The following is a 57671-nucleotide window of genomic DNA, read 5'->3' as shown; positions in this document are numbered from 1 at the left end:
TTCTTCAGGCCTTTGAAGAAGGCGGTGCACTCCGCACTGGCCGGCGCCGCCCGGCAGGCATCGAGCGGCGGCGTCACCTGGACCAGCTGGCCACCCACCTGGGCGTTCAGTTCCTGCCATTGGGCAGCCGACGGCCAGGAAGGATCGCCGGGACGGCTGCGGCGCGTAGGCTGGGCGTAGGCGGTCGACATCAGGGGCAGACTTCCGGCAAGCATCATCAGTTGGCGTCGGTACATGGCGGTCCTCGCGTTGAGGCCCACTGACTACCCTTCGATTCGACGATGAGGCCTCGAATTGTGACGACCGGCGCGGCCCGCGGGACGACCGGCGAGCGACAAAGGACGACCGGTCAGTTCTTCTTGGCCGCCTTGCCGTCATAGCGCCGCGCCCATTCCTCCAGGATCCGGGTGCGGTTCGCGGAGGCCCAGGCGAAGTCGTTCTTGATCATCGATTCGGCGACGCCGGCGGGATAGTCGGGGATGTTGCTGGCAATGCCCGGCATGGCGACCTGGCTGACGAACGAGGCATAGAGCTCGTTAGCCTTGCGGCTCGCGGCGAAGTCCATCAGCCGGCGCGCCGCCTCGGGCTTCTTGGTGCCGCGCAGGATGGCGGCGGCGTCCATGTCCCAGCCGCCGCCCTCCTTCATCACCAGCCCCTCGATCGGCGCGCCTTTCTGGCGGGCGTTGGCGGCGGCAAGCTCATAGGCGATGCCGAGCGGGAACTCGCCCGAGGCGGCATGCCGGCACGGCCGCGTACCCGAATGCTCGTAGACGGCGATGTTGTCGTGCAGCTTGTCCATGAACGCCCAGGCCTTGTCCTCGCCGAACATCTGGATCCAGGCCGAGACATGGAAGTAGCCGGTCCCCGACGAGGCCGGATGGGGCATGGTGAGCTTGCCCTTGAAGCGCGGATCGAGGAGGTCGAACCACGAGGCGGGCTTGGGCAGGCCGAGCTTGGTCGCCTCTATCGTATTGAAGCAGACCGCGGCTACCCACGCTTCCATGCCGACCCAGGCCGGCGGATTGGCCGGATCGCGGAAAGCCGGCTTGATGTTGGTGAGGTTCTTGGGCGCGTAGGGCTCGAGCAGGCCGCGCTTGTCGAGCAGCAGCATCGAGGTGACGGCCAGCCCCCAGATGGCATCGCCGCGCTGCGCGCCCTGCTCGGCCAGGATGCGGGCAGTGAGCACGCCCGTCGAATCGCGGTTCCACAGGATCTCGATGTCGCGGTTCTCGGCTTCGAATGCCTGCTTGAAGTCCTTCAGGTTCTCGACCTCGAGGGTCGAATAGACTTCCAGCCGGACACGGTCCTGCGCCGCCGCGGCCGTCGCACCGAGCGCCAGAAGGACCGCCATCATCAAGCTTCTCATCGCTGTCTTCCCTCTTCTTCCCACACATAACATTGATCACCAGCCAGCGCGTCGCTAGGGTCACTACACAACAACTGCAGGAGGCAGTTTCCATGTTCGTTGCTCGTATCGCGGCCCTGGCCGCCGCGGCCCTGTGCGCGGCGTCGGTCGCCGACGCCAAGACATTGCGCTGGGCCAGCCAGGGCGACGCCCTCACGCTGGACCCGCATGCCCAGAACGAGGGCCCGACCTCGGGGATGAACGCCCATGTCTATGAGCCGCTGATCAGCCGCGATCCGTCGCTTTCCAAGGTGCCGGCGCTGGCGCTGTCGTGGAAGGCGATCGCGCCCGACACCTGGGAGTTCAAGCTCAGGCCCGACGTGAAGTTCAGCGACGGCACGCCGTTCACCGCCGACGACGTGGTCTTCAGCTACAATCGCGCCCTGGCGCCGACGTCGGACTTCCGCGCCTACATCTCCTCGATCAAGGAGGTGAAGGCGATCGATCCGCTGACCGTGCACATCATCACCAACGGGCCCAACCCCATCCTGCCCGACTACGCGTCGTCGATCCTGATCATGTCCAAGGCGTGGGCCGAGAAGCACAACGTCACCAAGCCGCAGAGCTTCAAGGACAAGGAAGAGACCTACGCGGTGCGCAACGCCATGGGCACCGGCGCCTTCACGGTGAAGCAGCGCGATCCCGACGTGAAGACGGTGATGGCCAAGAACCCCACCTATTGGGGCGCCAAGGACTTCCCGGCGTCTCCTGACGAACTGGTGTACACGCCGATCAAGGAGCCGGCGACGCGAGTCGCCGCGCTGATCTCGGGCCAGGTCGACTTCGTGCTCGACGCGCCCCTGCAGGATATCGCGCGCATCAAGCAGACACCGGGACTCAAGACCGAGGAGACCGCGCAGGTCCGCTCGATCTTCCTCGGCCTCGATATGGGGGCCGCCGAGCTCAAGTACTCCGACGTCAAGGGCAAGAACCCGTTCGCCGACAAGCGCGTGCGCCAGGCGATGTACCAGGCGATCGACATCGACGCGATCAAGGCCAAGGTGATGCGCAACTTCGCGGCGCCCGCCGGCCTCGTCACCTCGCCCGGCGTGCACGGCTACACCAAGGATCTCGACAAGCGCCTGAAGTTCGACGTCGCCTCGGCCAAGAAGCTGATGGCCGATGCGGGCTATCCCAACGGCTTCTCGGTGGTGCTGGACTGTCCCAACGACCGCTACAACAACGACGAGCAGATCTGCCAGGCGGTCACCGGCATGCTGGCGCAGATCGGCATCAAGGTCGACCTGCAGGCGCGCTCCAAGACGCTGCACTTCCCCAAGATCCAGAAGAAGGATTCGAGCTTCTTCCTGCTGGGCTGGGGCGTGCCGACGCTCGATTCGCACTATGTCTTCACATACCTGTACCAGACCAACGACGCGGCCAAGAAGGTGGGCGGCTACAACCTCACCAACTACTCCAACGCCAAGATGGACGAGCTCACCGACTGCATCCTGAAGGAGGTCGACCAAGCCAAGCGCGACAAGATGATCGCCGACGCCTGGAAACTCGCGATCGAGGACATGCCGTACCTGCCGTTGCACCACCAGCTGATCGTCTGGTCGATGAGCGACAAGGTGACGATCCCGATCTTCGCCAACGACTCGCCCAACTTCAAATACTCGAAGATGAAGTGAGCCAAACGGCCTGAACCGAGGTAAAAGCCAGCACCGATGCTGGCTTTTATCGTTTCCCGCCTCCTGCAATCCGTCGCCGTCATGCTGGCGGTGTCGTTCCTGTGCTTCGTGCTGTTCAACTTCGTGGGCGACCCGGTGAGCAACATGGTCGGCCAGGAGGCGACGGCGGCCGACCGCGAGGAGATGCGCACCGAGCTCGGACTTGAGGACTCGGTCGGCATGCAGTTTCTGCGCTTCCTGGTCAACGCGGCTCACGGCAATTTCGGCAAGAGCTATCGCCTGGCGCGGCCGGTCTCCGACCTGATCGTCGAGCGCATGCCCGCGACGCTCGAGCTGGTGGCGGCGGCCGCCCTGCTGGCGCTCGCCATGGGCATTCCGCTGGGCGTGCTGACCGCACTCAGGCGCAACACCATCGACAGCCAGGCGGTCATGACCTTCTCGCTGGCGGGCGTCGCCATGCCGACCTTCGTGATCGGCATCCTGCTGATCTACGTCTTCTCCGTGGAGTGCAAGACCTGGGCGCCGGCGGTCGGCCTGCCGGGCGACTGGTGCTTCCCCTCCTTCGGTCGCGGCGAGACCGAGAAGATCGGCGGCTGGACCACCGGCCTGCTGACGGCGAGTGGTCTCAAGGCGATCGTGCTGCCGGCCGTCACCCTCAGCCTGTTCCAGATGACCCTGGTGCTGCGCCTGGTGCGCTCGCAGATGCTGGAGGTGCTGCGCACCGACTACATCAAGTTCGCGCGCGCCCGCGGCCTCACCAATCGCGCCGTGCACTTCCGGCACGCGCTCAAGAACACGCTGTTGCCCGTCATCACCGTGATCGGCATCCAGGTCGGCGGCCTGATCGCCTTTTCGATCATCACCGAGACGGTGTTCCAGTGGCCGGGCATGGGCCAGCTCTTCATCCAGTCGGTGCAGTTCGCCGACATCCCTGTGATGGCGGCGTATCTCGTCATGGTCTCGCTTATCTTCGTCACCATAAACTTCTTCGTCGATCTTCTTTATGCCGCGATCGATCCGCGCCTCAGGCTCGATCGCGCGCAAGTCGGCACGGCAGGCGGCTGACGTATGAAACAGAACGTTGAGGCGGCCCTGCCCTGGGCCCTGATCGGCGCTGCCTCTCTCGGCATGTTCGCCTGCACCTCGAGCGGCACCACCCGCGCGCCCTTCCTGATCGACATGGCGCGCGACCTCTCGGTCAGCATGCCGCTGGTCGCCAACCTCATATCGCTGACGGCGACGGCGTGGGGCGTCTCGTCCGCGGCCGCCGGCTGGCTGGCCGATGTCATGGGCCGCCGGCTGATGCTGGTGGGTTCGCTGTTCGGGCTGGCCCTGGCGCTGGTCGGCCAGGCGCTGGCGGGCTCGTTCTTCTGGGTCGCCGTCTGGGCCACGATCGGCGGCGGCTTCTGCGGCGCCTTCACCGCCGCGGCCTATGCCGAGCTCTCCGGTCGCGTGCCCGACGCCCAGCGCGGCCGGGCGCTGGGCTGGGTGATGAGCGGCCAGTCGCTGACGCTGCTCGTCGGGGTACCGATGGCCGCCGCGGTGGGCTCGCTGATCGGCTGGCGCGGCTGGCTGATCTGCGTCGGCGCCCTCGCACTGGCCGCCAGCGTCAGCATGTTGATCACCGTGGGTCGCGGCTCGGCCGGCCACATGCGCGGGGTCGTGCGCCCATCGATCAGGGACGCCCTGTCGAAGCGCGTGATCGGGCTGCTGACCACCGGCATCTTCGAGCGCATCTGCTATGGCCTCGCCGTCACCTACTTCGCCGCCTTCCTTCAGGCGACCTACGGCCTGACGCTGGCCGAGCTCGCCATACCGCTGGCGATCTTCGCCATCGGCAGCGTCGCCGGCACCGTGCTCGGCGGCCAGATCGCCGACCGCTTCCGCGATCGCCTGCTGACCTTCGCCGTCGCCATGGCCCTGTCGGCGGTTGCCGCCCTCGTCCTCTTCATGTGGCACCCCAGCGCCGAGATCTCGGTGGCGCTCGGCTTCCTCTATGTCCTGCTGAATGCGCTCGGCCGGCCGGCCTACATGGCCGCCCTCGCCAACGTGCCCGACGACGTGCGCGGCACGGTGCTCGGGCTGAACAGCTCCTCGGCCAGCATCGGCTGGATCGGCGCCGCGGCCCTTGGCGCGGCCATGATTGGTTGGGTAGGCTTCGAAGGCTTCGGCCCGCTGGCCGCCGTGCTGGCGGTGCTGAGCGCGGCCGGCGCCCTCGCCGGACGCCGCGCTGCTGGCCGCAAGGTGACCTGAATGGCTGACACGACGGCCCTCGCCCGCTTCCGCGACTCCGACATCTGGTGGAGCTTCCGCCGCTCGCCCACGACGGTCGTCGCCGCCGTCGTCACGGTGCTCTTCTTCATGGGCGCGATCTTCGCGCCCTGGGTCGCGCCCTACAATCCGTTCGACGTGAAGTCGCTCAACCTCATGGACGCTTTCACGCCGCCGGCCTGGAACTCGGGCGGCAGCGCCGCCCATCTGCTGGGCACCGACAATCAGGGCCGCGACGTGCTGTCGGCCATCCTCTACGGCACGCGCGTGTCGCTCATGATCGGGCTCGCGGCCATCGTGCTGTCGGTGACCACGGGCGTGCTGCTGGGCCTGCTCGCCGGTTTCCGCGGCGGCTGGGTCGAGGCGATCATCATGCGGCTGGCCGACATCCAGCTCACCGTGCCTGCCATCCTGATCGCCCTCACGCTCGACGGCGTGGCGCGCGCCGCCCTGCCGAAGCACGTGCATGATGAGATCGCCATCTGGGTGCTGGTGATCTCGATCGGCGTCGCCTACTGGCCGCAATTTGCGCGCGTCACCCGCGCCACCACGCTCGCTGAAAAGCACAAGGACTACGTCAACGCCGCGCGCATCATCGGCGTGCCGGGCGCACGCATTGCGCTCGCCCATGTGCTGCCCAACGCCTGGGGACCGGTGCTGGTGATCGCCACCATCGAGCTGGCGCTCGCCGTCATCGCCGAGGCCTCGCTCTCCTATCTCGGCGTCGGCATGCCGGCCACCCAGCCGTCGCTCGGCACGCTCATTCGCATCGGCAATGCCTTCCTGTTCTCCGGCGAATGGTGGATCGTGATCTTCCCGGTCTTTGCGCTGGTCATCCTGTCGCTCTCCGTGAACATCCTGGGCGACTGGCTGCGCGACGCGCTCAATCCCAAGCTGCGCTGATTCTACTGACGGTTGATTTACATGGTGACGACTCGCGCGTAGTGTCGCGTCATGTTCGACGGCCCCCTCACCGCCGAGCTCGACCCCGGCGAACGACGCGCCCGGCTGCGGCTGGCACGCAGCGCCCGGATCGGGCCGGTGACCTTCCACGAAGCGCTGGCTCACTTCGGCTCGGCGCACGCCGCCTGTGCGCGGTTGGCCACGATCGGCGATGCCGCCATCGCCCGCGAGGAAGATGCCCTGGCCAAGGCCGGCGGCCGCTTCCTGGTGTTCGGCGATCCGGCCTATCCGCCGGCGCTCGCCACCCTGCCGGATGCGCCGGCGGTGCTGTCGGCCATCGGCGATCTCGGCCTGCTCGGCCGGCCGACCCTCGCCGTCGTGGGCGCGCGTGAGGCGTCCCTGGCGGCGTGCCGTCTTGCCGGGGAACTGGCAGGGTCGCTGGGCGCAGCGGGCTTCGTCGTCGCCTCCGGCCTGGCGCGCGGCATCGATGCCGCCGCCCATCAGGCTGCGCTGGCCACCGGCACCGTCGCCGTGCTGGCCGGCGGCATTGACCAGGTCTACCCACCCCAGAACGCCGGCCTGCATGCCGCCATCGCCGGCGATGGCCTGCTGCTGAGCGAATCCCCCTGGGGTGCGCCGCCCGTGGCCCGCGCCTTTCCCCGCCGCAACCGCATCGTCAGCGGCATGTCGAAGGGTGTCGTGGTCATCGAGGCGGCCGCCCGTTCGGGCTCCCTGATCACCGCCCACCGGGCCGCGGAACAGGGTCGCGACGTCTTCGTCGTCCCGGGCTCGCCGGCCGACCCTCGGTATGCCGGATCCAATAGCCTTATCCGTGATGGGGCTATTTTGACCCGCGACATCAAGGATATTCTGAGTGTGCTCCAGCCGCCACGGTCCGGGCCCCAAGTCCCTGTCAAACCAAGGGAAAAATCGGCCCACCCGGAGGCCCAAAAGGTGGTGTCTGCCCTGGGGTCGGTACCCACCCTGGTTGACGAACTGGTACGTCGATGCCAAGTGTCCGCCGCCGCTGTGGCGGAGGTCCTGCTGGCTCTCGAGCTGGAAGGCCGCCTGGAAAGGCACCGGGGTAACCGCGTATCCCTGATATAATATCAGTGATTTAGCTCCGGGTTTTAAAGTTTTACTGGAGCATACCCGACGATGGACGTACTGGTCGTCGAGTCCCCGGCCAAGGCAAAGACCATTGGGAAGTATCTCGGCCCCGGCTACACCGTGCTGGCCTCCTATGGTCATGTCCGCGACCTGCCGCCCAAGGACGGTTCGGTGCGCCCGGATGAAGATTTCGCCATGTCCTGGGAGGTCGATCCCCAGTCGCAGAAGCGGCTGGACGCCATCGCCAACGCCATCACCAAGGGCGGCAAGCTCTACCTTGCCACCGACCCCGACCGCGAGGGCGAGGCCATCTCCTGGCATGTCCGTGATATCCTGAAGCGCAAGAAGGCGCTGGAAGGCGTCGACGTCAAACGCGTCACCTTCAACGCCATCACCAAGCAGTCCGTCCTGGACGCCGTCGCCCATCCGCGCGAGCTCGACCAGGACCTCATCGACGCCTACATGGCGCGCCGGGCGCTCGACTACCTGGTGGGCTTCACCCTCTCCCCCGTCCTGTGGCGCAAATTGCCGGGCAGCCGCTCGGCCGGCCGCGTGCAGTCGGTAGCGCTGCGCCTGATCTGCGAGCGCGAAGCCGAAATAGAAGTCTTCAAGAGCCGCGAATACTGGACGGTCGACGTCCTGTTCGGCACGGCCAAGAAGCAGACGCTGAAGGCCCGCCTCACCCACTTGGACGGCCGCAAGCTCGACAAGTTCGACCTCGACACCCAGGAGCGGGCCGAGCAGGCCAAGCGCGAGATCGAACGCCGCGCTTTCTCGGTGTTGTCGATCGACCGCCGCCAGGTCCGCCGCAACCCGCCGCCGCCCTTCATCACCTCGACCCTGCAGCAGGAGGCCTCGCGCAAGCTCGGCCTGGGCGCCGCCACCGCCATGCGCATCGCGCAGCGGCTGTACGAAGGCGTCGATATCGGCGGCGAGACAGTCGGACTCATTACTTATATGCGTACCGACGGCGTCACCCTGGCGCCCGAGGCGGTCGGCCAGACCCGTCGCCTGATCGAGAGCAAGTACGGCCAGAGCTACCTGCCCGAGAAGCCGCGCGTCTACACCTCGAAGGCCAAGAACGCCCAGGAGGCGCACGAGGCCATCCGCCCGACCGACCTCTTCCGCACGCCGCAGGACGTGGCGCAGTACCTCGATCGGGACCAGCTCGGCCTCTACGAGCTGATCTGGAAGCGCACCGTCGCCAGCCAGATGGAAAGCGCCGTGCTCGACCAGGTCACGGTCGACATCGCCAGCGCCGACAAGAACGTGCAGCTGCGCGCCACCGGCTCGGTCATCAAGTTCAACGGCTTCCTCACCCTCTACGACGAGGGCAAGGACGAGAACGGTAATGAGGACGAGGAAGGCAACGCCATCCTGCCCGACGTTACCCAGGACGAGGGCCTGGAGCGTCGCGACGTCCTCCCCGAGCAGCATTTCACCGAGCCGCCGCCGCGCTATTCCGAGGCGAGCCTGGTCAAGAAGCTCGAGGAGCTGGGCATCGGCCGGCCGTCGACCTACGCCAGCATCATCGAGGTGCTGCAACGCCGGAACTACGTGAAACTCGACCGCAAGCGCTTCGTGCCCGAGGACCGCGGCCGCATCGTCACGGCCTTCCTGCAGACTTACTTTCCGCGCTACGTCGAATACAACTTCACCGCCCATCTCGAGGACGAGCTGGACGAGATCTCCGACGGCAAGATCGATTGGCGCCAGGTGCTGCGCGAGTTCTGGAAAGCCTTCTCGGCTGCGGTCGGCGAGACCAAGGATCTGCGCGTCAAGGAAGTGCTCGACAAGCTCGACGAGGAGCTGGGCCCGCACTTCTTCCCGGCCAACGACAATGGCGGCAAGAGCCCGCGCGACTGCCCGTCCTGCGCCAACGGCCGGCTCGGCCTGAAGCTCGGCAAGTTCGGCGCCTTCATCGGCTGCTCGAACTATCCGGAGTGCCGTTTCACCCGCAAGCTCGGCATCGTCGATCCCGACGCCGATGCCGCCTCGGGCGCCAACCTCGACGGCCCCAAGGTGCTGGGCACCGATCCGGCCACCGGCAAGGTCGTGACACTGCGCAACGGCCCATACGGCCTCTACGTCCAGCTCGGCGAGCCCGAGGGCAAGGAGAAGCCCAAGCGGCAGTCGCTGCTGAAGGGCATGACCCCGGACGAGGTCACGCTCGAGAAGGCGCTGGCGCTGCTCTCGCTGCCGCGCGAGTTGGGGCCCCATCCCGAGGACGGCCAGCCCGTGCTGGCCGGCGTCGGCCGCTTCGGCCCGTACGTGCGGCACGCCACGAAATACAAGACCATTCCGGCCGACGAGAGCGTGCTCGACATCGGCATGAACCGCGCCATGGCGCTCTTGGCCGAGGCCAAGGCGACCGGTCGCGGCCGCGCCGCCGCCAAGCCGATCCGCACCGTCGGCAACCATCCCGCCGACGAGGCGCCGGTCGAGCTCTACGAGGGCCGCTACGGTCCCTACGTGAAGCATGGCGGCATCAACGCCACCGTGCCGCGCGACCTCAAGCCGGACGAGCTGACTCTCGACCAGGCGGTGGCGCTGCTGGCCGAGCGCGCCGCCAAGGGTGGCGGCAAGAAGCCCAAGGTGACGCGGGCCAAGAAAGCCGTGCCGGTTCCCGCCAACGACGCTGGCGACACCGCCAAGGCAGCGGCCAAGGCCAAGAAGAAGGCCACCCCCAAGAAGAAGGCCGCCAAGGCCGCCAAGGGCAAGGGGGCCGAGACGCCGCCGCGCACCGGGACCGATGGCTAAGGGCAAAGTCCCGACCCGCGACGAACTGCTGGCATTCATCAAGGAGAGCGCCACCCCGGTGGGCAAGCGCGAGATCGCGCGTGCCTTCGGGCTGAAGGGCGACCAACGCATCGAGCTCAAGGAGCTGCTGCGCAACCTGCGCGATTCAGGCGACATCGCCGCCGACCGCGCCAAGACATTCAAGGATCCAAAAACACTGACTGACATCACCGTACTGGAGATCGTGCGGGTCGACGACGACGGCCATCTGCTGGCCGTGCCGCGCCGCCACGACGAAGAAAAAGAGGGCCCCCCGCCCCGCATCGAAATCAATCCGCAGGCCCAGTCTTCCGGCGGAAGGGGCAGCGGCCCCGCCCCCGCGGTCGGCGACCGGGTGCTCGCCTCGCTGAAGCGCCGCGGCAAGAATACCTACGAGGCCCGCATCATCCGTACGCTGGGCAGCGCCCCGCGCCGGGTGCTCGGCCTCTATGAGGAGCCATCGGGCCGCGACGGCATGGGCATCGTGACGCCGACCGACCGCAAGCTGAAGGCGAGCTACGACATCCGGCCAGCCGACAAGAACGGCGCCGAGCCCGGCGACATCGTCTGGGTCGAGCCCTCCGGCGGCGCGCTCGCCCGGCGCGCCCGCGTGAGCGAGCGCGTCGGCGCCATGAGCGACCCGCGCACTGTCAGCCTGATCTCGATCGCGGCCAACGACATCCCGGTCGAGTTCCCGGCGGCCGCGCTGGAGGAAGCCGAGCGCGCCAAGGCGGCGCCGCTCGGCCAACGGCTCGACCTGCGCGACACGCCGCTGGTCACCATCGACGGCGAGGACGCCCGCGACTTCGACGACGCGGTGTTCGCCGAGCCCGATCCGGACCATCCCGGCGGCTGGCGCCTCCTGGTCGCCATCGCCGACGTCGCTTGGTACGTGCGGCCGGACAAGCCGCTCGACCGCGCCGCCTACCGCCGCGGCACCTCGGTCTATTTCCCCGACCGGGTGGTGCCCATGCTGCCAGAGGCGCTTTCCAACCACTGGTGCTCGCTGGTCCCTCACGAGGATCGACCGGTGCTGGCAGCAGAAATGTGGATCGATGCCGAAGGACATCTCAAGCGCCACCGCTTCCACCGCGCCATGATCCGCTCGGCCGCGCGCCTCACCTACACCCGCGTCCAGCGCGCCCAGGACGGCATGCCGGACGCCGAGATCGCGCCCCTGATGGGCAAGGTCATCCGCCCGCTCTATGGCGCTTACAAGGTTCTGCTGGCGGCGCGCGAAAAGCGCGGCGCGCTCGACCTCGACCTGCCCGAGCGCCAGGTCACCTTGGGCGACGATGGCCGCATTGCCGAGATCGGCGTGCGCGAGCGGCTCGACAGCCACAAGCTGATCGAGGAGTTCATGGTCCTGGCCAACGTTGCCGCCGCCCAGGCGCTGGAGCAGCGCCACACACCGTGCCTCTACCGCATCCACGACAACCCCGACGCCGCCAAGATCGAGGGCCTGCGTGAGTTCCTTGGCACTCTGGGCGTTGGCCTGCCAGCCGGCCCGCGGATCCGGCCCGGCGACCTCAATCGCGTCCTGCACCAGGTCGCGGACAAGCCGGTCGCCCGCCTGGTCAACGAGACCATGCTGCGCAGCCAGAGCCAGGCTGTGTACAGCCCCGACAATCTCGGTCATTTCGGCCTGGCATTGGCGCGCTACGCCCATTTCACCTCGCCGATCCGCCGCTTTCCCGACCTGATCGTGCACCGCGCCCTGATCGCGGCCTATGGCCTGGGCGAAGGCGGCTTGCCGGAGGCCGACAAGGGCCGCTTCGCCGAGTTCGGTGAGCACCTTTCCATGTGCGAGCGCCGCGCCGTGGCGGCCGAGCGCGGCGCCATGGACCGCTATGTCGCGGCGTTCATGGCGGCACATGTCGGCGCCACCTTCCCCGGCCGCGTCACCAGCGTCACCCGCTTCGGCCTGTTCGCCGCACTCGACGCCAGTGGCGCCGACGGGCTGATCCCCATCCGGTCGCTGGGCCAGGAGTTCTTCCGCCACGACGAGGGCCGCCAGATGCTGATCGGCGAGCGAACCGGCGAGACATTCGGCCTGGGCGACAGATTGCGGCTGAAACTGGTCGAGGCCGACATCGCTACCGGCGGCCTTTTGTTCGAGATCGTCGATGTCATCGAGCGCGTCGAGCGCCACGCGCCGCCGCGCGGCAGTCGCCACGATCGCCGCACGCCGCGGCGTCCGGTCGCGCAGCGTGGCGGCCCAAAGGACAAACGGTCGCGACGACGCCGATAAAGCAAGGGCCCATCTTGGCGGGATGAATGAGGAACGCTCGCCGGATATCTGGACCTGCCTGTGGCGCGGCTGGCGCGGCAGGTGTCCGCGCTGCGGCGCCGGCAGCCTGTTCTCGAGCTTCCTCAAGATGCGCAGCCACTGCCCGGCCTGCGAGCTTGGCCTGGAGCCATTCCGCGCCGACGATGCGCCGGCGTACTTCACGATTTTTGCGGTCGGCCACATTGTCGTCCCGCTCGTGCTCGTGTTCGAGCGCTACGGCGGCGAGCCACCCCTATGGGTACATGCGGCGTTGTGGCTTCCCCTGTCGGTAGTTCTTGCACTTTTGCTCCTGCCGCGGATAAAAGGCGCCGTCATTGCGCTCCTATGGGCGCATCGGATAGCCGCTCCCAAGCCTTCAACGACCGGGAGTTACGACCCCTCAGCCTGAAAACGTGGCCGCCCGCCGACGGCCTGTGCTATGCTTGCCGTTGCTGGGTATGGAAGTGTCGCTGATCCCTTTTCTCGTTAAGGCGCTGCCGCGCGCGGCAGCCGCTCTCGTTGCTTCATCTCTGGTCGTCTCCTGTGCGACGTCGACTGACGCCCCGCAGGCCACCTCCGGTCGCAATCCGTCGGTAGCCGCCGACGTCAACCTCGAGCGGGTCGTCCTGCAGGCCTACCGCGCCATCGGCGACCGCCACCTGTTCGAGCCCAATTTCCGGACGCTCTCGACCGAGACCTACCGCGGCTTCGCCAGCTCCGATCCGGCCATGGTGCTGGAAACCTCCGACGCCACCTTCACCGTCAAGCGCGACGGCCGCGAAGTGCTGAGCCGGCCCACCCCGGCCGACCCGACCGACGGCCGCGCCTGGGGCGGCATGCTGGCCGAGCTGATGGCGGGGTCGGTCGACGCCTCGCCGGCGCTGCAGCACACCGACCGCCAGCAGCTGATCCGCGAAGCCATGACGGCCACCACCAAGCAGCTCGACCGCAACAGCCGCTACGCCGATCCCGACGAGGCGCGCGACAACCGCTTCCAGCGCGACGGCGGCGGCGGCATCGGCATCACCGTCGAGCGGACCGACGACAAGAGGATCATGATCCGCGCCGTGCAGGCGGATTCCCCTGCCGCCAAGGCCGGCATCCAGGTCGGCGACCAGATCCTGTCGATCGACGGCGAATCGATGATCGAGCGTCCGTTGAGCGACGTCGTCGCCAAGCTGCGCGGCTCGATCGGCGCGCCGGTCGCCATCACCGTGCTGCGCAGCTCGCAGGGTGCCGAATACGTGCTGAGCATGAAGCGGGCCCGCATCATCCCCACCACGGTCACCTATGAACGCCGCGGCGACGTGGCGCTGATCCACCTGACCGGGTTCAACAGCGCCACCACCGACAACCTCAAGGCCGCCATCGACAAGGCCCGAGCCGAGCTCGGCAACGGCATGGCCGGGGTCATCATCGACATGCGCTCCAACCGCGGCGGCCTGCTCGACCAGGCGCAGACCGTGTCTGAGCTGTTCATCAACAACGGCACCATCTTCTCGACCAGCGGCCGTCATCCCGACAGCCGGCGCACCTACAAGAGCGGCAGCAGCGCCAAGACGCCCGACATGCCGATCGTCGTGCTGATGAACGGCGGCTCGGCCTCGGCGGCGGAGATCGTCGCCGCCGCCCTGCAGGACCGCGGCCGTGCCGTCGTCGTCGGCAGCACCAGCTACGGCAAGGGCACGGTGCAGACGGTGGTGCGGCTGGCCAACGAGGGTGAGCTGATCCTGACCTGGTCGCGCCTGAATGCGCCGTCCGGCTACACCTGGAACGAGCTCGGCGTGCTGCCCAACATCTGCACCTCCAAGGTCGCCGATGTCGGACAGCTGAACACCAACTCTGTCGATTCCAGCCAGGGCACGCTGATGCGCTGGCATGCGCTGCGCAATCCGACCCAGCAGGAAGTGACCGACCTGCGCAAGATCTGCCCGCCGGGCGAGGCGAGCCCCGAGCGCGACGTCGAGATCGCCACCCGGCTGCTGCGCGACCGCGGCCTTTATGCCCACGCCGTGCATGCGGCGACCCAGCAGGCCACGGCTCGCTAATAGGGCCGCTAACAGGCGACTTGACACTGGCGAGGCAGCGACTAGTTTGCCCGCCTTCCAGAGATTCGCCCTTCCGGGCATAGGGACAAGACCATGGCCAAGCCGACCTCGATCCTGATCAAGATGGTGTCCAGCGCCGACACCGGCTTCTATTACGTGACGCGCAAGAACCCGCGCACCAAGACCGAGAAGATGGAGCTGAAGAAGTACGACCCGGTCGTGCGCAAGCATGTCGTCTTCAAGGAATCGAAGATGAAGTGACGTCCCGCAAGGGACGTCATCCCGAGCGGAACGCGAGGGATCCGACCGAACCAGCCGCCCTTTCGGGCGGCTTTTTCGTGGGTGACAGCGAACGCTGCCGCCTGGTCTTCCAGACCGCCCTCCTCTGTAGGCAGACCGCCCTTCAGTCGCTAAATTCCTACCGCCCGACGTCGCGTCGCCGCCGCCCGATAGGGCCCTGAAATCAAGAAGGAACAGCCAATGGTCAATCGCACGAAATTCTATATCGACGGCGCCTGGGTCGACCCGGCCGTCATGAAGACGGTGCCAGTGGTCAATCCGGCCACCGAAGAGCGCATGTATGACGTCGCCGTCGGCTCGAAGGCGGACGTTGACAAGGCCGTTGCCGCCGCCCGCAAGGCGTTCGAGACCTTCTCGGTCACGACGCGCGAGGAGCGCATCGCGCTGCTCGAAAAGATCATTGAGGCCTACAAGGCGCGCTCCAAGGACATTGCCGCCGCCATCTCCGACGAAATGGGAGCGCCGATCCCGATGGCCGAGCGGGCTCAGGCCGGCGCCGGCCTCGGTCACCTGATGTCGACCCTGCAGGTGCTGAAGGACTATGAATTCGAGGAAACGGTCGGCAAGGCCGTTGTCGTGCGCGAACCGATCGGCGTGGTCGGCATGATCACCCCGTGGAACTGGCCGCTCAACCAGATCGCCTGCAAGGTCGCGCCCGCGATCGCCGCCGGGTGCACCATGATCCTGAAGCCGTCGGAATTCACGCCGACCTCGGCCCTGATCTTCGCCGAAGTCATGCACGCAGCCGGCGTTCCGAAGGGCGTATTCAACCTCGTCAACGGCCTTGGCCCCGAAGTCGGCGTCGCCATGAGCGAGCACGAGGGCATCGACATGATTTCGTTCACCGGCTCGACCCGCGCCGGCATCGATGTCGCCAAGCGCGCCGCCAATACCGTCAAGCGCGTCAGCCAGGAACTCGGCGGCAAGTCGCCGAACGTCATCCTGGAAGACGCCGACTTCACCAAGGCGGTCAGCGGCGGCGTGGCTCAGGTGTTCAACAACTCGGGCCAGTCGTGCAATGCGCCGACACGCATGATCGTGCCGTCCAGCAAGATGAATGAAGTGAAGGCGATCGCAAAGGCCGTCGCCGACAAGACGAAGGCGGGCGACCCGAAGGCCGAGGGCACCACGATCGGTCCCGTGGTCAATCGCACCCAGTGGGACAAGATCCAGGCGCTGATCAAGAAGGGCGTCGACGAGGGCGCGACGCTCGTCGCCGGCGGTCCCGGCCTGCCCGAGGGCGTCAACAAGGGCTTCTATGTTCGCCCGACCGTGTTCGCCGACGTGACCAACGATATGACGATCGCCCGCGAGGAAATCTTCGGGCCGGTGATCACCATCCTCGGCGCCAAGGACGAGGCCGAAGCGGTCAAGATCGCCAACGACACGCCCTACGGCCTCGCCGGCTACGTCTCCGCCGGCTCGGTCGAAAGCGCCAAGCGCGTCGGCAAGCAGATCCGCGCCGGCAACGTTAACCTGAACGGCGTTCCGAACGAGCGCACCGCCCCGTTCGGCGGGTACAAGCAGTCCGGCAACGGTCGCGAGTGGGGCAAGTACGGGATGGAGGACTTCCTCGAGGTGAAGGCGATCGCCGGCGTCTAGGAGGGTCTCAACGGGCATGATGCGTTCGGGTTTCCCCCTGAGCGCATCATGCTTTAGGCTCCGCCCTCCACAATCGGAGGGGAACGAGACATGAGCGCCCAGCTTTCGCGCGACGACTGGAAGGGCCGCGTCGGCGGCTTGAGCTACCGCAACCAGGCCTTCATCGGCGGCAAGTTCACGCCTTCCCTTACCGGCAAGACCTTCGACTGCGTGAACCCGGCCACCGGCCAGGTGCTGACCAAGGTCGCGGCCTGCGAGCAGGCCGACGTCGACGCCGCCGTGAAGGCCGCGCGCGCCGCCTTCGACAAGGGCACCTGGGCCAACATGCCGCCGGCCAACCGCAAGCGCATCATGCTGAAGCTCGCCGAGCTCATGATGAAGAACCGCGATGAGCTGGGCCTGCTCGAGACGCTCGACATGGGCAAGCCCATCGCCTACTCGACCCGCGTCGACATCCCGGGCTCGGCCAACACCGTGCAGTGGTTCGGCGAGGCGATCGACAAGATCTACGACGAGGTCGCGCCGACTCCGGGCAACGTCGTCGCCATGATCACGCGCGAGCCGGCCGGCGTCGTCGCCGCTGTCGTGCCGTGGAACTTCCCGCTGCTGATGGCGTGCTGGAAGATCTCGCCGGCGCTCGCCGCCGGCAACTCGGTGATCTTGAAGCCTGCCGAGCAGTCTCCCCTCACCGCCATTCGCCTGGCCGAGCTCGCCGCCGAGGCCGGCATCCCCGAGGGCGTATTCAACGTGCTGCCGGGCTTCGGCGAGACCGCGGGCCAGGCGCTCGGCCGCCACATGGATGTCGACGTGCTGGCCTTCACCGGCTCGACCGAGGTCGGCAAGTACTTCCTGAAGTACTCCGGCGAATCGAACATGAAGCAGGTCTGGCTCGAGTGCGGCGGCAAGTCGCCCAACATCGTGCTGGGCGATGCGCCCAACCTCGATATCGCGGCCCAGCGCACCGCCTTCGGCATCTGGTTCAACCAGGGCGAAGTCTGCACCGCGGGCTCGCGCCTGATCGTCGAGGACAAGATCAAGGACCAGTTCCTCGAGAAGGTCATGGCGATCGGCCAGAAGATGATGCCGGGCGATCCGCTCGATCCCAAGACGCAGATGGGCGCCATGGTCGACGAGGTCCAGACCAAGCGCGTCATGGGCTACATCGAGGCCGGCCAGAAGGAAGGCGCCAAGCTCAAGATGGGCGGCAAGCAGGTCCATATCGACAATGCCGGCAGCTTCATCGAGCCGACCGTGTTCGACTCGGTCGACAACAAGATGAAGATCGCCCAGGAGGAGATCTTCGGGCCGGTGCTGTCGGTGATCCCGGTGAAGGATGCCGAGCAGGCACTGACGGTCGCCAACGACACGATTTACGGGCTGGCCTCGGCGATCTTCACGGCCGACATCAACAAGGCCTTCAAGTTCGCCAAGGGCCTGCGCACCGGCTCGGTGTGGGTCAACACTTACGACGGCGGCGACATCACCACGCCGTTCGGCGGCTACAAGCAGTCGGGCATCGGTCGCGACAAGTCGCTCCATGCCTTCGACAAGTTCACTCAGGTGAAGACGACCTGGATCCAGCTCGGCTGAGGCTTCGTCTCCCGGACCGCCTGCCTGCGCGAAGCCGAAGCGGCTTCGCTTCGGCGGAGGCAGGCGCGCCGGTCCGGGAGAGTACGACCGACGGGAATTTTTGCATTTTCTGCTATTTGTTGCAGAAACGGCGGGCAGCGTTCCGATGCCCGTTTTTCAATGGTTTAGCGAATTTCTGCATTTCTTGCATTTTATGCTGGCCTCTGTGCGCTATGCCGACCGGAGCGACGGATTGACCCGCCAGCGCAGCGCAGGCCGGCCGCGCCGGGCGGGTTCCTCGCTGTTCACTGGCCGCAGCACACCTGCCTCGACCAGACGGGCCAGCACGCGATCGGTCTCCTTGGCATTCACGGTCTGGGCCAGGGCCGTACGCCGAACGTCCGTCTTGGACACTGCCGGCCGATCGTCAGCGCGCAGCCAGTGCACGACGCGGCGGGCCCGGCACTCGACATCCGTCGGCACGGCACGCTGGAGAAACGTCAGCGCATGCGGTCGGTAGTAGTCCGACCATAGCAACACCGCACGGTCCACCGCTTCCCGGCAGATGTTGCCCGGCGGCTCGGCCTCATCCGTGGCCGACCACGACATCAGTGTGAATAGTCCGGCCAGGCAGGCCACCATGCCGCGTCCCTTTCCCAGCCAAGCAGCCTCCAACCGTTCGGCGCGCCGTACCTCGCCATGCAGCCGCGCCAGGAACGCATCGAACGCGGCGGTGGCTGATGGATCGAGGAACAACAAGTGGCGGGCGCGCAAGCCGAGCTGCAGCAACCGGCGCAACGACGGCAGCACATCGTCGCTCACCGGATGCGTGCGCTGGTCCAGCGGACAGTACGGCATTGGATGCGGCCAGGCATAGAGGAAGCGCGCAGCCAGGCCATCGCCGCCACGCTGCATCTGCAAGGTCACGGCATCGGGCTCGATCGAGCCCAGCATGCTCACCTCGAGATTTTCCAAGTGGCGAGCGCTCGCCATGCCCTTGAGCGGCGTGAAGCAGCCATCGGCGCCGTCGCGCCACAACAGCTTCCCGTGCCAGCCTCGGTTCAGCGCCTCCAGCACGCCGTCGACCGTCGGGTCTGCCAGGGCGATGCGCCGCGGCGCCTCGTAAGGCCCGACCCCGTCTCGTTCGAGAGCCGTCACCAGGCGGCCAACTTGCGTCAGCGCCGGCGACTTGCCCATCGAGGATGCACCCACCACCGCCAGCCAGAGCTGCAACGGCTCGACCCAGCCTTCCGAGACGCAGATCTGGACGCGCGTTCCGCTCACCCCGGCTGCCGTGGCCAGGACGGCCTGCGCCACATAGTCGGCCGGCGCATCGGCCGACCGCGCCGCGACGCTCACCCACGCCGGCCAGGGCTGCGGCAACAACGCGAGCGGAAAAGTCGGAACGGCGGCGCGGCCCTCATCCAGGAGATCGCCGTCGATGGCAGGCCACGTCACAGGCGCGGCAGCCGCGCCCGGCGATCGTACGGTGACTGCAGTGATGGCCGTGACGCCGTCAAACCCTTCGGCGCGCCCTCTCTTCCGCTGTTCCAAGCCTGACATCGTTCGAAACCTCCGGTTATTATTATAACTTAAGAGAACGAAAGAAGAACGTCAAGCACCTAAGTTATTTCTTCGATACCCAGGGGCGGCATGCTTGTGCCCGGCAAATAGCGCGCTGACCTGGCGCGCACCTTCGGCGTGAGCCGGCCGGTGGTGCGCGAAGCGCTGGTCAGCCTGCAGGCCCTCGGCCTCGTCACCTCACAGAGCGGCAAGGGATCATTCGTCGCGTCGCGCCGCGTACGCGCCCCGCTCCTGCTGGGCAAGTTCTCGCCGTGCCATCTCAACGAGGTTCGCGGATATTTGGAGATTCCGTCGGCTCGCCTCGCCGCTGAACGCCGCAACGACGAGCAGGTCGGCCGGCTTGCCGGACTGCTGGCGCGCATGGAGGATTGCGACGATGCCGAGGAGCGCAACCGGTACGACGCAGAATTCCACATCTCGATCGCCGAGGCCGCCGGCAATCCGATCCTGGTGAGGCTCGTCGAGGATCTGCGGAAGATCCTCGAGGAGCACGGCCGGGCGGCGGCGGCACCCAACCGCCGGTCGCGCGCCGCTGCCGAGCATCGCAAGATCTACGAGGCGATCGTACGCCGCGACGTAGAAGGCGCCGCGCTCGCCATGGCTAATCACCTCGAAGCCGCCGACCGGTCATTCGCGACGCTCGAGCGCGATGCGTCTGTCCCGCGCAAGCAGCCGGCCTGAACTGGACAGCTCCGCGCGAGCGTATCATCGCGACATACGGAGCCACGAGACACGAGCAGGAGCGCACCTGGCCTCCACCGAAACGAGGACCTTGATCGATCTCGCCCCATCTCACGGCCCGCGCCAAACGTTTTGAAAACCTGAGAGCTCGTCTGACGCTGCTGCGGTGTCCAGTCAGATCGACCCCGCGCTGCCTCGCTTTGGAAGGTCCATGACTGCGCGACCTGCCTCGATGTCCTCAAGGAGCCGCACGAGCCTTTCACCGCCCTTCAGCAGATCGTCTTCAAGGGCCTGGCGCACGGCGGCGGCGTCCCTAGCGCGCAGCGCATCGATCAGCGCGAGATGGAAATGCCGGCCCGGATTGGGATCGGGACCACAGCGGTAGAACAGGTTCAACAGGGGCGCCGTGCGCATCCAGATCTGCTCGAGAAGCTTCACCAGCTCGCGCATGCCGCTGGCGTCGTAGAGCCGGAAATGGAGTTCGCAGCCGGCGCGGATCGCCAATGGCCAATCCTCCCGCCGCCGTGCATCCGCAAGGGTGTGGTGGAGCTGTTCCAGTCGGTCGATCTCTTCTGGCGTGATCTTGCCCGTTGCGACCTCGCCGGCGAGACCTTCGAGCTTCAGCCGGATCTGGCGCAACTCGAGATACTGGGCAAGGGAAAGCCTGACGACGCGGATCGACCGGTTGGCGACGATCTCGAAACCGCCTTCGCGCGCGATCTGCAGCATCGCCTCGCGGACGGGCGTCTCCGACACACCCATGGCGCGGGCTACGTCGCGGATCTTCAGTCGCTCGCCGGGCCAGAACCGGCCTTGCAACAGGCCCTTGCGCAGCTCGCCATAGACGCGCTCGGCCAGGTTCTCGCGACCGATCGGTCCCAGAGACGAGACGGCGTCGCCGGAGTAGTCCTCCGGAGCGACCGGCACCGCCGCTTTGTCACCATCCACGCCCAGCTCTCCGTCGCCAGTCCATGTTCATCTCTATACCGGCCTCAGGCCCGTTTGAGGAAGCGCTCGAGGTTCACGAAGCGCGCCGTCACGACGAGCACCACGAGGGTGATGATCGCCAGCCCGGAGGAGATCGCCGTCAGCGCCGGGTCGAGCGGCGACCATTCGAGCGCCATGAAGATTTGCACCGGCAGAGTGACCAGCGTCGAGGTCGAGAGGAAAAGCGAGATCTCGAGGCTGCCGAACGAGATCATGAAGGCGAAGGCCCAGCCGGCGGCCAGGCTCCAGGAGATCTGCGGCAGGGTGATGAGCAGGAATGCCCGGAACGGCGAGGCGCCAAGGCTGCGAGCGGCGTGCTCCAGCGTGCCGTCCAGGCTGGCCAGGCCCACCAGGATCAGCGACAGAGCGAAGGGGGTGGCGATCATCACATGCCCGGCAAGCAGGCCGATCGGCGTCGCGCCGATGCCCATCGGCGTGTAGAGCACCAGAAAGGCAAGGCCCAGGAAGACCGACGGCAGCATAGCTGGCGTCATGATCACGGCGTAGACGACGCCGTTCAATCTGGTCCGGTAGCGCGTGAAAGCGAGCCCGACCGGAAGCGCCAACAGCGTCGCCAGCGTCGCGGCGGCGGCGCCGATTGCGAGGCTGAGGCCGAGAGCCGTGAGCGATTCGCGTTGCTGCAGGATCTGCAGGTACCAATGCAATGTCAGCCCCCGGGGCGGAAAGGCGACATAGTTGGTGGTGGTCAGCGAGCCGCCGGCGATGGCAATGATCGGCGCCAGCAGGAAGAGGGAAAACAACGCGGCATAGATCCGGCCGACGAGACGCATGTCAGATCGCTCCTTGACGGCCGGCTTGCGCAAAGGCCGGCACTGCGGCTTCCGCCTGCCGCCGGCGCCAGGTCTTGAGCTGGCCGTAGGCACTGGCGAGGCCCCAGACGCCCGTGGTGACGATGAGCAGCAGCACGGCCATGGCCGCGGCGCGCGGCCAATCCAGCAGCTGCATCGCCTGCTGGTAGATCAGGAACGAGACGAACTTCAGCCGCGGTCCGCCCAGCACGCCAGGCGTGGCGTAGGCGCTCATGCTGAGGGAGAACACCAGCAGGCATCCGGTCCGCAGTCCCGGCAGGCTTTGCGGGAAGACGATGCGCCAGAAGGCCGACCACGGCGAGGCGCCGAGGCTGCGGGCGGCGCGGACGTGGTTGGAATCGATGCTCTGCAGCGCCGCGGCGACCGACAGCACCATGAACACGCTCATCACCTGCACCAGCCCGACGACGATCGCCGTCTCGTTCTGCAGCAAGCGCTGGGGACGGTCGATCACGCCCAAGCCCATCAGCGCGCTGTTCACCACGCCCGCCTGCCCCAGCAGGATCAGCCATCCGTAGGTCGTCACCGTGACGCTGGTCATCAACGGCATCAGCAGGACGATGAACAGGCAGGTCTGCGCCCAGCCCTTGGATTGGGCAACCACCATGCTGACCGGGTAGCACAGGATCGCGCAGGCGAGCGTGGTCAGCAGGCTGAGCTTCACCGTGCGCCACACGATCAGAAGGAAGTACTCGTCGCCCAGCAGCTTGGCATAGATGTCCAGCCCATCGGCATTGGCCCCCGTCTGGCCTTCGGCGACGGAGAAGCTCAACCGCAGCAGGTTGGCGATCGGCGCGCAGTAGAACACCCCGAAGACGAGCAACGGGACGGCGATCAGCAGCAGCCACGACCGGAGCCATCGTGCCGAGCCGGTCCGTGTCATGTGGCGCCCTGGGGAACGACAAGCGTGTCGTCGTGACGCCAGGCCGCGATCACCGGATCACCCAGCCGAAGGGCCTCGATCGTCCCGCCGGCTTGCCAGGCCGTGAGCCTGCGCGCGCCGGCGAGCAGACGACACTCGGTGCGATGGCCAAGGAAGACGACCTCGTCCAGGGTCGCGGGAACATAGTTCCAGCCGGGCTCGCGGCCTGCCGCGCCGGCCGGCAGCAGGCTGATTCGTTCCGGCCGCACCAGCACCGTGACCTGGTCGTTGCGACGCAGTCCGCCGGAGGCGCGTGCATTCAATGATCCCAGTCCTGGCGCTTCGAGACGCGTACCTGCCGCGCTGCCCTCCAGGACCGTTCCGTCGAGCACGTTCGACTCGCCGACAAAATGCGCCACAAACAGGTTGGCCGGCTGGCTGTAGACCGCCTGCGGCGTGCCGATCTGCTCGATGCGGCCGGCGCGCATCACGGCGACGCGGTCGGCGATCGCCATCGCTTCCTCCTGGTCGTGCGTCACCATCAGGGTCGCGATCTTGAGCGGCCGCAGCAGGTGCAGCAGCTCGTCGCGCATCTCGATGCGCAGGCGCGCATCGAGATTGCTGAACGGTTCGTCGAGCAGCAGCAGGCTCGGCCGGATTGCGACGGCGCGCGCGAAGGCGATGCGCTGTTGTTCGCCGCCCGAGAGCTGCCTGGGCGATTTCTGCGCGGCATGCGCCAGGCGAACCAGGCGCAGCGCTTCGCCGACCCGCTGCTCGACGTCCGCCGCCGGCAGGCGCCGCATGCGCAATCCGAAGGCGACGTTGTCGAAGATCGTCATGTGCGGGAACAGCGCATAGTTCTGAAACATGATGCCGATGTTGCGCTTCTCCGGCGGCAGATGGTCGATCGGCCGTCCCGCCACCGTCACCGATCCTGTCTGCGCCTGGATGAAGCCGGCGATCACCTGCAACGTGGTCGTCTTGCCGCAGCCGGAAGGACCGAGCAGGCAGAGCCGCTCGCCTTCGGCGATGGAAAAGGTGACCCTGTTCAGGACTTGATGGGTTCCGAAGCTGAGCTCAAGTCCGTCGACCGCGAGATGATCGGTCATGCCGCTAGCGCTCGATCTCGCGGTTCCAGCGATCGGTCCAGGCGGCGCGGTGCTTGTTGATCACCGCCCAGTCCGGCTTGACCAGCTTGGAGATGGCGGCATCGCCATAGGTGATGCCCTCGGCCAGCTCCGGCGGCAGCTTCACCTTGGCGTTGACCGGCCCCACCCGGGATTCACGGACGAGCACCATCTGGATATCCTCCGACAGGATGTGGTCCATCAACGCCGCGCCGCCCTTGGGATTGGGGCTGTTCTTCACCAGGTTGAGCATCGGCATGACAATGGGTGAGCCCTCCACGGGGTAGACGAATTCCAGGGGAAAGCTCGTGCGCTTGATGAAGCGCGCGGTCTCGGAGTTGGTCCACACCGACACCGCGATGTCGCCTTGCTGCAGCTGCTTGCTCATCTCGCTCGAGGCGGAGAACTCGGCGATGTTGGGCGCCGCCGCCTTCAGCTTGGCAAAACCCGGATCGATGTTGTCGACTCCGCCGCCATTGCTTTGCGCCAGCATCAGCAGCGCAAACAGGCCCGGCGTGGTGCCGATCGACGGCATGCCGATCAAGCCCTTGAAGCGCCGGTCGGCCAGATCGTTCCAGCCCTTGGGCGGCTCGACATTGGCTTTCTTGAGTGCGGCGGGAGAATAGACAAGGCCCATCGCCAGCAAGCCGTACCCGACGCCGGAGTTTCCGGCGCCGCGCGCACCCGGGATCGTGTCGGCGAAGTTTGGCACCGCTGCCGTCGTGATCGGCTCCAGCACGCCGCGGGCGGCGGCAATCGATTGCGGGCCGTCATCCATGCAGACGAGGTCGTATTCGGGCTTGGCCTGTTGCGCCTGCAATTGCGCGACGAAGTGCGTGGAGATCCCGGCAATGTAGCGCACGCGGAGGCCCGTCTTCTTCTCGAACGAGGGGATGATGTAGCGCTCATAAGTCTGCTGCACGCTACCGCCAAAGCAGGCCAGCACCACGTCGCTCTGCGCCTTTGCCGACGGCGAGACCAAGCTGGCGGCCAGCACCGCGGCACCGGAGCAAAGAAGACCGACGGCACGCTTCATCGACTGTCCCATTCCCATTATCCCCTCCTCCTGAAGCCCTTAGGGTCGGCTCGTTCGGACCGACATCGCGAAATCCCGCATGCTGAGGTTCTGGTAGGGCCGCAGCCGCGGCGGATCGCTGCCGGCCCGTCGCTTGGCGCTCAGCTCGGCCTGCTTGGCCGCGACGAACGAGGCGGGCATCTCCAGCCGCGGATTGCGGCGCGCCAGCGAGCGCCGCGCGCGCTCGAAGCTCATGACGACCTGCCGCGCCGGCCTTTTCGGCCAGTCGGGCGCCTCGAGCCACAACCGCAGCATGTAGCGGCGGCGCGCGACCTCGTCGTGATCCTCGTAGGACAGGCGGCCGTGCAGCAGGGTGCGGTTGTTCAGGAACTGGATGTCGCCTTCGCCGATGCTCATGTCGAGGTAGAACTCCTCGGAGTTGGCGACCCGTTGGAACTCGTCATAGGCCTCGATCTGCAGGTCCGTCAGCTCGACATCGCCGCGCTCGACGGCACGCCGGATATCGCCGCCGTTCAGGTTGCAGAAGAAGTCGCCGTCGTCCCGGGCGAAGACCTGGACGGGATGCGGGGTGGTCGGCGGCACACCTATGGCGGCCGAGTCGTTGTCCATGAGCCGATAGACGAAGCCGTCGTAGAAGACCTTGGCGAGGTCGGGCCGGCGCTCGACCAGCGCGTTATGCACCGCAACGGCGCTGACGATGCGGCTGTCGCCGCCGCTGCGCGCGGCTTGCAGGCACATCAAGGAGACGATGTCGCACGCCGTTCCGTCGGTGTGGAAGCTCTGCCGGCCGCCGGCCTGGTAGCCACGCACGCCGGCATCGGCGTCGCTGACATCGATGACACTGCCCAACAGTTCGCCCTGATGGGATTGCGGAACAGCGACACCGAGGTGCGTACCCAGCGCGAAGTAGATCTTGGCGAGCTGCTCATGGGAGTAGCGCTCTCGCGGCAGGCCTCGCAGCAGGATGACGCCTGATCCGTATCGCAGGTCGTGAAGCAGCGTCTGCATCAACGGTCCGACGGTCGGAAGCGGAAAGCTGGCGGGACCGATATCGAGAAGGTCTCCCCTGTCGCGGTGCTCGTACGTTTCCAGGCCGGCATCGATCTCCTCGAGGTGTGCGGCGGAAAAGGAGCGCAATGCGTTGGCCCGAAAGTCGAAGCTGGAGCCTTTCCACGCAGCAGCACTTCTGACGGTCTGAAGGGGATTCACCTATTCACGCCTTTGAAATCTGTTATAACATATATCAAATATGATCATTCTGAGCTTGGCAACGGGAATTTGCCGCTTCCAAGCGAAAACGGGGAGAATCTCGCTGTCGTGACGCCTTCAGCAAACGGATCGGGCGACGCCCCGGATGAGGCCGATGTCGTGGTCCTCGGCTCGGGCGCAGCCGCGTTGGCCGCAGCCCTGACCGCCGCCGTCGCCGGGCTGCGCACCGTCATCCTCGAGAAGACGGAATGGATCGGCGGGACCAGCGCTATGTCGGGCGGCATGACCTGGGCGCCGGCGAATCCCATCGCCGCGGCCGCAGGCCTGTCGGACTCGGCCGAGGAAGCGCTTGCCTATATGCGCGCGGCGGCGCCGCTAGGCTGGCAAGCCAGCGAGGATCGACTCTGGGAGGCGCAGGCCCGCAACGCCGGGCCGATGATCGCCTTCCTTCAGAAGCATTCGCCGGTGCGGTTCACGATCGCGAACGTGCCCGATCCGATGATGGAGTTGGAAGGGGCGAAGCCGTTGGGACGCCTGCTGTCTCTCGCGCCAATCAGCAAGCGCGGGCTCGGCCGCTACGCCGGCAAGATCCGACCCTCCACCCTGCCGCAAACCTTGACGTACGATGAATCGATCTCCTCGAACCTCTATCGCCGTCCCATCCGAGCGACGCTGCGCCACGCCGCCACGTTCCTGCGCCGATGGCCGACGCGCACCGTCGGCAAGGGCAACGCGCTGATCACGGGACTGCTGAAGGGCTGCCTCGATCATGGTTGCCGGATCGAGATCGAGACGCGCGCGACCGGGCTGCTGTTGGACCAGGGCGGCGCGGTATGCGGCGTCGCTGCGGAGCATCACGGCCGGCGACTGACTTTCACGGCGCGGCGCGCCGTCATCCTGGCGACCGGCGGCTTCGAATGGGACTCCGCCATGTTGGCGAAGCATTTTCCGGCCGAGATCGACTATCGCAGCAGCCCGCGGACCAACGAGGGCGACGGGCACAAGATGGCCGAGGCGGCGGGCGCCGCCCTGGCGCATATGGATCAGGCGAACATCATGGTGCAACCGCCCGTCATCTATGACGGCCACCTGCACGGGCTACCCTTGCGCATTCACGCCGAGCCGGATTCGATCATCGTCGACAGCAGTGGCCGACGCTTCGCCAGCGAATACGAGTTCGCCATGGGCGAGCGCCTGATGGATCTCGATCCGGCAACCGGCAAACCCAAGCACCTGCCGGCCTGGATCATCAGCCACTGGCCGATGGTGAAGCGGACTCCGCTGATCCGCTGGTATCGACGCTATGACAAGACATGGCTGACGATGGCGAAGACGCCGCGCGAGCTGGCCTCCAAGGTCGGCCTTGCGCCGGATGCGCTCGCAGCGACAGTCGAACGCTTCAACAGCTTTGCGCGCAGCGGGCGCGATCTCGATTTCGGGCGCGGACACTCGGACTACGAGGCGAAGCTCGCGAAGGCGATCGGCCTGATGGCGCCGATCGACAATGCTCCCTATGTCGCGATCCGCTGCAAACCTTCGATCCTCGGAACGAAGGGCGGTGTGCGCACCAATGAGAGAGGTCAGGCGTTACGCGCCGACGGCAGCGTCATTGCCGGTCTATATTGCGCCGGCAATGTCATGGCCAACCCCGTCGGCACGCGAACGCCCAGCCAAGTCGGCACGACCTTGGGCCCCTACATGACCTGGGGCTTCATCTGCGCGAACTCGATCGCACGCGACAATCGATAGCCGGCTCGCGTCCGTAAGCCGACGGAACTGCTCCTGGCGTGGCGAGTTTCGGGAGAGCCGTTCTCGCAATCATCCAGGAAACGCGCGCGCTGCGCGGCGGCGGCCCTGGAGTCCTGGTCAGCGCAGCGCCTGCACGTTGGAGGGTCTGACGTCGGGTTTCTGGCCACCCCAAGCGGCGCGCAGATAGTTGACGAGGGCGGCGGCCTGCTCGTCGGTCAACTTGTCGGCAAAGCCGGGCATGCCCGGCAGGCTCATGCGATGCGGGAAGTTCTGCGGGCCAATGCCATCCAATGTCGCCACGATCAGGTTGCGTGGATCGGCGAGCCTCAGCGTGCTGTTGTTGCGCAGCCCCACGATGGTGTTGGGGATGCCCTTGCCGTCGAGGCCATGGCAGCCGGCGCACAGCGCCACGTAGCTGGTCCGTCCGGCCTGGTTGCCCTCGCCCACCGTCTCGGCGGCAGGCGCCGGCGGCTTGTCGCCCAGCAGATAGGTCGTCATCGCGGCGATGTCGTCGGCCGTCAGGTTGCGGGTGCTGAGGACGACGACCCGATGCATGTCGGCGAAGGCCGAGTTCGGCCCGGCGATGCCGCGGCTAAGATACGTGCCGAGACTGGCCGGCGCCCAGCCGCGCGCGGCGAGGCCGGCCGGCGTGATGTCGGGTGCGGCGACGCGGCCCAGCGCAAAGCCTTTGAGCGAGCGCGACAGCTCCATCTCACCCAGCGGTCCGCGCGGCGTATGGCATTCCCCGCAATGGCCCAGCACGTCGACAAGATAGCGCCCGCGCTGCCAGGCGGCAGAGCTCCCCGTCGACGTGGCGGGCAGGTCGTCGGTCAGGAACAGCAGGTTCCAGCCCAGCATGCCGAGACGGATGTTGTAGGGAAACTCGAGCTCGGTGATCCGGTTCGCGACCTTCATCGGCCGGAGCTGCATCAGGTAGGCGTAGATCGCATCGGAATCGGCGCGCGTCATGCCGCGATACGACGTGTAGGGCATCGCCGGATAGAGCTGCCGGCCGTCGCGTCGCACGCCGTCGTGCAAGGCCTGCCAGAAATCGTCCGACGTCCAGCGGCCGATGCCGTTGTCGGGATCGGGCGTGATGTTGGTGGCGTAGATCGTGCCGAAGCCCGACGCCATCCCAAGCCCGCCGGCATAGGACGCGCCGCCCGGCGCCGTATGGCAGGCCGCACAATCCGCGGCCTCGGCGAGATACTTTCCACGCGCCACCGCATCGGGCGACGCCTTCACGACCTGAACCGGCCCGCCGGTCTTGCCGCTCAAAAGTCTGGCCGAGACGAAGGCCGCCAACGCTGCGGCGACGACGACCACGGCAATCGCAGTCCAGCGCAGCAGGCGGCGAGCGCTCACGCGCTGTCCCGCGTCAGGCCGGGCGTCGCCAGGATCACGTCGCGGACAGCCTGGTAGTACCGCACGTAACCGGTGCAGCGGCAGATGTGCGCCTCCAGCGCCGCCGCAACGGTCGCCTCGACCTCGGCCTTTGCCACGGGCGAGCGCTTCAGCCGCTCGAGCAGCACGGTGGCGGCATTGACGAAGCCCGGCGTGCAGTAGCCGCACTGGAAGCTGAACTTGTCCAAGAAGGCCTGCTGCACCGGCGACAGCGTCACCTCACCCCTGTCGTTGGTCTCGGCAATGCCCTCGATGGTGCGGATACGCTTGCCGTCGAAGAACTCGACGCCGGTGATGCAGGTCTGCACTTCTTCGCTGGTCTTGTCGTCCTTGTCCCAGATCACCACGCAGGCATGGCAGATGCCGATGCCGCAGCCCAACCGCGAGCCGGTCAGCCCCAGCATCTCGTGCAGCACGTCGATCATCATCATGCCTTCCGGCACGTCGAGCGGATCGTGGCGCTTGCCGTTGACGGTCAGCGTCACCTTGCGCATCGGCAGGCTCATCCCAGCACCTTCAGGATGCGCTCCGGCGTCACCGGCAAGGAGCGGAAGCGATGGCCGATGGCGTGGGCGATGCCGTTCACGATGCCGGCCATGATTGGGATCATCACCACCTCGGCCATGCCCTTGGGCGGCTCGCTGTCGGACAGAGGCGGCAGCACCTCGGCCGTCTGCTGCCAGACCGCGACGTCGCCGCCGCGCGGCAGGTAGTAGCGATTGAAGTTCCAGGTGCCGTTGCCGGGGCCGTCCTCGTACAGCGGCATCTCCTCGTGCAGGGCAAGCCCGATGCCCGAGGCGAGGCAGCCCTGCATCTGGCCCGACACCAGCTCCGGCACCAGCATGTTGCCGCATTCCAGGATGGTGTGGTGGTTCAGCACCAGCACCTTGCCGCTCGACGCCTCGACGGCGATCTCGACCAAGGTGCCGACGCAGGTGTTGTAGCCCACCATGGCGTTGTTGTTCCTGGTCGGCGGCAAGAACACCGCGCGGCGATCGAGCACGCGCCAGTCCTTGGCAGCGCCCCGGCGCAGCGACAGCGCATCAACCGGCAATCGCACCCTCGCGCCATCGATCTCGAACTCCGCCTCCGCCCATTGCCAGCGATTAAAAACGTGCACCGTGGCACCGGTCACCAGACCGCGCGCGTGCGCGTCGCTCGCCAGGCGCGCCAACGGCAGCGGCTCGAAGCCCTCGGCCGTCAGCGCGCCGTCGCGCCAACGCGCCGCCTCGGGCTTCACCTCCCTGCCCCAGATCGCCACCGCCGCCGGCAGCAGGCCATGGAGAAAGACGACGCGTGCCGCGGCCTGCGTGGCGTGCGTGAAGTAATAAGCGGAGTTGCTGGCGCTCGACGCCGAGGCGAAGGCCGGCACCCAGCGCGGGTTTTTGGCCAGCCGGTCCTGCTCCTCCTGTGCCATCGCGTGCGGATTGCCGCTGGTCTCGACCGGCAGCTCGGGCCAGTCGGTGGCAGCCATCTCCAACACGTCGGCTGGCCGTCCCAGCCAGCGCGCGCAGGCAACGGCCTGGCCCGACGAGGTGCCGGTGCCGATCTCCGTGCCGGTATGGGCGAGCGTGATGAGTCCGTCGGCCGAAAGCTCGACCTTGGCCAGGCTGCATTGCGCGCCGTCGCCGAAGCGCCGCTGGATGCAGCCGAAGCCGACGCCGTAGTACCGGCCGGGGTTGGCCGCGTTGTAGGCTTGTTTGCGCGCAACACGGCCGGTCCACAGCACGTGGGCGGCCGCTTTCTGCAGCACCGTCTCGGCGCGCTGCTGGCCAACGGGCACCGCGCCCTGGGCGTTCTTCATCCCGGTCTTCAGGACGTTGCGCAGTCGCAACTCGATCGGGTCGAGGCCAAGCTCGCCTGCGACCTCGTCGGCCATGATCTCGGTGGCGGCCAGTGTCTCCAGCGCGCCGTAGCCGCGCGCCGAACCGCAATCGAGCGCGCGCGAGGACATCGCGGTCGCGGCCACGTCGGTCTTGGGGAAATAGTAGATCGAGGCGGCCGAGGTGGCCGCCACCATGGTCAGCGCGTCCGAGCAGTTCGCCCGGCCGCCGCCGTTGGACACGATGTCGGCCTGGAACGCCTGCATCAGGCCGGTCTTGCGGTCGACGCCGATGCGGTAGCGCATGCTGAATTGATGCCGCTTCAGGCCGGCCTGGAAATGCTCGAACCGGTCATAGGCCAGGCGCACCGGCCGGCCGTCGCCGTACGCCGCCGCGATCAGGCCGTAATACGGCAGCGGGCTGTGATCCTTGGAGCCGTAGCCCACCGTGAAGCACGGGTGCAGGAACAGACGCTTCAGGCCCAATCGACTGTTGGCCAGCATGCCGGCCGCGCCCTCCGCCACTTCCTGCGGCGACTGCGTCGGCACGACGAGGTGCAGCTCCTGCCGGGCCGCGTCGTACCAGCCGTTGGCGTTGTCGGGCTCCAGCGCCGCGGTGTCGGCGGACTGGGTTGCGTAGTCGCGCGTGACCACCAGCCAGTCGGCAGGCGGCCGCGTCAGCTCCTCGTCGATCGCCTGAGCATAAAACATCGCCTGTTCGCCGAGGTCGCCGTCGCGCGAAGGCTTGGGCCAGGCCGGCCGATGCTTGTCGTAGGTCGAGATGTAGAGCGGCGCCTGCCTGGTCGAGGAGAAAACGTCCCCGTCGGCAGGCGTCTTGCCACCGACGCGTACGAAGCGGCCGGCGCCCCAGGGATCGCGCTGCAACGGTCCGGTCACAGCGCCGTAGCGGATCACGGCGTCGTTGAACTGCAGCTTGTCCTTGGCGAAGCGGAAGCGGGCGAAGTCATGAAAGATCAGGAGCGCCACGGCCTGGCCGAGATAGGCCGGCGTCTTGCCCTCCGGCAGCAGCATGTCCGTGCCATAGAAATCCGGAAAGGCGAACCCGTCACGTGCCAGGTCGGCCGCCGTCACCACCCGATCGGGCCTGAGGTCGGCGCCCAGCATCGACAGGTCGAAGCCGGCATAGACCCGATCCGCCATCGTCACGCGCAGCGCCAGCGCGTGCGCCTGCTGCTGCGGCCAGTGCGGCATGTCGCGGGCGCGGATGTCTCGCGCGAACACCTTTCCGCCGGTCACCTTCGCCCTGCCGTCGACGCGATATTTCAGCGAGCCGTTGTCCACGGCCGGCGCCGTCAGCAGCCGATCGTCGACGAGGGCGGCATAGGCGCGGCTGCCAAGCGGCACCACATAAACCGCGATGCCGCCCAAAAGGCTCGTGCGCAGCAGCCGGCGTCGCGACAGCCCGCTCATGTCGTGATCATTCCACCGTGCTTACGCAACGCATCAAGAGCTCATCTTGGTACGTCGCCTTGCAGCATGACACGGTAGAGATAGCGCACCTGGCCCATGTCGTAGTCGCCGTTGGCCTTGTGCAGCAGGCAACGATTGTCCCACATCACGAGGTCGCCCGGCTTCCAGGCATGGCGGTACTGGAAGCGCTCCTGCGTGCCGTATTCGAGCAGCTCGTCGAGCAGCGGCAGGGCCTCCTTGTGGTCGAGGCCTAAAATGCCTTCGATACGGATCGGATTGAGGTAGATCGACTTCGCGCCGCTCTCCGGATGGATGCGCACCAGGGGATGCAGCACGGCGTTGGGCACGCGCTCCTTGTCGGTCTCGTTCAGCCCCATCAGCTTTCGCGCGCTGTGACTGCTCTGATAGACGTGGATGCCCATCAAGGGCGCGAGGCGCTCCTTGGTGGCGGGCGGCAGAGCGGCATAGGCCGCGGCCATGTTGGCGTACTGCGTGTCGCCGCCCTTGTCGGGCAGCTGCACGGCATGCAGCACCGTGGCCTTGGGTGGACGCACGGCGTTCGAATGGTCGGTATGCCAGCCGTCACCGGGAATGTAGCGGCGGCCATCGGGAAAGCTGTCCTGGTTGGAGACGTAGTGGATCTGCGGGCAGTCCGGGATCGCGAACTTCGTGTTCTGCTGCGGGAAGATCGTGCCGAACAGGCCGACCGCGTCGACCACCTGCGGCGGCGTGAGATGCTGGTCGCGGATCACCAGCACGCTGCGCTCGACGAAGGCGCGGTTCATCGCGGCACGATCGGACTCGGCGACCGGCCGCGTGAGGTCGATGCCGAGCACTTCGGCGCCGGTGTGCGAACTAAGAGGATTGATCTGCACGGCCACCCTCGTCGCTTGTTTGGCGAGCGTGGCACGCCTCAAGACAGGCGACAAGCGGCAGGACTAGGCATCGCCGGCAATCACATCGCGCTGCTCGGCGAAGGCGCGCCGCACCCAGTCGATCGCCGCGCGCACGCAGGGCGCGCGGCGCAGATCGCGGTGGACGACCATCCAGTAGGTCGCGGCGAGCTCGGGGATCGGCGCGGTCAGTCGCTCGAGGACGGGATGAGCGTCGCCGACGTAGCAAGGCAGCACGCCACGGCCGGTTCCGGCGCGGATCGCTTCGGCATGCATCAGCAGTGATGGTGAGCGCAGCGCCACGGTGCCCTTGGTCTCCTCCACGTATCGCTGTACCCAGCGCGCGGGATCGTGCATCCGGCTCTGGGACTGCTCTTCCGTATAGGCCACCCACGCATCGGCCTCCTCGCCGCGGCGCCGGTAGACGGCGACGGCGAAGGTGCCGAGCTTGGCGACATAATAGTCGCCGCTCTTGGGCGGCTGGTGGCGCAACGCGAGATCGGCCTCGCGCCGCAAGAGGTTGGCCGGCTGCAGCGACTGCATCAATTCCAGGGTGATGCCGGACGGCAGAGGCGCCGTCGTCGCTCCCGAGAGGCAGCGGGCGAGGAAACCGGCCGCGCACTCGCCGGCCGCCACCCGCACGGTGCCAGTCAACGCCGGCGCGACCGCCGCGCGTCGCCGCTCCAGGGTCAACATGGCCTGCTCGACGCTTTCGGCCGCCGCGACCAGCCGCTGGCCGGCAGCGTTGAGGTGCGCGCCTTCGGGCAGCCGGTCGAACAAGGTCGGTCCGCCAAACGTGGCTTCGAACTCGGCCAATCGGCGGGCGATGGTCGGCTGGCTGAGACCGAGCGCGCGTCCCGCGGCGCGCAGCGAGCCCTGCCGCGCAACCGCGAGGAACACGCGGACGCCGTCCCAGTCCATGACCTTGCGCTTTGCAGATGGAGCAGCCATTGCGCGATCCTGCGTGGCAAGCCTGCAGCCTCGACCCCTCGTACCATAGGCCGGGTGCCACTAAAACGTTCCAGTGGGCTTCGATATCGGAGATCACCGCCACGAATTCGTGGCTCTACACTGGGCCCGCACCGCCGAACGCACGGAGGGCCAGATGCCGACCATCGTCGATGTCACCGCAGAAGCCGACAAGCTCACGATGTTCCGTGGCAAGACGCCAAAGACGACGCGCGCAGAGCGCAAGGGCAGCACGGCGGATCTCGCCCGCTACCGCGACGGACTGCTGCTTCTCGGCAAGTCCTCCGGGAAGGGCCATTGGGAGACCCATCCCGCGGATGAGCTCGTCTGGGTCCTGGAAGGCAGCACGGTCCTGGACATCGTCGAGGAGGACGGGCCGCGCTCCTACACGATTGGCGCGGGCATGCTGGTCATCGTTCCGCCCGGCATATGGCACCGCTTCCACTCGGCCGATGGTGCGACGACCATGAGCGTCGTCGTCCCTGGGGAGAATATCGATGCCGACGTCGATGACCCTCGAAGCCACTTGCGAACCATTCGCAACTGAGTTAAATTTGGCTGCCTTCATCGAAGGTCGTAAGCGTCTCACGTAAGGCAACGCATCCAACCGGGCTTCAGCCGGTGCGCCGATCGTTCGGCGGATGCAATGGCGAGAGTTGCCTGTGATGAAATCCTTTCCTGCCCGGAAGCTGCCGGCGCGTTATGCCGGCGTCGTCGTGCCGCTCGTGCTGTCGCTGTTCATGATGTTCGTCGTCTCCGGCATCGCCACGGCGCGCAGCCTCGGCTTTTCGCAAACCTTTCCCTCGACATGGTTGGCGGCATGGGGCCTGTCCTGGGTGATCGCCTTTCCCACGCTCCTGCTGGTCATGCCGCTGGTGAAGCGCGTCGTCGCGCTGATCGTCGAGCCGCCCGGCCGGTGATCGTCACCGACCGATCGTGCTCGCCTGCACCGCAATGCTGGTGGTGACCTGGGCGTATTCCCCGTCGAGCAGCGCCAGCGTGAGCTGATGCACGTCCTCGGCGGGCCATAGCCTGCCGGTCAGGTCGCGCTTATCGCACGACCAGCAGGCATCGGCCGGCAAGCGCACGCTGAAGCCGAGGTTGGCGGCGTTGCGTACCGTCGCCTCGACGGAGTTGGCGAGCAGCACGCCGCAGATCACGAGCGAGGGCCGCCCCATCGCCTCCAGTCGCGCGACGAGGTCGGTGCCGATGAAGGCGCTGTGCACCTTCTTGGCGACCACGGTCTCGCCCGGAAAAGGCGCGGTCAGCGGCAGGAACTCGTTGCCGACCTGCCCCGGCCGGAACGGCGAGTCGGGCGAAGTCGAATCGTGTTTCACATGGATGACCGGGCACTTGCGCGCCCGCCACGTCGACAGCAGATGGAAGATGTTCCCCTCGGCCTGCGGGTTGTTACGCGGGCCCCACCTGGGATGGCCCATCGCCTTCTGCTGATCGATCAGGATCAGGACGTCGTCGGTCATTTGTCTCCTCTTCCGGACCGCGAGCCTCCGGCTCGCTCATGATTCTTCCTCAAGCTACTTTCTCTTGCTCCTCTCCCCCCTTGGGCTCCCCTTGGGCAGGGCCATCGCTGATGACTGTAAACCCCCGTCATCCCGAGCGGAGCCGAGCGTAGCGAGGCGCAGTGGAGGGACCTGTTTTGTTGATGCATCGACAAAACAGGTCCCTCCACTGCGCCGCCCTTCGGGCGGCTCCGCTCGGGATGACGGAAAATTGGTCATATGCGATAGCCCTGCCCCCTTGGGGGAAAGGAATATGAATCATGAGCGAGCCAGGAGGCTCACGGTCCGGAAGAGCATGATCAGCTCCGTGGCAGCGGCGCGCCGTCGAAGCCTGTGAGCGGCAATCCGAGATAGTGTGCGATGGTCGGTGCGATGTCCGTCAGGCTGCTCGCCCGCGGCAGAGTCCCTGAGGAGCGGCCGCCGTCATTGACCATCAGGAATGGCCGGGTCTCGTCCGGCCCGAGGCCGCCGTGCTGGCCGCAGCCGATCGGCACGGCCTTGCCTTCCTTCACCATCCAGCGCCGGCCGGGGACGCCGTGGGGATTGGCCTCGTCCTGCCGCGCCGTGTCGACGGCGGCGACCACGCCGTCGGCCGTGAAGCCCTTTGCAACAAGATCGGCGCCGACCAGGACGTCGCCCGCCCACGGCGCGCGGCGTATCGCCTCGACGACGCCGAGCACGCCCGCTCGCCCGCGATCGGTCGCATAGAGCAGCGCCGAGGTGCCCTGCCCCGCCACCGCCACGTCGCCCGTACCCAAAAGTTCCTTCAGGCCGTTCGCCGCCAGCCACTCCTCGACATCGATGCTGTCGCCGATCGTCTCGTGGCCATGGTCGGAGCCGACCAGCAGCAGGATCTCCTCGCCTTCGCCGCGCAGCCGCTCGACCGTCCGATGGACCTCGGCGACACAGCGATCGGCCTGGCGCAACACGTCGAGGTGCGCGGGCGAACCCAGCGGCACGGCATGCAGCGTGTGGTCGGGATCGCAGATCCAGAGGAAGGCCACCGCCGGCTTGGCGTCGCTCAGAACCTCGGCACAGAAGCGCTGGGTCATCGCCCAGTCGCCGGCGGAATCGTGCGTGACCTCGAGGGCGCCGACGCTCTCGCCGCCGGGCGCAAACGAACCTGCACGATGATGGATGTGGCCGAAATGCTCGGGATCGAGGAAGTAGGCCGCCCCCGGCGAGACGTTCGAGAAAGCAATGAAGCCGCCCGCCTCGGCGACGCGCTCGGCAATCGAGGGGACCAGCAGCGTGGCCCCCGTGGCGCGACGCATGTGCGTGCGGAAATCCGGTGCGCCGACGTCACGGACGACGATCCTGCCCTCTTCCATCAGGCCCATGCGATTGCCGTGCAGGCCATGGCGCGCCGGCAGGCAGCCGGTCGAGATCGAGGCGGCCGACACGCGTGTCACCGAGGGGAACACCGCATTATGTTCGCCGCACCACAGACTCGAATCCCGCAGCTCGGTGAGAAACGGCGTCGTCTCGGGCCGCACCCAGTCGCGGCCGAGCCCGTCACAACACACGAAAACCGCCCGTCGAGACTTTGCCATCAGAAAAATTCCTTCACGCGATCCGTTGCCTGCTGTCGGCCGGCAGCCATGCATGCATGGGCTCTTGCGCCGACGGGCCGATGGTAGTCGACTTCGGGCAATAACTCAGGAGGAAACGATGCAATTCGGATATTTCACGATGCCGTCGCATCCGCCGGAGAGGCCGCTCAAGGACGGGCACGAGTGGGACCTGCAGGTCATCCGCTGGCTCGACGAGCTGGGCTTCGCCGAGTGCTGGATTGGCGAGCATCACACCGCTCCCTGGGAACCGCATCCCTCGCCCGACCTGCTGGTGGCGCAGGGCCTGATGCAGACCAAGAACATCCGGCTCGGCCCCGGCGGCTTCTTGCTGCCCTATCACCATCCCGCGGAGCTCGCCAACCGCGTCGCCATGCTCGATCACATTTCAGGTGGCCGACTCAATTTCGGCGTGGCGGCGTCGGGCCTGCCCAGCGACTGGGCGATGTTCAACGTCGACGGCATGTCGGGCGTCAACCGCGACATGACCCGCGAGGCGCTGGAGATCATCCTGAAGCTGTGGAGCTCGCCCGAGCCGTTCGACTACAAGGGCAAGTTCTGGAACGTCAGCAAGCCCGGCGAGATGTTCGGCGTGCTGCGTCCGCATATTAAGCCATTGCAGGCCCCGCATCCGCCGATCGGCGTCGCCGGCCTGTCCAAGGGCTCCGACACGCTGAAGCTCGCCGGCGAGAAGGGCTTCCTGCCGATGAGCTTGAATCTGAACCCCGCTTATGTCGGCAGCCACTGGGAGGCGGTCGAGATCGGCGCGGCCAAGACTGGCCGCAAGCCCGACCGCGGCGAGTGGCGCATGGTGCGCGAAGTGTTCGTTGCCGACACCGACGAGGAAGCGTTCAAGCTCTCGGCCGGCTCCTACATGGGCCGCATGATGCGCGAGTACTTCCTGCCGCTGCTCGGCCAGTTCGGCTTCCTGGATTATCTCAAGCACGATCCGGGCGTCGCCGATTCCGACGTCACGCCGGACTACTGCGCCCGGCACAACTGGATCATCGGCTCGCCCAAGACGGTCATCGAGAAGATCGAGAAGATCTACGACGAGGTCGGCGGCTTCGGCCAGCTCCTGGTCTTCGGCTTCGACTACGCCGACAATCCCAAGGCCTGGCGCCATTCGCTCGAGCTGCTGTCCAAGGAAGTGATGCCCAAGGTGCAGCACCTCAAGCCGGCCAAGGCCAAGCTCGCCGCCGAATAATCCCAGCCGCGAAGGTCGCCCGCCAGCGCACGCCGCCCGACAGCGCGTTTCCTGGGCGACCTTCGGAACTTCTACTACTGGGACTCCTACGAGGCGCCGCTCACGCGCGGCGACCTCGCCATTCACAAGCCGTATCTGTCCCTGTTCGCCCACCATCCGCTGGATCAGGCAGCTTCTGATCCTCCGCGGATGGATCGTACAGCCCTGTGGGCTCCGCGCCACGACGGCAGCCAACTTCGACTCCTGGCGAACGCGTTGACGGCGGGCGGGATATAACGCCGTTCCCGTCCGGTAACGGGTAGGCTCTATCCGTGCCGACACGATCAGCGGATAATGTAACAGGCGACCGACCTCGGGGGGCTGCTGTCTCGCACAGGTCTGTGGCATACAGGCAGCTCGATGTTGTAAATGCCGGCTGTTGCCATCCCCAGGGAGCGAACATGAATGATCAGGCTTCGCCCACGACTGCTGCCGGCGCGCCAAGCGTTTCGGCAGCACCTGCTGCACAGTCTACTGGGCTGGTCGATCGAATCCTGAGCCGCTTCACCCAATCTCAAACTCCCTTCGAGATCGTCTTTCCGGACGGTCGTCGCCGAAGCTTCGGTGACGGCCCGCCAAGCTTCACCCTCACCCTGCGCAACCGCCAGGCCCTGCGTGCCTTTGCCAGCATGGACGAAGGGCGGGTCGGCGACGCCTATGTCGCGGGGCATGTCGACATAGAAGGCGACATGCTGCGGCCCTTCGAGGTCCGCCGGTCGATGGGTGATCGGCATTATGCCGTCACCTTGTGGCGCTTCCTGCAACCTCTGCTGTTCGGCCAGGTGCGGACGAACCGGAAGGCGATATCGGATCACTACGACATCGATTCGGGGTTCTTCCTGAGCTTCCTCGATCGCGACCATCCGATGTACACGCAAGGCATCTACAGCGGACCTGAGGACACGCTGAGCGCCGCGACCGTCAGGAAGTTCGACTATTGTTTCGAGAAGCTCGGCCTGAAGCCGGGAGACCGCATCCTCGAGATCGGTCCGGGATGGGGCGCGTGGTTCATCTATGCCTCGCAGCGCGGGGTCAAATGCACCGGCCTCACCATCTCCAAGGAATCGAAGGCGTATCTCGAGCGCCGCGCTGCCGAGTTGGGGCATGACTGGTCGATCATCGATTGCGACTTCCTGGCTTACGAGACCACGGATAAATACGACGCCATCGTGATCATGGGCGTGATCGAGCATCTGCCCAATTACGGCGCCGTTTGCGCCAAGTTCACGTCGCTCCTGAAGCCGGGCGGTCGGGTCTTCCTCGACGGCAGCGCCTGTACGAAGAAGTACGAGCTGTCGTCGTTCATGGTGAAATACATCTACGGCGGGAACCATTCCTTCCTCGTCCTGCACGACTTTCTCGCCCAGATGGCCCGCACCCCGCTGCGCGTGCGCGAAATGCATGACGATCGTTTCAGCTATTTCCTCACCTTCCAGCAGTGGGCGAGGAATTTCGACCAGAACCGCCAGGAGGTGATCGCCCGTTTCGGCGAATTCAACTATCGCCGCTTCCGGCTTTATCTGTGGGGCGCGGCGTACGAGTTCCTCAGCGGCAGTCTCGATTGCTACCGCATGATCATCGAACGCCCCGTCTTTCCCGGTGACGACGGTCTTTGATCAATCAGATATCGAGGAACAGCCAATCAATGGCATCGACGATCCGGTCGCGAAACCCCCTGAGGTCCGCGACCGGCGTCCTGAGTTCCGAAACGGGCACGCTCGTCATCCACGGCATCAGGACGACGAACTCCTTGCCCGCGAACTCGACAATGGGTGTCAACCTTCCGACAACCGACGCAACCTGCGATCTGGCAGCCAGGAAAGTGATTATTCGTTCGCTGCCTTGTACGGAAATGTCGCTTTGCAAGACCACGACATAGGGGAACGCGCGACGCGCTCGGGGCAGCGGATTGGCAAAAACCTCAAGCTGCATCATCTCGTTCCGCGAGATACTCGCGCAACATCTCCGTCGGTGAGCCGTGCTTCTCGATATAGGCGTTGCAGGCAGCCATATCCTTCTCGATCTCGGCGCGGATCTTCTTCAGAAGGCACGCCTCGAGCGCCTGCGCCAATGCCTCTTCCGCCACCTGAGAAGCATTGATGCCCTCGGCCTTCGCCTTTGCATACAGATCGGAATTCAAGGTCAGGCTGACAGTTCGCTTCTTTGCATTTCGGTCAAACGATGGCTTCCGCATCTTGGCCCGCCTATGTGTCAGGAACACGGGTCTTTAACATGTGTCCGAAGCGCTGCCCGGTCAAGCCTCTGGATAGGATGAAACCAGTGTGTGCGGAAAGCCACCTACCGCCAGAACGGCGCCTGATAGTCGTTGTGGTAGCAGCCACAACACGTGATCCGAGATGCCTGCCAGCCTCCGCACCTTGATCGAACGCGCCGACCGCTTCGTACGCTCCATCGAGAACGCGCGGCGCGAGCCCGATCGTTGGGAGGGCCTGTGCACCCTTCAGGCGTTGGTCGACATCGCTGCTGGACGAACCGACCAAGCCGAAGCGCGTCTGGCTCTGGCCAAAACGCCGCCAATCGTGCGTGTCAGCCCCGATCCACCGCATATCCCGGTCGATTGCCGAGAGCCGACAGCTGCCGAACTGCGCCAAGCTCTCGATCGGATCATGGCTCAGGTGGCTGCCGGCTGATTTGCCCGCCTCGCCCTCAGCTGGCGGCGCGTCACCAAGTCATGCGCAGGCCGGCGGTGAGGACATGGGCACTGTCCTGGCCCGCGATGTTGCCCTCGTAACGGAGATAGGCCGAGGTGGCCTCGGCGATGGCGGTGTCGGCGCCGGCGGTTTTCGCGCCGGCCGCAAATTATGGTCAGGCCGTCTTCGTCGACAGGAACGCAGCGGCAGCGAAGCCCGTGGCTGCAACAAGCATGATCGCTGCCAGCCCCCACAGCACCGGCGTGTAGCCGCCGAACGCTGCCCAGGCGAGAGACGCCAGCACCGGGCCGGCCGCGCGCATCAGGTTGGTCGGCATGGTGAGCGCGCCCGACACGACGCCGTAGCCCTCGGGACCGATGAACTCCGGCACCGCCATGCCGCGCAGGATGGTGATGAGGCCGTTGGCGACGCCGTAGATGATGGCGAACAGGATCAGGCCGTAGACGTCGCTGATGCCCATCGCCAGCATCGCCATGGCGATGGGAAAGGCGAAGTAGATGCCGGCGCCGAGCTGGATGGTGGTGATGTGGCGCTGGCCGACCATCAGGAGCACGCGGCCGACCACCTGCATGGGACCGATCAGGGCGATGATGGCCATGACCACGCCGGTCGGCACGCCGCGATCGTCGAGCAATGGGATGAGATGGAAGCTCATCGCGGAGAAGGCGAGGCCGTAGCCGGCGAAGGCCACGACCAGGCCCCAGAACGCAGGCACGCGCACCGCCGTCGCCAGCGGGCCTTTCTTCGGCTTGCCTTCGGCCGGCGGCTTGGTCTCGCCGATCGGCACAGGCTTTTCCTGTGGCCCGGGAACGAAGAGCCAATGCATGAGTGCCACGACGACGTTGATCGCCGCCAGCACGTCGAGGCTCGCGCGCCAGCCGACGCGCTCGATCAGGAACTGGGTGAAGGGAATGCCGAAGGTGCTGGCCAGCCCGCCGAGGAAGGTCATCAGCAGGATCGCCTGCTTGTAGCGCGGGCCGTAGACGCGGGTGATGACGGCGAAGGCGGGCTCGTAGAGCAGCACGGCCTGGCAGGCGCCCAACCCGATCCACATGGCGTAGAACAGCGGCAACGAATCGATGCGCGACCACATGACCAGGAGCGCGGCGGCCAGCAGCGAGCCGCCGGTCATCAGCTTGCGGCCATGGCCGCGATCGATCCACGCGCCGACCGGGATCGAGCTGAGACCCGCCACCATCAGGCCCGCCGACAGCGCGCCGAACATGCCGCTGCGCGACCAGCCCAGCTCCTGCGTCATCGGCACGACGAACAACGGGAAGGTGTAATAGACTAGGCCCCAGGAGATGAGCTGGCCCAGCGAGAGCATCCACAGGACGGTCGACGGGCGCTTTCGCCACGCCTTCTCCGTCCCGCCCTTGGCCATAATACGCCGCCCTCGCCTCTCTTGTTACAGAATGGTGAAGGTAGCGTCGCGTGCCCGAGGAGGATAGCCGCATGAACGAGACCAGGCGCGTCAATCTCGCGCTGCAAGGCGGCGGCTCGCACGGCGCCTTCACCTGGGGTGTGCTCGATGCGCTGCTCGAGGACGAGCGGCTGGCGATCGAGGCGGTGAGCGGCACCAGCGCCGGCGCCATGAACGCGGCCATCCTGCTGCAGGGCTGGACCAGCGGCGGCCGCGCCGGCGCGCGCACCGCCTTGCGCGCCTTCTGGGAGGAGCTCGGCACGATGTCGATCGCGAGCCCGATCCAGCGCACGCCGCTCGACCGCCTGCAGGGCAACTGGAACATCGACGATTCGCCGGGCGCGCTGTGGGCCGACCTGATCCAGCGCACGCTGACGCCGTGGCAGCGCAATCCGCTGAAGTTCGATCCGTTGCGCGAGCTCTTGCGCCGCCATTTCGACGAGAAGGCGGTGCGCGCCTGCCACGCGATCAAGGCCTTCATCGCCGCGACCAACGTGCAGACCGGCAAGGTCCGCATCTTCACGCGCGAAGAGCTGTCGATCGATGCCCTGCTCGCCTCGGCCTGCCTGCCCAACGTGCATGACGCGGTGGTGATCGACGGCGTGCCGTACTGGGACGGCGGCTTCCGCGGCAACCCGCCGATCTGGCCGTTCATCTACGACAGCGACAGCCACGACGTCGTGCTGGTCGAGGTCGATCCGCCGTCCCGCGAGGGCGTGCCGCGCTCCAACGCCGAGGTCGCCGACCGGCTGAACGAGATCACCTTCGGCGGCGCGCTGATGTCGGAGATGCGCGCCATCGCCTTCGTCCAGGAGCTGATCGACCAGGGCGCCGTCACCGGCGAGTTCAGCCAGCGCCTGAAGCGCCTGTTCATCCATTCGATCGCCGATGCCGCATCGCTGGCGCCGCTCGGCTCGGTCAGCAAGTTCAATATCGAGCCGGCCTTCCTCGAGCACCTCTTCGGGCTGGGCCGCAAGGCCGCAACCGCGTGGCTCGCCACGACGTTCAAGGCGCTCGGCGCCGAAAGCAGCATCGACATCCGCGCGCGATTTCTGTGAAGTGGAGACCATGCGCATCGGCATCGATCTCGGCGGCACGAAAATCGAAGGCATCGTTCTCGACGACAGCGGCAAGGAACGCGCCCGCGTGCGCGTGGCCACGCCGACGGCCACCTACGACGCGACCGTCGAGGGCGTGGCCGCCGTGGTGCGCGAACTCGAGGCCACGGTCGGCGCGCGCTGCCGCGTCGGCGTCGGCCATCCCGGCGCCATCTCGCCCGCCACCGGCCTGATCAAGAATGCCAATTCCACGCAGCTCAACGGCCATCCGCTCGATCGAGACCTGAAGCGCGCGCTCGGGCGCGACGAGGTGCGGTTGTCGAACGACGCCAACTGCTTTGCCGTCTCCGAGGCGGCCGACGGCGCGGGCCGCGGCTGGCCGGTCGTGTTCGGCGTCATCCTGGGCACCGGCGTGGGCGGCGGCATCGTCGTCGAGGGCAAGCCGCTCACCGGCGCCCAGGCGATCGGCGGCGAATGGGGGCACAATGCCCTGCCCTTGCCGCGCGACGACGAGCGGCCCGGGCCGGCGTGCTACTGCGGCCGTAGCGGCTGCGTGGAGTCGTGGCTGAGCGGGCCCGCCTTCCAGGAGCAGTTCGCCAAGAAGACCGGGCAGAAGCTGCGCGCCACCGAGATCGCCGACGCGGCCCGGGCGGGCGATCGCGAGGCGGCCGAGAGCCTGGAGCTTTATTGCGACCGGCTGGCGCGGTCGCTCGCCAACGTCGTCAACCTGATCGACCCGCACGTCATCGTGCTGGGCGGCGGCCTGTCGAAGATGGACGCGCTCTATCGGCGCGTGCCCGAGCTCTGGCGCAACTACATCTTCTCCGAGCCCGACCGCATCGTGACCAGGCTGCAGCCGCCCCTGCACGGCGATTCGAGCGGCGTGCGCGGCGCGGCGTGGCTGTGGCCGGCTTGATGGGAGCGCGGGCCTCGGGCCCGCACTCCGGTTAACGAAACGGCGGCTCGTCGAAGCTGCGGAGCTTGCGGGAGTGCAGCGAGTGGAGTTCGCCGCGCAGCAGGTCGATGGTCTCCAGGCCGATATGCAGGTGCTCGCCGACGGCACGCTGGTAGAAGCGCGTCGCGGCACCGGGCAGCTTGATCTCGCCGTGCAGCGGCTTGTCGGAGATGCAGAGCAGTACGCCGTAGGGCACGCGCAGGCGATAACCTTGCGTGGCCAAGGTCGCGCTCTCCATGTCGACGGCGATGGCGCGGGCATGGTTGATGCGCCGGCGCTCCTGGGTCCAGCGCAGTTCCCAGTTGCGGTCGTCGTAGCTCACCACCGTGCCGGTGCGCAGCCGCCGCTTCAGCGCCTCGCCCCTCTCGCCGGTCACGTGCTCGGCGGCCTGCTGCAGGGCGACCTGGACCTCGGCCAGCGCCGGCACCGGCACTTCCGGCGGCAGCAGGTCGTCGAGGATGCGGTCGCGCCGCATATAGGCGTGCGCCAGCACGTAATCGCCGATGGTCTGGGACTGCCGCAGGCCGCCGCAATGGCCGATCATCAGCCAGCAATGCGGGCGCAGCACGGCGAGATGGTCGGTCGCCGTCTTGGCGTTGGACGGGCCGACGCCGATATTGATGATGGTGACGCCGCCGCTGCCGTCGCCGCGCAGCAGGTTGTAGGCCGGCATCTGGAAGCTGTGCCAGGGCGCGGCGTGCAGCGTCGCATCGGCCGTCGTAATGTCGTCGCCCCGCCGCACGACCCCGCCGCCGGGCAGCACGAGTTGGGTGTAGGGACTGTCGGGCTTGGCCAGCTCCTCCATTGCCCAGGTCAGGAAATGGTCGACGTAGCGCTGGTAGTTGGTCGCGAGGATCCATGGCTGGATCGTGCGCCAGTCGGTGCCCGTGTAGTGCAGCAGCCGGCGCAGCGAATAGTCGACGCGCAGCGCATCGAACAAGGCGAGCGGCCGCGTGCCCCGCACCCCTTCCACCCAGGTGCCGTCGGCGATCTCGTCGCCGACATTGGCCAGCACCGGCGTCGGGAAATGGCGCGCCAGCTCCGACACCGAGAGATCGCCATGGATGAACTCGTCGCCCGCTTCGGTGACGAAGGGATACGGGATCTCCTGGTCGCTGACGCTGACTTCGATGGTGCCGCCGAACTCCTCGGTGAGCGGACGCAGTTGCTCCAGCAGGTACTGGCGGAAGAAGCGCGGTTGCGTCACCGTCGTGGTGTAGCGGCCCGGCGCCTGGAACTTGGCCCAGGCGCGGCGCGTGAAGCGCACGGCGCCGGCCGGCTGCCAGTCGACGCAGAGCTCAGGGTAACGAAAGCGGCTGCGTTCCTCGGCCGTGGGCACGGCGCCCGATTCGGTGAAGCGGGCCAGCGCCTCGCGCAACGCGATGCTCGCCGTCGCATGCAGTTCCTCGAGGCGGTCGACCGCCTGTTCGGGCGTCAGGCTCATCGGGAGCGCCGCGCTCCCGCGCTCACTTGCACTCGGGCTTGGGCAGCGGCTCGAGGCGCGTGATGCGGTATTCGATGCCGCCGTCGCTTTCCTCATGGGTGCCATAGAGCTCGACGCCGTTGTCGAGCGTCACGCTGCTCATCTCATAGGCGGGCTCGCCCTGCCCCTTGCCGTCGGCCTGGGCGTCGAAGAAGCCGGCGCGGTAGTAGATGCGGGTGCGGCCGTCGGCCAGCTGCTCGCCGCCCTCGGGGATCTTCACGTCGGCGAGGCGCTTGGGCAGCTTGCCGATCAGGATGTTGACCGACTGCGGCGGCTTCACCTTCTCGCCGAAGAAGAACTGGGCGTCGAAGCCCTGCTCGCCTGCCTTGGCCTGCCGGATCGTCTCGCGCGCAATGGCGACCGGGAACAGCGTGGTTGCCGGCAGCGCCACGCTCTGGCCCTCGGGATCGGTGAACCGCGCCTCCCCCTTGCCGTCCTCGCCGATCAGCGCCTCGCCCTTGACCACGCTGGTCTGGCGCCCGCCCGCGGTGGTGCGGTGATCGAAGCGCAGCTTCTTGCCGTCGCGGCTCTCGGTCATCTGCGACTGCTGCTCACTGGCCACCGCGCCGCGCCCGCCGGCCGTTTCCAACCGCAACCGCTGGTTCACGACATAGCCGCCGTCGCAGGTGAGCTTCAGCTCGTAGGCATAGGTGCCGGTCGTGCCGGTGCCCGGCTTGCCGCGATCCAGTGCGGAGACCGCGTAGACGGCGCGATGCGGCGCGAAGTCCTGGGCGGCCGCGGGCGCCAGCGTGGCAGCAGCCATCAGCAGGGACATCGGTGTCAACAGACGGATATTCAGCATCGCGGCCTCGGGAGGGCTTGGATTTGGACCAGGCGAGCATCCACTGCGAAATCGCCGTAGTCGAGCAGCATCGAGCGGGCAACCCCGTTGGCCAGCAGATCCAGCGCCAGCTCGTATTCTGGATTGGCCGTGCCCTGGTCGCCTGCGGCAAAAAAGGCAAGCCGCACGCCCCATGATTGTTGGCGCAACAGGCCGACATCGCCACGGACGGACGGCGCGCCGGCGCCGCGGGGCGGCTTGCCGATCACGGCGTTGACCGTGAAGGCGCCGTCCAGCCGGGCCCCGTCGAACACGCTGTAGGACACGGATTTGTCGCCGTTGCGGGCATGCCGGATGATCAGGGCGAGATGGGTGGTGGGGAAGAGCGTGCCGGCCGGCAGGTCGAAGCTCCTGATCTCGGGCAGCGAGAACGAGGCCCGGCCCTTGCCGCCGGAGCCCTCCAGATCGGCGTGGCCGCGCAGCTCCTCCTCGACCTCCTGGTCCTGGATGTTGCGCACGCTGAAGCGCAGCCCCAGCCCGTCCTTGGTCTCGTAGCTGGTGAAGCTCGAATCGGTGTCAAACTCTTCGCCGTCGTTGCGCAGGAACTTCAGCTTGATGCGCTGCTTGACCTCCCACGCGTCGCAGGAATCGACCATCTCCAGCACCATGCGGCCGCTGACCTCGACGATGCCGCTGTTTGGCCGGGCGACATTGAGCTTCATGTCGTAGGTTGCGCGATGCGGCATCAGCACGACGTCCTGCTGCTGCGCCAGTTGCTGCTGAGCGTCGGCGACCCTTATCCACAGGCCCAGCAACAGGAGGGCGCAGACAGCGGCGAGTGGAGCCGCGATCTGGACGCGGGAACGGCGAAAACTAAGCGTGTTCAACGGACAATGGCAGGAGGCTAGGCCTTGTAGCCGGGCGCCTCAGCGTAATATCCATGCCCAGAGATTGCCAGAATCATCGCTGCGGCATGGCGGCCGCATAGGGGAGGATTACCGTCTAATGACCACAGGCAAACCTCGGGTTCTCGCCACCCGGCATTTTCCGCCCGACGTCGAGGCCCGGCTGGCGGCGAATTTTGACGCCGTGCTCAACCCCGAGGACCGGCTCTATGACGGACCAGCCCTGATCAAGGCCGCCCAGGGTTGCGACGGCATCATGTGCGCGGCGGGCGATCCCCTGAACGCCGAGACCATCGCTGGCCTGCCGGTTTCGCTGCGCATCATCGCGACCTTCTCGGTGGGCTACGAGCATGTCGACGTGGCGGCCGCCGCCAAGCGCAGCATTCTGGTCTCCAACACGCCCGACGTGCTGACCGACGCCACCGCCGACATCGCCCTGCTCTGCCTGCTGGGCGCCGCCCGGCGCGCCCATGAAGGCACGACCATGCTCAGGACCCACAACTGGGTCGGCTGGACGCCCACCCAGCTCATGGGCGTGCATGTCACCGGCAAGCGACTCGGTATCCTGGGAATGGGCCGCATTGGCCAGGCAGTGGCTGACCGGGCGCGGGCCTTCCGCATGCAGATCCACTACTCCAACCGTTCGCGCCTGCCGGCCGACCTCGAGAAAGGCGCGGTCTTCCATGCCAATCCCGACGATATGCTGCCGCATTGCGACTTCCTGTCGATCAACGCGCCGATGACCGCCGCGACGCGCAAATGGGTCAATGCCGAGCGCATCGCCAAGCTGCCCAAGGGCGCCATCGTGGTGAACACGGCGCGCGGCGGCGTGGTCGACGACGAGGCGCTGATCGCGGCGCTGAAGAGCGGGTGGCTGGCCGCCGCCGGCATCGACGTGTTCGACGGCGAGCCCAAGATCCACCAGGGCTACTACGGGATCGAGAACGCCTTCCTGCTGCCACACATGGGCTCGGCCACGGTCGAGACGCGCAACGCCATGGGCTTCAAGGCGCTCGACAACCTCGAAGCCTTCCTGCTCAGGAAGCAGGCGCCGCCGGACGCGGTGCAGGCTTCTTGACCGAGTGCTTCTTGGGCTTCTTCGGCTTGGCCGCCGGCGGCGGTGACGCAGGCGGCGACTCGGCAACGGCCGCAGGCGCGGCATCGTTCGAGCCCTGGGCAACGGCAGTCACGGGCGCTGAAGGCGCAATCGGGGCCGGCGGCGTTGCCTTGTAGGAGGCAGCGTCCCAGCTGGTCGCCGGCGCGTCGGCCGCGGTTCGCAGCGGCGGCGCATAGTGCACGCCATCTTCCGCCACCATGCGCTGCGGATCGTCGTAGTCGACTTTGTAGGGGTCCTTGTCGCCCTCGCGCGGCTTGCACACGGCGCGTCCCTTGATGACCCGCCACAGCGCGCAGTCCTGCTTGGACACCATGGAGATCATGTGATCGCCGGAGGTCTTCTCGCTTGCCACCAGCAACCCGCCATCGGCGGCGTAGCTTGCTCCCGACACTGCCAGCGGCACGCCGCAGGCTCCGGTCATCAGGCCTGCGCCCACGACCAGCGACAGCGTAATGAAAGGGAGCCGAGAAAAGCTCATATTTGACTTTATATAAATGCAATAATGCATTGAATATATTTGCATTTTTTTATTCAGTCAACCTGAAGAGGCCCCTACCATCCATAGTCGTCGAACGCCGTTTCGCCCTCTACAAGTCGACACGAGGAGCTTGGCAATGAGCGGATTCACCGAGACCGATGTCGCCGACCAGTCCGGCAAGTGCTTCATCGTCACCGGCGCCAATACGGGCATCGGCTTCGAGGTGGCGCGCGTGCTGGCGGCGCGCCGGGCCCGGGTGCTGCTCGCCTGCCGCGACAAGGCGAAGGCCGAGGCGGCCATCGCTCGGATCGGCGGCCTGACACCAGGCGCTGACCTGGCCTTCCTGCCGCTCGACCAGGCGGATCTCGACAGCGTGCGCGAGGCGGCCGAACGGGCGGCAAAGGAGCCGCGCATCGACGTTCTGATCAACAATGCCGGTGTGATGCGTCCGCCGCTGATGCGGACCAGGCAAGGTTTCGAATTGCAGTTCGGCGTCAACCATCTTGGCTGCTTTGCGCTCAGCATCTTGCTGCTGCCTACATTGGCGAAGACGGCCGGGGCGCGGGTCGTCGTCACCGCCAGCATCGCCCACCGGCGCGGACGCATCGTCTGGGACGATCTCAACGCCGAGAAGAGCTACGACAGGTCCCAGCGCTATGCCGACAGCAAGCTTGCCAACATGCTGTTCTTCTTCGAGCTGGACCGTCGGCTGCGCGCGGCAGGCTCTCCCGTGACCGCGGTCGGCTGCCATCCCGGCGTCGCGGCGACCGATCTGGGGCGGCATATGGGACCGCTCCAACTGCTGATCCCTCTGGTCGGCATGGCCCTCAACACCGCGGCCATGGGCGCCTGGCCCGCGCTCCAGGCCGCAACGGCGTCCGTGACCCCGGGCGGCTACTACGGCTCGATCGGGTTTGGCGACATGCGCGGCCCCTCCGGTCCGGCGCCCCGGACCACGCAGGCGCAGGATCGCGAGCTCGCACGCCGTCTCTGGGACGTGTCCATCGCGATGACCGGGATCGACCCCGGCCTGCCGCCGTGAGCGTTCAGGCCGACTCTCGCACCTTCTGGACGTAGACATTGATGATCAGCGCCGCCAACAGGATGAGGCCGCGGATCAGGATCTTCAAAAAGCTGTCGATCTGGATGTGGTCCAGGCCGTTGTTCAGCACGCCCAGGATCAGGAGACCTATGATGGTGTTGCCGATGCCGCCGCGGCCGCCGAACAGGCTGGTGCCGCCCACCACGACGGCGGCGATGGCGTCGAGCAGGTAGCCGTCGAACTCGTTCTGCTGGGCGCTGCCGAAATGGGCGACGCCCAGCATGCCGGCGACGCCCGAGCACATCGCCGAGATGACGATGACGGCGCCCAGCACCAGCTTGACGTTGACGCCGGCATACTCGGCCGCTTCGCGGTTGCCGCCGACCATGTACACGTAGCGGCCGAAGCGCGTGTAGGTCAGCACCAGGTGCCCGGCCAGCAGGAACGCCGCAGCCACCAGCACGAGGCAGGGAATGCCGGCCACCCTGCCCGCTCCCAGCAGGGAGACGAGGTCGGGCACGGCATAGGCGATCTGGCCGCGCACCAGCAGGGCCGAGATGCCGGCGCCGATCTGCATCATGGCGAGCGTCATTATGAAGGACGGGATGCCGATCAGCGTGATCCCGGCGGCATTGACCAGGCCCAGCATGAAGCAGCCGATCAGCGCCAGGATGATGGCGGCGAAGCCCGGCAGCGGCACGTTGGCGATGTTCACGTAGCCTTCCTGCAAGGTGAAGTACGCGACGGCGATGCCGGTGACGTTGGCGATGGCGGCGACCGACAGGTCGATCTCGGCGCACAGGATCACGAAGGTAAGGCCGACAGCGATGATCCCCGTCACCGAGATCTGGGTCAGGATGTTCGCCGCATTGTCCAGTGACGCGAAGGACCCGCTGGTCAGGCAGAAGAAGGCCACGAGCACGATCAGGGTGGCGAACGGCGCGATGATGCGCATCTGGTTGCGCAGGAAGACCCTCATCGCCGTCATGTCACGCCGCCTCCAGAAGCTGGTCCTTGCTGACAGTGCGCCCCGCGAATTCGTGCACGATGCGGCCCTTCTTCATCACCACGATGCGGTCGGCCAATGACAGCACGGTCTCGGGCTCGGTCGACAGAACGACGACGCCCATGCCCTGTTCGCGCAGGCCTTTGACGATGCGCACGACGTCCTCCTTGGCCCCGACATCCATGCCGCGCGTCGGCTCGCTCAGCACCAGCACCTTGGGCGGCCAGGTCAGCCACTTGGCGAGCGCCACCTTCTGCTGGTTGCCGCCCGACAGGCTGCCTAGAAGCGTCTCGACCGTCGGCGGCCGGATCGACAGCGACTGGACATGTCGGCGGGCGATGTCCTTCTCGACCGAGGGCCTGAGCAGCAGGCGGCCGATGCGGCCCAGCACGCTGATCGACATGTTCTTGTAGACCGGCTCGGTGTGGAAGAGCATCGAGCGACGGCTTTCCGGCACGAAAGCGATGCCGGCGCGGCAGGCCTCGGCGGTGCTGCGCGGCCGCAGCACCTTGCCGCCGATCGACATCGTGCCGGCATCGGCGCGGAGCTTGCCGAACAGCGTGCGCGCCAGCTCGATCAGGCCGCAGCCCATGTAGCCGTAGATGCCCAAAACCTCCCCTGCCCTGACGTCGAGCGAGACGTCGGCGAAGGCGCGACCGGCCGCCAGACCGCGCACATCGAGGACGACCGGCGCGTCGGGCTTGCTGTAGAGGGCAATGGCACCGGTGTAGCTGCCTTCCAGCTCCTCGTGACCGCGGCCGATCATGCGCTGGATCAGCCAGCCCTTGTCGATGGTGCCGGCCGCTTCGGTGGCGATGAGGCGCCCATTGCGGAAGATCGTGACGGTGTCGGAGATTGCCAAAACGTCGTCGAGGAAGTGCGAGATGAAGACGATGCTGCGGCCGCTGGCGCGCACGCCGCGCAGCACCTCGAACAGGCGCTGGACCTCGGGCGGCGAGAGCGCCGAGGTCGGCTCGTCGAGGATGACGATGCGGGCGCCCGAGAACAGCACGCGGGCGAGCTCGATCAGCTGCTGCAGGCCGATCGCCAGCGAGCCCATGCGCGCGCCCGGGTCGACATCGATGCCGAGGCTGGCGAGGTGCCGGCGGGCGCCGTCCATCATGGCGCGCCAATCGACGATGCCGCCCTTCGTCGGCTGCTGGCCGAGATAGACGTTCTCGGCCACGCTGAGGTCGGGCACGACGCTCAGCTCCTGATGGACCATGCCGATACCGGCCGCCAGCGCCTCGCGCGGCGAGCGGAAATGCACCGGCCGGCCGTCGATCGCCATGCGGCCGTCGTACTGGCCGTGCAGGCCGGCGATGATCTTCATCAGGGTTGACTTGCCGGCGCCGTTCTCGCCGACCAGGCCGTGGATCTCGCCCCGGCGCAGCACGAAGTCGACGTCGCGCAGGGCCGCGACGCCGCCGAACGACTTGGAGATGCCGCGCAGTTCCAGCGGCGGCGCGGCTTCTTCCGTCATGCGCACAGATGCTCCCAAAGGCACACCTCATGCTGAGGAGCGGCCCACCGGGCCGCGTCTCGAAGCATGGGCCCAGGCACCACGCCTGAGGCCACCCTTCGAGACGCACCGTTGCGCGGTGCTCCTCAGGGTGAGGCCATCGTCAGATCAGGAAGTGATCCTGCATCCACAGCATGCCGGCGGCGTTCTCCTTGGTCACCACCGGACCGTCGGTGACGATGCTCTTGGGAATGCCGCTGCCCGCCTTCTCGCCGGCCGTGACGGCGGCCACGCCGGCGATGATGGCGCCGCCATGGATGCGGCAGCTCGGGTTGCGCACGGTGGCGTACATGCGGCCGTCGGCGACCGCGTTGATGGCCGGCGGCATGGCGTCGACGCCGCCGATCAGGATGTTGGTGCGGTTGCGCGCCTTCATGACGTTGTAGGCGGCAAGCGCCATGTCGTCGTTATGGAAGAACGCCGCGTCGATCTGCGGGTACTTGGTAAGGTAGGTCTCCCACAGGCGCGCCACCTTGGTGACGTCCCAGTCCGCTGGCTGGGTGTCGAGCACCTCGATGCCGGGATACTGCTTGACCACGGCGTTGAAGCCCTTGGCCCGGCCCTGCGCGCCGGTGTGGCCGAGCGCGCCCTGGGTCATGATGACCTTGCCCTTGCCGCCGAGCTTGGCGACCAGCGCCTGGGTCACCGACGCACCCATGAACTCGTTGTCGGGGGCGAGGAAGCTGTGGACGTTGATCTTGTCCAGGGGCGCGATCAGCGTATCCATGTCGATCACCGGCGTGCCGCCGTCGATCATCTTCTGCACCGGCTGGGTCAGCGTGCCGATGCCGAAGGCCTGGATGGCGACGAAGTCCCATTTCTGCGAGGCCATGTTGTCGACCGCGGCGCGCTGCTTGACGGCGTCGAGCTGGCCGTCGAACCACGTCACGTCGACATTGAACAGCTTGCCCCAGTACTCGGCCGCGGCCTTGCCCTGGGCGCACCAGGTAGCCTGCAGCCCGGCATTGGAGAACGCAGCCTTCAGAGGCTTCTCCGAGCGGCCGGCCGCGACGCCGGCCAGGGCCGGGGTCACGCCGATCATGCCGAGCGTCGCCGCCGCTCCTCCGACTGTCGCGACGGTGAGAAAGTCACGCCTTGTCCTGTCGAACGTGTCCGTCATCGCTTCCTCCGTAGTGAATCGGTCGAATGCCGATATTCACGCGAGTCTGACAGCGAGGACTTTCACCGGCAAGGCGATGCGCTACCCCGTCAGGGGCAGTCAGGTAGTCATTTCATGCTCTTCCGGACCGCGCGCGTCCTCGCGCGCCTTATGATCATGAGCGCGCGGGACGCGCCGTCCGGAAGACTATGAACCCTTCTTCGGCGGCAGGCGCAGCGCGATGGACAGCTCGCGCAGCTTCTCCATCGGCAGCTCGGTCGGTGCATCCATCATGAGGTCGACGGCCTGCTGGTTCATCGGGAAGGTAATGACCTCGCGGATGTTGGGCTCGTCGGCCAGCAGCATGACGATGCGGTCGACGCCGGGCGCGGCACCGCCGTGCGGCGGGGCGCCGTAGCGGAAGGCGTTCAGCATGCCGCCGAAACGCTGCTCGACCTGTTCCTTGCTGTAGCCTGCGATGCCGAAGGCCTTGTACATGATGTCGGGCTTGTGGTTACGGATCGCCCCGGAGCACAGCTCGATGCCATTGCAGACGATGTCGTACTGCCAGGCATTGATGGTGAGCGGATCCTGCGTCTCCAGCGCCTCCAGCCCGCCCTGGGGCATCGAGAACGGGTTGTGGCTGAAGTCGATCTTCTTCGCCGTCTCGTCGTACTCGAACATCGGGAAGTCGACGATCCAGCAGAACTCGAAGGTGTCCTCGGCGATCAGGCCCATCTCCTGGCCAACCTTGGTGCGCGCCTGGCCGGCGAACTTCCAGGCTGCCTCGGGCTTGTCGGCGATGAAGAACACCGCGTCGCCATCCTCGGCGCCGGTCAGCGCCTTGAGCTTGGCCAGGCGGTCGCCGGTCACGAACTTGGCGATGGGGCCCTTGCCCGCGCCGCCCTCGAGCACGATGTAGCCCAGGCCAGGCTTGCCCTCGCCTTGCGCCCAGGAGTTCAGCTTGTCGAAGAAGCTGCGCGGCTGGCCGGAGGCCTTGGGCGCACGCAACGCGCGCACCACGCCGCCGGAGGCGACGATGCTGGCAAACACCTTGAAGTCCGAGCCGGCGAAGACCTCGCCGGCATCGACGATCCTGAGAGGATTGCGCAGGTCGGGCTTGTCGGTGCCGTAGGTCAGCAGCGCCTCGGCATAGGGAATGCGTGGGAACGGCCACTTGGTGACCTGGCGCGGGGTCTCGCGGCCGAACCCGGCGAACTCCTCGAACACGCCGCCCAGCACCGGCTCGATGGCGGCAAAGACGTCGTCCTGCGTCACGAAGCTCATCTCGAAGTCGAGCTGATAGAACTCGCCCGGCGCGCGGTCGGCGCGCGCGTCCTCGTCGCGGAAGCAGGGCGCGATCTGGAAGTAGCGATCGAAGCCCGACACCATGAGGAGCTGCTTGAACATCTGCGGCGCCTGCGGCAGCGCATAGAACTTGCCGGGATGCAGCCGGCTCGGCACGACGTAGGAGCGCGCGCCCTCCGGGCTGTCGGCCGTCAGGATGGGCGTCTGGAACTCCATGAAGCCCTGCTCGATCATGCGCCGGCGCAAAGACGCGATGACCTGGCTGCGCAGGATGATGTTCTTGTGCAGCTTGTCCTTGCGCAGGTCGAGGAAGCGGTATTTCAGCCGCAACTCCTCGGGCGTGGTGTCGTGCTCGGCAAAAACGGGGATCGGCAGGGTCTCGGCCATCGACTGCACGACCATCTCCGCGGCGTCGAGCTCGACGGCGCCGGTGGCGAGCCTGGGGTTCACCGTGGAGGGCTCGCGCGCCACGACCTTCCCGCTCACCGTGATCACGCTCTCGGTGCGCACGGCTTCGGCGGTCTTGAACACCGGGCTCGAAACGTCCACGACCACCTGGGTCACGCCATAGTGGTCACGCAGGTCGATGAACAGCAGATTGCCGTGGTCGCGCTTGCGCTGCACCCAGCCTGAAAGACGGGCCTGCTGGCCGACATGCTCGGGCCGCAACTGACCGCACGTATGGGTTCTGTAGACGGAAGACATCACGCATTTTCCGGGTTTTACGGGCCGGCAAAAGGCACGGAATGTAAGGGCAAGTCAAGCAAATGGCCGGCAAACCGGGCTTGGTTTTGCGTCACCTTTGCCCCCCGCCGTTCCCGGGTCTATAGATCGGTTTAATGAAGCTCATCACCACGACCGACGAATTGGCGGCCTTCTGCAAGCCCCTGGCCGACACCGAGTTCATCGCCGTCGACACCGAGTTCATGCGTGAGCGGACCTATTGGCCCAAGCTCTGCCTGGCGCAGGTGGCGGGGCCTGAAGACGCGGCCGCAATCGACGCCCTGGCCGACGGAATCGACCTCGGGCCCCTCGACGAGCTGATGGCCAACCCCAAGGTCCTCAAGGTCTTTCACGCCGCCCGCCAGGACCTGGAAATCTTCTACCTGCGCATGAACAAGGTGCCGCAGCCCCTGTTCGACACCCAGGTGGCGGCCATGGTGTGCGGCCACGGCGAGGCCGCCTCCTACGAATCGCTGGCCACCAAGCTCGCCAAGGCCAAGATCGACAAGTCCAGCCGCTTCACCGACTGGAGTCGTCGGCCGCTCAGCGAGCGGCAGATTGCCTATGCGCTGAGCGACGTCACGCATCTGCGCATGGTCTATGAGAAGCTGAAGCGACAGCTCGACAAGACCGGGCGGTTCTCCTGGATCACCGAGGAGATGGCGGTGCTGAACGAGCCGGGCACCTACCGCGCCGATCCCGAGCAGGCCTGGCGCCGGCTGAAGCCGCGCGGTGCCTCGCCGCGGCTGCTCGGCACCTTGCGCGAGGTCGCGGCCTGGCGCGAGCGCACCGCCCAGCGCATCGATATCCCCCGCCAGCGGCTGCTGCGCGACGAGCAGCTGCTCGAGATCGCCAGCCACGCGCCCAAGAACACCGAGGAGCTCGCCATGACGCGCGGGCTCGGCCGCGGCTTCGCCGAGGGCTGGCAGGGGCGAGAGCTCCTGGAGGCCATCGAGAAGGCGCGCAAGCTGCCCGATGCCGAACTGCCGACGCGCGACCGGGCGCCCGAGCAGCTTCGGGCGCCCTCCGCCGTCGTCGACCTCTTGCGCACGCTGCTGCGGCTCAAGGCCGAGGAAGCGGGCGTAGCGGCGCGGCTGGTCGCCAGCGCCGACGAGCTCGATCGGCTGGCCGCCGGCAAGCGCGACGTGCATGCGCTCGACGGCTGGCGCCGCGAGATCTTCGGCTCCGACGCGGTGAACCTGATCGAAGGCCGCCTCGCGCTCGCGCTGTCGGGCGATCAGCCCAAGCTCATCCCGATCGCCAAGGAAGGCTGATTGGGAGCGCGGGCC

51 protein-coding genes (1 of these 51 running past the window's edge) are annotated in these 57671 nt (G+C 66.9%); 24 read left to right on the top strand and 27 right to left on the bottom strand.

The genetic code is table 11. The features are described from left to right. Both RSO01_RS06340 and RSO01_RS06335 read right to left on the bottom strand, forming a co-directional pair. Positions 1–236, bottom strand: the 5' end (the start) of a protein-coding gene (locus RSO01_RS06340) for an FAD-binding oxidoreductase (protein WP_147147320.1). It extends 1543 nt beyond the left edge of the window; the window shows 236 of its 1779 coding nt (coding positions 1–236); it begins with the start codon at positions 234–236; the stop codon falls past the left edge of the window. Positions 237–349: 113 nt separating this feature from the next. Next, positions 350–1354, bottom strand: coding sequence for a putative 2-aminoethylphosphonate ABC transporter substrate-binding protein (locus RSO01_RS06335; RefSeq protein WP_246158140.1), 1005 nt, complete (start codon positions 1352–1354; stop codon positions 350–352). A gap of 104 nt (positions 1355–1458) precedes the next feature. On the opposite strand from RSO01_RS06335, the gene RSO01_RS06330 reads away from it, so the two are divergent. The 12 genes from RSO01_RS06330 (at position 1459) to RSO01_RS06275 (ending at position 17910) form a co-directional block, all read left to right on the top strand. Then, positions 1459–3039 carry an ABC transporter substrate-binding protein gene (locus RSO01_RS06330; protein WP_147147315.1) on the top strand — a complete coding sequence of 527 codons (1581 nt, stop codon included), beginning with the start codon at positions 1459–1461 and terminating at the stop codon, positions 3037–3039. A gap of 36 nt (positions 3040–3075) precedes the next feature. Next, positions 3076–4104 (top strand): ABC transporter permease, encoded by a 1029-nt coding sequence (locus RSO01_RS06325; protein ID WP_147147313.1) that lies wholly within the window; start codon positions 3076–3078, stop codon positions 4102–4104. A gap of 3 nt (positions 4105–4107) precedes the next feature. Next, on the top strand, positions 4108–5292 hold the full coding sequence (locus RSO01_RS06320; protein ID WP_147147311.1) for an MFS transporter: 1185 nt from the start codon (positions 4108–4110) through the stop codon (positions 5290–5292). After that, the gene (locus tag RSO01_RS06315; protein WP_147147309.1) at positions 5293–6213 is read left to right on the top strand and encodes an ABC transporter permease; all 921 of its coding nucleotides are present in this window, start codon (positions 5293–5295) and stop codon (positions 6211–6213) included. Between the two features lie 51 nt (positions 6214–6264). After that, complete coding sequence (gene dprA, locus RSO01_RS06310; RefSeq protein ID WP_147147307.1) at positions 6265–7320, top strand: DNA-processing protein DprA; 1056 nt, start codon at positions 6265–6267, stop codon at positions 7318–7320. A gap of 51 nt (positions 7321–7371) precedes the next feature. Then, complete coding sequence (gene topA, locus RSO01_RS06305) at positions 7372–10083, top strand: type I DNA topoisomerase (RefSeq protein ID WP_147147305.1); 2712 nt, start codon at positions 7372–7374, stop codon at positions 10081–10083. Next, positions 10076–12352, top strand: a complete 2277-nt coding sequence (rnr, locus tag RSO01_RS06300; protein ID WP_147147303.1) for a ribonuclease R — start codon at positions 10076–10078, stop codon at positions 12350–12352. Before topA ends, rnr begins: the two co-directional genes overlap by 8 nt. Positions 12353–12374: 22 nt before the next feature. Beyond that, a complete protein-coding gene (locus tag RSO01_RS06295; protein ID WP_147147301.1) occupies positions 12375–12779 on the top strand; it encodes a DUF983 domain-containing protein in 405 nt (134 codons plus the stop codon). Between the two features lie 34 nt (positions 12780–12813). After that, positions 12814–14418 (top strand): S41 family peptidase, encoded by a 1605-nt coding sequence (locus RSO01_RS06290; RefSeq protein ID WP_147147299.1) that lies wholly within the window; start codon positions 12814–12816, stop codon positions 14416–14418. A 93-nt stretch (positions 14419–14511) separates the two neighbouring features. Continuing rightward, complete coding sequence (gene rpmG, locus RSO01_RS06285; protein WP_092830567.1) at positions 14512–14679, top strand: 50S ribosomal protein L33; 168 nt, start codon at positions 14512–14514, stop codon at positions 14677–14679. Positions 14680–14898: 219 nt separating this feature from the next. Next, entirely contained in the window at positions 14899–16320 is a 1422-nt protein-coding gene (locus tag RSO01_RS06280) for an aldehyde dehydrogenase family protein (RefSeq protein ID WP_147147297.1), read from the top strand. 90 nt (positions 16321–16410) lie between these two features. Beyond that, complete coding sequence (locus RSO01_RS06275; protein WP_147147295.1) at positions 16411–17910, top strand: aldehyde dehydrogenase; 1500 nt, start codon at positions 16411–16413, stop codon at positions 17908–17910. A 210-nt stretch (positions 17911–18120) separates the two neighbouring features. Here RSO01_RS06275 and RSO01_RS06270 read toward each other — a convergent pair whose 3' ends face one another. After that, positions 18121–19452, bottom strand: coding sequence for a DUF3987 domain-containing protein (locus tag RSO01_RS06270; protein WP_147147293.1), 1332 nt, complete (start codon positions 19450–19452; stop codon positions 18121–18123). Between the two features lie 120 nt (positions 19453–19572). On the opposite strand from RSO01_RS06270, the gene RSO01_RS06265 reads away from it, so the two are divergent. Continuing rightward, positions 19573–20154 carry a FadR/GntR family transcriptional regulator gene (locus tag RSO01_RS06265; protein WP_147147291.1) on the top strand — a complete coding sequence of 194 codons (582 nt, stop codon included), beginning with the start codon at positions 19573–19575 and terminating at the stop codon, positions 20152–20154. A gap of 174 nt (positions 20155–20328) precedes the next feature. Here RSO01_RS06265 and RSO01_RS06260 read toward each other — a convergent pair whose 3' ends face one another. From RSO01_RS06260 to RSO01_RS06235, 6 genes are read right to left on the bottom strand one after another with little or no spacing between them, the layout of a single operon-like run. After that, complete coding sequence (locus RSO01_RS06260; RefSeq protein ID WP_246158137.1) at positions 20329–21102, bottom strand: GntR family transcriptional regulator; 774 nt, start codon at positions 21100–21102, stop codon at positions 20329–20331. Between the two features lie 44 nt (positions 21103–21146). Next, complete coding sequence (locus RSO01_RS06255) at positions 21147–21932, bottom strand: ABC transporter permease (protein ID WP_147147289.1); 786 nt, start codon at positions 21930–21932, stop codon at positions 21147–21149. Position 21933: 1 nt separating this feature from the next. Continuing rightward, positions 21934–22854, bottom strand: coding sequence for an ABC transporter permease (locus tag RSO01_RS06250; protein WP_147147287.1), 921 nt, complete (start codon positions 22852–22854; stop codon positions 21934–21936). Continuing rightward, complete coding sequence (locus RSO01_RS06245) at positions 22851–23942, bottom strand: ABC transporter ATP-binding protein (protein ID WP_147147285.1); 1092 nt, start codon at positions 23940–23942, stop codon at positions 22851–22853. Before RSO01_RS06245 ends, RSO01_RS06250 begins: the two co-directional genes overlap by 4 nt. Positions 23943–23946: 4 nt before the next feature. Beyond that, entirely contained in the window at positions 23947–25014 is a 1068-nt protein-coding gene (locus tag RSO01_RS06240) for an extracellular solute-binding protein (RefSeq protein ID WP_147147283.1), read from the bottom strand. A gap of 21 nt (positions 25015–25035) precedes the next feature. After that, positions 25036–26205 carry a TauD/TfdA family dioxygenase gene (locus RSO01_RS06235; protein WP_147147281.1) on the bottom strand — a complete coding sequence of 390 codons (1170 nt, stop codon included), beginning with the start codon at positions 26203–26205 and terminating at the stop codon, positions 25036–25038. A 108-nt stretch (positions 26206–26313) separates the two neighbouring features. Here RSO01_RS06235 and RSO01_RS06230 point away from each other — a divergent pair, with 108 nt between their 5' ends. Continuing rightward, positions 26314–27954, top strand: coding sequence for an FAD-dependent oxidoreductase (locus RSO01_RS06230; RefSeq protein ID WP_147147280.1), 1641 nt, complete (start codon positions 26314–26316; stop codon positions 27952–27954). 117 nt (positions 27955–28071) lie between these two features. On the opposite strand, the gene RSO01_RS06225 is transcribed toward RSO01_RS06230, so the two are convergent. From RSO01_RS06225 to RSO01_RS06205, 5 genes are all read right to left on the bottom strand, one after another. Then, a complete protein-coding gene (locus RSO01_RS06225) occupies positions 28072–29319 on the bottom strand; it encodes a cytochrome c (RefSeq protein WP_218037258.1) in 1248 nt (415 codons plus the stop codon). Then, complete coding sequence (locus tag RSO01_RS06220; protein ID WP_147147278.1) at positions 29316–29864, bottom strand: (2Fe-2S)-binding protein; 549 nt, start codon at positions 29862–29864, stop codon at positions 29316–29318. The genes RSO01_RS06225 and RSO01_RS06220 overlap by 4 nt, the downstream gene beginning before the upstream one ends. Further along, complete coding sequence (locus RSO01_RS06215; protein ID WP_147147276.1) at positions 29861–32611, bottom strand: xanthine dehydrogenase family protein molybdopterin-binding subunit; 2751 nt, start codon at positions 32609–32611, stop codon at positions 29861–29863. The genes RSO01_RS06220 and RSO01_RS06215 overlap by 4 nt, the downstream gene beginning before the upstream one ends. A 41-nt stretch (positions 32612–32652) precedes the next feature. Further along, entirely contained in the window at positions 32653–33486 is an 834-nt protein-coding gene (locus RSO01_RS06210; RefSeq protein ID WP_170302873.1) for a TauD/TfdA dioxygenase family protein, read from the bottom strand. Between the two features lie 63 nt (positions 33487–33549). Further along, the gene (locus RSO01_RS06205) at positions 33550–34455 is read right to left on the bottom strand and encodes a LysR family transcriptional regulator (RefSeq protein ID WP_147147272.1); all 906 of its coding nucleotides are present in this window, start codon (positions 34453–34455) and stop codon (positions 33550–33552) included. Positions 34456–34609: 154 nt separating this feature from the next. On the opposite strand from RSO01_RS06205, the gene RSO01_RS06200 reads away from it, so the two are divergent. Further along, entirely contained in the window at positions 34610–35020 is a 411-nt protein-coding gene (locus tag RSO01_RS06200) for a cupin domain-containing protein (RefSeq protein WP_147147270.1), read from the top strand. Between the two features lie 118 nt (positions 35021–35138). Further along, positions 35139–35393 (top strand): DUF2798 domain-containing protein, encoded by a 255-nt coding sequence (locus tag RSO01_RS06195; protein ID WP_147147268.1) that lies wholly within the window; start codon positions 35139–35141, stop codon positions 35391–35393. Between the two features lie 3 nt (positions 35394–35396). Here the strand turns inward: RSO01_RS06195 and RSO01_RS06190 are convergent, their stop codons facing one another. Next, complete coding sequence (locus tag RSO01_RS06190) at positions 35397–35954, bottom strand: cysteine hydrolase family protein (RefSeq protein ID WP_147147266.1); 558 nt, start codon at positions 35952–35954, stop codon at positions 35397–35399. Positions 35955–36292: 338 nt separating this feature from the next. Continuing rightward, complete coding sequence (locus RSO01_RS06185) at positions 36293–37546, bottom strand: alkaline phosphatase family protein (RefSeq protein WP_170302872.1); 1254 nt, start codon at positions 37544–37546, stop codon at positions 36293–36295. A 118-nt stretch (positions 37547–37664) separates the two neighbouring features. Between RSO01_RS06185 and RSO01_RS06180 the strand changes: the two genes are divergently transcribed. Together RSO01_RS06180 and RSO01_RS06175 are read left to right on the top strand one after the other, a co-directional pair. Further along, positions 37665–38771 (top strand): LLM class flavin-dependent oxidoreductase, encoded by a 1107-nt coding sequence (locus RSO01_RS06180; protein ID WP_147147262.1) that lies wholly within the window; start codon positions 37665–37667, stop codon positions 38769–38771. A 440-nt stretch (positions 38772–39211) separates the two neighbouring features. Continuing rightward, positions 39212–40426: a class I SAM-dependent methyltransferase gene (locus RSO01_RS06175; protein ID WP_147147260.1), complete on the top strand. Its 1215-nt coding sequence runs from the start codon at positions 39212–39214 to the stop codon at positions 40424–40426. Between the two features lie 4 nt (positions 40427–40430). Here the strand turns inward: RSO01_RS06175 and RSO01_RS06170 are convergent, their stop codons facing one another. After that, positions 40431–40745 (bottom strand): CcdB family protein, encoded by a 315-nt coding sequence (locus RSO01_RS06170; protein WP_147147258.1) that lies wholly within the window; start codon positions 40743–40745, stop codon positions 40431–40433. Beyond that, positions 40732–41004 carry a type II toxin-antitoxin system CcdA family antitoxin gene (locus RSO01_RS06165; protein WP_147147256.1) on the bottom strand — a complete coding sequence of 91 codons (273 nt, stop codon included), beginning with the start codon at positions 41002–41004 and terminating at the stop codon, positions 40732–40734. Before RSO01_RS06165 ends, RSO01_RS06170 begins: the two co-directional genes overlap by 14 nt. Before the next feature lie 184 nt (positions 41005–41188). Between RSO01_RS06165 and RSO01_RS06160 the strand changes: the two genes are divergently transcribed. Then, entirely contained in the window at positions 41189–41461 is a 273-nt protein-coding gene (locus RSO01_RS06160) for a hypothetical protein (RefSeq protein ID WP_147147254.1), read from the top strand. Between the two features lie 175 nt (positions 41462–41636). Here RSO01_RS06160 and RSO01_RS06155 read toward each other — a convergent pair whose 3' ends face one another. Then, positions 41637–42866, bottom strand: coding sequence for an MFS transporter (locus RSO01_RS06155; protein WP_147147252.1), 1230 nt, complete (start codon positions 42864–42866; stop codon positions 41637–41639). A 71-nt stretch (positions 42867–42937) separates the two neighbouring features. Between RSO01_RS06155 and RSO01_RS06150 the strand changes: the two genes are divergently transcribed. After that, on the top strand, positions 42938–43963 hold the full coding sequence (locus tag RSO01_RS06150) for a patatin-like phospholipase family protein (protein WP_147147249.1): 1026 nt from the start codon (positions 42938–42940) through the stop codon (positions 43961–43963). Positions 43964–43973: 10 nt separating this feature from the next. Then, positions 43974–44879: an ROK family protein gene (locus tag RSO01_RS06145; RefSeq protein ID WP_147147247.1), complete on the top strand. Its 906-nt coding sequence runs from the start codon at positions 43974–43976 to the stop codon at positions 44877–44879. Between the two features lie 31 nt (positions 44880–44910). Here the strand turns inward: RSO01_RS06145 and RSO01_RS06140 are convergent, their stop codons facing one another. From RSO01_RS06140 to RSO01_RS06130, 3 genes are read right to left on the bottom strand one after another with little or no spacing between them, the layout of a single operon-like run. After that, positions 44911–46362 (bottom strand): AMP nucleosidase, encoded by a 1452-nt coding sequence (locus tag RSO01_RS06140; RefSeq protein ID WP_147147245.1) that lies wholly within the window; start codon positions 46360–46362, stop codon positions 44911–44913. Between the two features lie 22 nt (positions 46363–46384). Further along, on the bottom strand, positions 46385–47203 hold the full coding sequence (locus RSO01_RS06135; protein ID WP_147147243.1) for an EipB family protein: 819 nt from the start codon (positions 47201–47203) through the stop codon (positions 46385–46387). Beyond that, the gene (locus RSO01_RS06130) at positions 47197–48069 is read right to left on the bottom strand and encodes an EipB family protein (RefSeq protein WP_147147241.1); all 873 of its coding nucleotides are present in this window, start codon (positions 48067–48069) and stop codon (positions 47197–47199) included. Before RSO01_RS06130 ends, RSO01_RS06135 begins: the two co-directional genes overlap by 7 nt. A gap of 118 nt (positions 48070–48187) precedes the next feature. Here RSO01_RS06130 and RSO01_RS06125 point away from each other — a divergent pair, with 118 nt between their 5' ends. Further along, positions 48188–49165 carry a 2-hydroxyacid dehydrogenase gene (locus RSO01_RS06125; protein WP_147147240.1) on the top strand — a complete coding sequence of 326 codons (978 nt, stop codon included), beginning with the start codon at positions 48188–48190 and terminating at the stop codon, positions 49163–49165. Here RSO01_RS06125 and RSO01_RS06120 read toward each other — a convergent pair. Next, on the bottom strand, positions 49125–49682 hold the full coding sequence (locus RSO01_RS06120; protein WP_147147237.1) for a hypothetical protein: 558 nt from the start codon (positions 49680–49682) through the stop codon (positions 49125–49127). The two genes, RSO01_RS06125 and RSO01_RS06120, sit on opposite strands and share 41 nt — an antisense overlap. 136 nt (positions 49683–49818) lie before the next feature. On the opposite strand from RSO01_RS06120, the gene RSO01_RS06115 reads away from it, so the two are divergent. Then, positions 49819–50724, top strand: coding sequence for an oxidoreductase (locus RSO01_RS06115; protein WP_174825920.1), 906 nt, complete (start codon positions 49819–49821; stop codon positions 50722–50724). A gap of 4 nt (positions 50725–50728) precedes the next feature. Here RSO01_RS06115 and RSO01_RS06110 read toward each other — a convergent pair whose 3' ends face one another. The 4 genes from RSO01_RS06110 to aspS all read right to left on the bottom strand — a co-directional run bounded on the left by RSO01_RS06110 (position 50729) and on the right by aspS (position 56364). After that, complete coding sequence (locus tag RSO01_RS06110) at positions 50729–51712, bottom strand: ABC transporter permease (RefSeq protein ID WP_147147233.1); 984 nt, start codon at positions 51710–51712, stop codon at positions 50729–50731. 1 nt (position 51713) lies between these two features. Next, positions 51714–53213 carry a sugar ABC transporter ATP-binding protein gene (locus RSO01_RS06105; RefSeq protein WP_147147231.1) on the bottom strand — a complete coding sequence of 500 codons (1500 nt, stop codon included), beginning with the start codon at positions 53211–53213 and terminating at the stop codon, positions 51714–51716. 142 nt (positions 53214–53355) lie between these two features. After that, positions 53356–54372, bottom strand: a complete 1017-nt coding sequence (locus RSO01_RS06100; RefSeq protein WP_147147229.1) for a sugar ABC transporter substrate-binding protein — start codon at positions 54370–54372, stop codon at positions 53356–53358. Positions 54373–54558: 186 nt separating this feature from the next. Further along, positions 54559–56364 carry an aspartate--tRNA ligase gene (aspS, locus tag RSO01_RS06095; RefSeq protein ID WP_147147227.1) on the bottom strand — a complete coding sequence of 602 codons (1806 nt, stop codon included), beginning with the start codon at positions 56362–56364 and terminating at the stop codon, positions 54559–54561. A 134-nt stretch (positions 56365–56498) separates the two neighbouring features. Between aspS and rnd the strand changes: the two genes are divergently transcribed. Then, entirely contained in the window at positions 56499–57656 is a 1158-nt protein-coding gene (gene rnd / locus RSO01_RS06090; RefSeq protein ID WP_147147225.1) for a ribonuclease D, read from the top strand. Positions 57657–57671 lie beyond the last annotated feature (15 nt).

The sequence above is a fragment of the Reyranella soli genome (assembly GCF_007992495.1).
Classification (GTDB): Bacteria; Pseudomonadota; Alphaproteobacteria; order Reyranellales; family Reyranellaceae; genus Reyranella; species Reyranella soli.
The sequence above is the reverse complement of the archived record's forward strand: the minus strand, read 5'-3'. Positions and strand labels throughout refer to the sequence as shown.

Excerpts from the sequence above, each read along its gene's own strand:
- RSO01_RS06315 (WP_147147309.1), top strand. The coding sequence starts at position 5,293 with ATGGCTGACACGACGGCCCTCGCCCGCTTCCGCGACTCCGACATCTGG.
- RSO01_RS06140 (WP_147147245.1), bottom strand. The coding sequence starts at position 46,362 with ATGAGCCTGACGCCCGAACAGGCGGTCGACCGCCTCGAGGAACTGCAT.
- RSO01_RS06200 (WP_147147270.1), top strand. The coding sequence starts at position 34,610 with ATGCCGACCATCGTCGATGTCACCGCAGAAGCCGACAAGCTCACGATG.
- RSO01_RS06190 (WP_147147266.1), bottom strand. The coding sequence starts at position 35,954 with ATGACCGACGACGTCCTGATCCTGATCGATCAGCAGAAGGCGATGGGC.
- RSO01_RS06275 (WP_147147295.1), top strand. The coding sequence starts at position 16,411 with ATGAGCGCCCAGCTTTCGCGCGACGACTGGAAGGGCCGCGTCGGCGGC.
- dprA (WP_147147307.1), top strand. The coding sequence starts at position 6,265 with ATGTTCGACGGCCCCCTCACCGCCGAGCTCGACCCCGGCGAACGACGC.
- RSO01_RS06120 (WP_147147237.1), bottom strand. The coding sequence starts at position 49,682 with ATGAGCTTTTCTCGGCTCCCTTTCATTACGCTGTCGCTGGTCGTGGGC.
- RSO01_RS06145 (WP_147147247.1), top strand. The coding sequence starts at position 43,974 with ATGCGCATCGGCATCGATCTCGGCGGCACGAAAATCGAAGGCATCGTT.
- RSO01_RS06155 (WP_147147252.1), bottom strand. The coding sequence starts at position 42,866 with ATGGCCAAGGGCGGGACGGAGAAGGCGTGGCGAAAGCGCCCGTCGACC.
- RSO01_RS06330 (WP_147147315.1), top strand. The coding sequence starts at position 1,459 with ATGTTCGTTGCTCGTATCGCGGCCCTGGCCGCCGCGGCCCTGTGCGCG.
- RSO01_RS06135 (WP_147147243.1), bottom strand. The coding sequence starts at position 47,203 with ATGCTGAATATCCGTCTGTTGACACCGATGTCCCTGCTGATGGCTGCT.
- RSO01_RS06165 (WP_147147256.1), bottom strand. The coding sequence starts at position 41,004 with ATGCGGAAGCCATCGTTTGACCGAAATGCAAAGAAGCGAACTGTCAGC.
- RSO01_RS06320 (WP_147147311.1), top strand. The coding sequence starts at position 4,108 with ATGAAACAGAACGTTGAGGCGGCCCTGCCCTGGGCCCTGATCGGCGCT.
- rnr (WP_147147303.1), top strand. The coding sequence starts at position 10,076 with ATGGCTAAGGGCAAAGTCCCGACCCGCGACGAACTGCTGGCATTCATC.
- RSO01_RS06325 (WP_147147313.1), top strand. The coding sequence starts at position 3,076 with ATGCTGGCTTTTATCGTTTCCCGCCTCCTGCAATCCGTCGCCGTCATG.
- RSO01_RS06335 (WP_246158140.1), bottom strand. The coding sequence starts at position 1,354 with ATGATGGCGGTCCTTCTGGCGCTCGGTGCGACGGCCGCGGCGGCGCAG.
- RSO01_RS06105 (WP_147147231.1), bottom strand. The coding sequence starts at position 53,213 with ATGACGGAAGAAGCCGCGCCGCCGCTGGAACTGCGCGGCATCTCCAAG.
- RSO01_RS06295 (WP_147147301.1), top strand. The coding sequence starts at position 12,375 with ATGAATGAGGAACGCTCGCCGGATATCTGGACCTGCCTGTGGCGCGGC.
- RSO01_RS06270 (WP_147147293.1), bottom strand. The coding sequence starts at position 19,452 with ATGTCAGGCTTGGAACAGCGGAAGAGAGGGCGCGCCGAAGGGTTTGAC.
- RSO01_RS06280 (WP_147147297.1), top strand. The coding sequence starts at position 14,899 with ATGGTCAATCGCACGAAATTCTATATCGACGGCGCCTGGGTCGACCCG.
- RSO01_RS06205 (WP_147147272.1), bottom strand. The coding sequence starts at position 34,455 with ATGGCTGCTCCATCTGCAAAGCGCAAGGTCATGGACTGGGACGGCGTC.
- RSO01_RS06175 (WP_147147260.1), top strand. The coding sequence starts at position 39,212 with ATGAATGATCAGGCTTCGCCCACGACTGCTGCCGGCGCGCCAAGCGTT.
- RSO01_RS06250 (WP_147147287.1), bottom strand. The coding sequence starts at position 22,854 with ATGACACGGACCGGCTCGGCACGATGGCTCCGGTCGTGGCTGCTGCTG.
- RSO01_RS06100 (WP_147147229.1), bottom strand. The coding sequence starts at position 54,372 with ATGACGGACACGTTCGACAGGACAAGGCGTGACTTTCTCACCGTCGCG.
- RSO01_RS06170 (WP_147147258.1), bottom strand. The coding sequence starts at position 40,745 with ATGATGCAGCTTGAGGTTTTTGCCAATCCGCTGCCCCGAGCGCGTCGC.
- RSO01_RS06110 (WP_147147233.1), bottom strand. The coding sequence starts at position 51,712 with ATGACGGCGATGAGGGTCTTCCTGCGCAACCAGATGCGCATCATCGCG.
- topA (WP_147147305.1), top strand. The coding sequence starts at position 7,372 with ATGGACGTACTGGTCGTCGAGTCCCCGGCCAAGGCAAAGACCATTGGG.
- RSO01_RS06255 (WP_147147289.1), bottom strand. The coding sequence starts at position 21,932 with ATGCGTCTCGTCGGCCGGATCTATGCCGCGTTGTTTTCCCTCTTCCTG.
- rnd (WP_147147225.1), top strand. The coding sequence starts at position 56,499 with ATGAAGCTCATCACCACGACCGACGAATTGGCGGCCTTCTGCAAGCCC.
- RSO01_RS06240 (WP_147147283.1), bottom strand. The coding sequence starts at position 25,014 with ATGGGAATGGGACAGTCGATGAAGCGTGCCGTCGGTCTTCTTTGCTCC.
- RSO01_RS06125 (WP_147147240.1), top strand. The coding sequence starts at position 48,188 with ATGACCACAGGCAAACCTCGGGTTCTCGCCACCCGGCATTTTCCGCCC.
- RSO01_RS06220 (WP_147147278.1), bottom strand. The coding sequence starts at position 29,864 with ATGAGCCTGCCGATGCGCAAGGTGACGCTGACCGTCAACGGCAAGCGC.
- RSO01_RS06115 (WP_174825920.1), top strand. The coding sequence starts at position 49,819 with ATGAGCGGATTCACCGAGACCGATGTCGCCGACCAGTCCGGCAAGTGC.
- RSO01_RS06245 (WP_147147285.1), bottom strand. The coding sequence starts at position 23,942 with ATGACCGATCATCTCGCGGTCGACGGACTTGAGCTCAGCTTCGGAACC.
- RSO01_RS06150 (WP_147147249.1), top strand. The coding sequence starts at position 42,938 with ATGAACGAGACCAGGCGCGTCAATCTCGCGCTGCAAGGCGGCGGCTCG.
- RSO01_RS06195 (WP_147147268.1), top strand. The coding sequence starts at position 35,139 with ATGAAATCCTTTCCTGCCCGGAAGCTGCCGGCGCGTTATGCCGGCGTC.
- aspS (WP_147147227.1), bottom strand. The coding sequence starts at position 56,364 with ATGTCTTCCGTCTACAGAACCCATACGTGCGGTCAGTTGCGGCCCGAG.
- RSO01_RS06215 (WP_147147276.1), bottom strand. The coding sequence starts at position 32,611 with ATGAGCGGGCTGTCGCGACGCCGGCTGCTGCGCACGAGCCTTTTGGGC.
- RSO01_RS06185 (WP_170302872.1), bottom strand. The coding sequence starts at position 37,546 with ATGGCAAAGTCTCGACGGGCGGTTTTCGTGTGTTGTGACGGGCTCGGC.
- rpmG (WP_092830567.1), top strand. The coding sequence starts at position 14,512 with ATGGCCAAGCCGACCTCGATCCTGATCAAGATGGTGTCCAGCGCCGAC.
- RSO01_RS06180 (WP_147147262.1), top strand. The coding sequence starts at position 37,665 with ATGCAATTCGGATATTTCACGATGCCGTCGCATCCGCCGGAGAGGCCG.